The organism is Geodermatophilus sp. SYSU D00684, assembly GCF_054050455.1.
Map to the genome: position 1 here is coordinate 1 of NZ_JBJGZI010000033.1, position 55,342 is coordinate 55,342.

The 55,342-nt window shown below is 77.3% G+C and carries 60 protein-coding genes (1 of these 60 cut by a window edge); 40 read left to right on the plus strand and 20 right to left on the minus strand.

Annotation, left to right across the window (positions count from 1 at the left end; all coding sequences use genetic code 11):
* Positions 1-129 precede the first annotated feature (129 nt).
* From ACI79L_RS20375 to ACI79L_RS20400, 6 genes are read left to right on the plus strand one after another with little or no spacing between them, the layout of a single operon-like run.
* The gene (locus ACI79L_RS20375; RefSeq protein WP_456938535.1) at positions 130-1,140 is read left to right on the plus strand and encodes a Gfo/Idh/MocA family protein; all 1,011 of its coding nucleotides are present in this window, start codon (positions 130-132) and stop codon (positions 1,138-1,140) included.
* A complete protein-coding gene (locus ACI79L_RS20380) occupies positions 1,137-2,111 on the plus strand; it encodes an MBL fold metallo-hydrolase (RefSeq protein WP_456938536.1) in 975 nt (324 codons plus the stop codon). The genes ACI79L_RS20375 and ACI79L_RS20380 overlap by 4 nt, the downstream gene beginning before the upstream one ends.
* Positions 2,108-3,571 (plus strand): YcaO-like family protein, encoded by a 1,464-nt coding sequence (locus ACI79L_RS20385; RefSeq protein ID WP_456938537.1) that lies wholly within the window; start codon positions 2,108-2,110, stop codon positions 3,569-3,571. The genes ACI79L_RS20380 and ACI79L_RS20385 overlap by 4 nt, the downstream gene beginning before the upstream one ends.
* Entirely contained in the window at positions 3,568-4,401 is an 834-nt protein-coding gene (locus tag ACI79L_RS20390) for a sugar phosphate isomerase/epimerase family protein (RefSeq protein ID WP_456938538.1), read from the plus strand. The genes ACI79L_RS20385 and ACI79L_RS20390 overlap by 4 nt, the downstream gene beginning before the upstream one ends.
* Positions 4,398-5,606 (plus strand): glycosyltransferase family 4 protein, encoded by a 1,209-nt coding sequence (locus ACI79L_RS20395; RefSeq protein WP_456938539.1) that lies wholly within the window; start codon positions 4,398-4,400, stop codon positions 5,604-5,606. The genes ACI79L_RS20390 and ACI79L_RS20395 overlap by 4 nt, the downstream gene beginning before the upstream one ends.
* A 2-nt stretch (positions 5,607-5,608) precedes the next feature.
* Positions 5,609-6,370: a PIG-L deacetylase family protein gene (locus ACI79L_RS20400; protein WP_456938540.1), complete on the plus strand. Its 762-nt coding sequence runs from the start codon at positions 5,609-5,611 to the stop codon at positions 6,368-6,370.
* Here the strand turns inward: ACI79L_RS20400 and ACI79L_RS20405 are convergent.
* A complete protein-coding gene (locus tag ACI79L_RS20405; RefSeq protein WP_456938541.1) occupies positions 6,363-6,740 on the minus strand; it encodes a DUF1905 domain-containing protein in 378 nt (125 codons plus the stop codon). The genes ACI79L_RS20400 and ACI79L_RS20405 overlap by 8 nt on opposite strands.
* Positions 6,741-6,919: 179 nt before the next feature.
* On the opposite strand from ACI79L_RS20405, the gene ACI79L_RS20410 reads away from it, so the two are divergent.
* From ACI79L_RS20410 to ACI79L_RS20440, 7 genes are all read left to right on the plus strand, one after another.
* Positions 6,920-7,168, plus strand: a complete 249-nt coding sequence (locus ACI79L_RS20410) for a glutaredoxin family protein (protein ID WP_456938542.1) — start codon at positions 6,920-6,922, stop codon at positions 7,166-7,168.
* A 58-nt stretch (positions 7,169-7,226) separates the two neighbouring features.
* On the plus strand, positions 7,227-7,610 hold the full coding sequence (locus ACI79L_RS20415; RefSeq protein WP_456938543.1) for a VOC family protein: 384 nt from the start codon (positions 7,227-7,229) through the stop codon (positions 7,608-7,610).
* A gap of 105 nt (positions 7,611-7,715) precedes the next feature.
* The gene (locus tag ACI79L_RS20420) at positions 7,716-8,537 is read left to right on the plus strand and encodes an SDR family oxidoreductase (RefSeq protein WP_456938544.1); all 822 of its coding nucleotides are present in this window, start codon (positions 7,716-7,718) and stop codon (positions 8,535-8,537) included.
* Positions 8,534-10,477 carry a Na+/H+ antiporter NhaA gene (gene nhaA, locus ACI79L_RS20425; RefSeq protein WP_456938545.1) on the plus strand — a complete coding sequence of 648 codons (1,944 nt, stop codon included), beginning with the start codon at positions 8,534-8,536 and terminating at the stop codon, positions 10,475-10,477. The genes ACI79L_RS20420 and nhaA overlap by 4 nt, the downstream gene beginning before the upstream one ends.
* Complete coding sequence (locus ACI79L_RS20430) at positions 10,474-11,115, plus strand: SDR family NAD(P)-dependent oxidoreductase (protein ID WP_456938546.1); 642 nt, start codon at positions 10,474-10,476, stop codon at positions 11,113-11,115. The genes nhaA and ACI79L_RS20430 overlap by 4 nt, the downstream gene beginning before the upstream one ends.
* A 60-nt stretch (positions 11,116-11,175) precedes the next feature.
* Positions 11,176-11,448 carry a DUF1905 domain-containing protein gene (locus ACI79L_RS20435; RefSeq protein ID WP_456938547.1) on the plus strand — a complete coding sequence of 91 codons (273 nt, stop codon included), beginning with the start codon at positions 11,176-11,178 and terminating at the stop codon, positions 11,446-11,448.
* Complete coding sequence (locus ACI79L_RS20440; RefSeq protein ID WP_456938548.1) at positions 11,445-11,837, plus strand: DUF1761 domain-containing protein; 393 nt, start codon at positions 11,445-11,447, stop codon at positions 11,835-11,837. Before ACI79L_RS20435 ends, ACI79L_RS20440 begins: the two co-directional genes overlap by 4 nt.
* 61 nt (positions 11,838-11,898) lie before the next feature.
* On the opposite strand, the gene ACI79L_RS20445 is transcribed toward ACI79L_RS20440, so the two are convergent.
* Positions 11,899-12,864, minus strand: coding sequence for a helix-turn-helix domain-containing protein (locus ACI79L_RS20445; protein ID WP_456938549.1), 966 nt, complete (start codon positions 12,862-12,864; stop codon positions 11,899-11,901).
* A gap of 227 nt (positions 12,865-13,091) precedes the next feature.
* Between ACI79L_RS20445 and ACI79L_RS20450 the strand changes: the two genes are divergently transcribed.
* The 6 genes from ACI79L_RS20450 (at position 13,092) to ACI79L_RS20475 (ending at position 17,945) form a co-directional block, all read left to right on the plus strand.
* Complete coding sequence (locus ACI79L_RS20450) at positions 13,092-13,961, plus strand: alpha/beta hydrolase (RefSeq protein WP_456938550.1); 870 nt, start codon at positions 13,092-13,094, stop codon at positions 13,959-13,961.
* A 94-nt stretch (positions 13,962-14,055) separates the two neighbouring features.
* Positions 14,056-15,393: a PRC-barrel domain-containing protein gene (locus tag ACI79L_RS20455; protein WP_456938551.1), complete on the plus strand. Its 1,338-nt coding sequence runs from the start codon at positions 14,056-14,058 to the stop codon at positions 15,391-15,393.
* 129 nt (positions 15,394-15,522) lie between these two features.
* On the plus strand, positions 15,523-16,521 hold the full coding sequence (gene dhaK / locus ACI79L_RS20460; protein WP_456926342.1) for a dihydroxyacetone kinase subunit DhaK: 999 nt from the start codon (positions 15,523-15,525) through the stop codon (positions 16,519-16,521).
* Positions 16,522-16,523: 2 nt separating this feature from the next.
* Positions 16,524-17,156, plus strand: coding sequence for a dihydroxyacetone kinase subunit DhaL (gene dhaL, locus ACI79L_RS20465; protein WP_456938552.1), 633 nt, complete (start codon positions 16,524-16,526; stop codon positions 17,154-17,156).
* Entirely contained in the window at positions 17,153-17,560 is a 408-nt protein-coding gene (dhaM, locus tag ACI79L_RS20470; protein WP_456926344.1) for a dihydroxyacetone kinase phosphoryl donor subunit DhaM, read from the plus strand. Before dhaL ends, dhaM begins: the two co-directional genes overlap by 4 nt.
* Before the next feature lie 61 nt (positions 17,561-17,621).
* Entirely contained in the window at positions 17,622-17,945 is a 324-nt protein-coding gene (locus ACI79L_RS20475) for a hypothetical protein (protein WP_456938553.1), read from the plus strand.
* A gap of 17 nt (positions 17,946-17,962) precedes the next feature.
* Here the strand turns inward: ACI79L_RS20475 and ACI79L_RS20480 are convergent, their stop codons facing one another.
* Positions 17,963-18,262 carry a hypothetical protein gene (locus tag ACI79L_RS20480; RefSeq protein ID WP_456938554.1) on the minus strand — a complete coding sequence of 100 codons (300 nt, stop codon included), beginning with the start codon at positions 18,260-18,262 and terminating at the stop codon, positions 17,963-17,965.
* A gap of 152 nt (positions 18,263-18,414) precedes the next feature.
* Between ACI79L_RS20480 and ACI79L_RS20485 the strand changes: the two genes are divergently transcribed.
* A complete protein-coding gene (locus ACI79L_RS20485) occupies positions 18,415-19,500 on the plus strand; it encodes a winged helix DNA-binding domain-containing protein (protein WP_456938555.1) in 1,086 nt (361 codons plus the stop codon).
* Between the two features lies 1 nt (position 19,501).
* On the opposite strand, the gene ACI79L_RS20490 is transcribed toward ACI79L_RS20485, so the two are convergent.
* Entirely contained in the window at positions 19,502-20,167 is a 666-nt protein-coding gene (locus ACI79L_RS20490; RefSeq protein WP_456938556.1) for a TetR/AcrR family transcriptional regulator, read from the minus strand.
* A gap of 64 nt (positions 20,168-20,231) precedes the next feature.
* On the opposite strand from ACI79L_RS20490, the gene ACI79L_RS20495 reads away from it, so the two are divergent.
* Positions 20,232-21,245: an NAD(P)-dependent alcohol dehydrogenase gene (locus ACI79L_RS20495; RefSeq protein ID WP_456938557.1), complete on the plus strand. Its 1,014-nt coding sequence runs from the start codon at positions 20,232-20,234 to the stop codon at positions 21,243-21,245.
* Between the two features lie 2 nt (positions 21,246-21,247).
* Here ACI79L_RS20495 and ACI79L_RS20500 read toward each other — a convergent pair whose 3' ends face one another.
* Both ACI79L_RS20500 and ACI79L_RS20505 read right to left on the minus strand, forming a co-directional pair.
* Positions 21,248-21,988, minus strand: coding sequence for an ABC transporter permease (locus tag ACI79L_RS20500; RefSeq protein WP_456938558.1), 741 nt, complete (start codon positions 21,986-21,988; stop codon positions 21,248-21,250).
* A complete protein-coding gene (locus ACI79L_RS20505; RefSeq protein WP_456938559.1) occupies positions 21,985-22,881 on the minus strand; it encodes an ABC transporter ATP-binding protein in 897 nt (298 codons plus the stop codon). Before ACI79L_RS20505 ends, ACI79L_RS20500 begins: the two co-directional genes overlap by 4 nt.
* A gap of 108 nt (positions 22,882-22,989) precedes the next feature.
* On the opposite strand from ACI79L_RS20505, the gene ACI79L_RS20510 reads away from it, so the two are divergent.
* From ACI79L_RS20510 to ACI79L_RS20535, 6 genes are all read left to right on the plus strand, one after another.
* Positions 22,990-24,114, plus strand: coding sequence for a sensor histidine kinase (locus ACI79L_RS20510; protein ID WP_456938560.1), 1,125 nt, complete (start codon positions 22,990-22,992; stop codon positions 24,112-24,114).
* A complete protein-coding gene (locus tag ACI79L_RS20515; RefSeq protein ID WP_456938561.1) occupies positions 24,111-24,755 on the plus strand; it encodes a response regulator in 645 nt (214 codons plus the stop codon). Before ACI79L_RS20510 ends, ACI79L_RS20515 begins: the two co-directional genes overlap by 4 nt.
* A gap of 70 nt (positions 24,756-24,825) precedes the next feature.
* Complete coding sequence (locus ACI79L_RS20520; protein ID WP_456938562.1) at positions 24,826-25,329, plus strand: inorganic diphosphatase; 504 nt, start codon at positions 24,826-24,828, stop codon at positions 25,327-25,329.
* Between the two features lie 42 nt (positions 25,330-25,371).
* Positions 25,372-25,818, plus strand: coding sequence for a YdeI/OmpD-associated family protein (locus ACI79L_RS20525; RefSeq protein WP_456938563.1), 447 nt, complete (start codon positions 25,372-25,374; stop codon positions 25,816-25,818).
* A gap of 203 nt (positions 25,819-26,021) precedes the next feature.
* Positions 26,022-26,330 carry a hypothetical protein gene (locus ACI79L_RS20530; protein ID WP_456938564.1) on the plus strand — a complete coding sequence of 103 codons (309 nt, stop codon included), beginning with the start codon at positions 26,022-26,024 and terminating at the stop codon, positions 26,328-26,330.
* Positions 26,327-26,635, plus strand: a complete 309-nt coding sequence (locus ACI79L_RS20535; protein WP_456938565.1) for a hypothetical protein — start codon at positions 26,327-26,329, stop codon at positions 26,633-26,635. Before ACI79L_RS20530 ends, ACI79L_RS20535 begins: the two co-directional genes overlap by 4 nt.
* A gap of 6 nt (positions 26,636-26,641) precedes the next feature.
* On the opposite strand, the gene ACI79L_RS20540 is transcribed toward ACI79L_RS20535, so the two are convergent.
* The 3 genes from ACI79L_RS20540 to ACI79L_RS20550 form a co-directional block, all read right to left on the minus strand.
* Positions 26,642-27,694, minus strand: coding sequence for a DUF2855 family protein (locus ACI79L_RS20540; protein WP_456938566.1), 1,053 nt, complete (start codon positions 27,692-27,694; stop codon positions 26,642-26,644).
* A 64-nt stretch (positions 27,695-27,758) separates the two neighbouring features.
* Positions 27,759-28,592 carry a class I SAM-dependent methyltransferase gene (locus ACI79L_RS20545; RefSeq protein ID WP_456938567.1) on the minus strand — a complete coding sequence of 278 codons (834 nt, stop codon included), beginning with the start codon at positions 28,590-28,592 and terminating at the stop codon, positions 27,759-27,761.
* A gap of 113 nt (positions 28,593-28,705) precedes the next feature.
* On the minus strand, positions 28,706-31,558 hold the full coding sequence (locus ACI79L_RS20550) for an AfsR/SARP family transcriptional regulator (protein ID WP_456938568.1): 2,853 nt from the start codon (positions 31,556-31,558) through the stop codon (positions 28,706-28,708).
* 110 nt (positions 31,559-31,668) lie between these two features.
* Between ACI79L_RS20550 and ACI79L_RS20555 the strand changes: the two genes are divergently transcribed.
* From ACI79L_RS20555 to ACI79L_RS20570, 4 genes are all read left to right on the plus strand, one after another.
* The gene (locus tag ACI79L_RS20555) at positions 31,669-32,667 is read left to right on the plus strand and encodes an LLM class flavin-dependent oxidoreductase (protein ID WP_456938569.1); all 999 of its coding nucleotides are present in this window, start codon (positions 31,669-31,671) and stop codon (positions 32,665-32,667) included.
* Between the two features lie 77 nt (positions 32,668-32,744).
* Positions 32,745-33,176 (plus strand): hypothetical protein, encoded by a 432-nt coding sequence (locus ACI79L_RS20560; protein ID WP_456938570.1) that lies wholly within the window; start codon positions 32,745-32,747, stop codon positions 33,174-33,176.
* A 94-nt stretch (positions 33,177-33,270) separates the two neighbouring features.
* Positions 33,271-33,864 carry a carboxymuconolactone decarboxylase family protein gene (locus tag ACI79L_RS20565; RefSeq protein ID WP_456938571.1) on the plus strand — a complete coding sequence of 198 codons (594 nt, stop codon included), beginning with the start codon at positions 33,271-33,273 and terminating at the stop codon, positions 33,862-33,864.
* Complete coding sequence (locus ACI79L_RS20570) at positions 33,861-34,730, plus strand: RNA polymerase sigma-70 factor (RefSeq protein WP_456938572.1); 870 nt, start codon at positions 33,861-33,863, stop codon at positions 34,728-34,730. Before ACI79L_RS20565 ends, ACI79L_RS20570 begins: the two co-directional genes overlap by 4 nt.
* A 9-nt stretch (positions 34,731-34,739) precedes the next feature.
* Here the strand turns inward: ACI79L_RS20570 and ACI79L_RS20575 are convergent, their stop codons facing one another.
* Positions 34,740-34,988 (minus strand): DUF6458 family protein, encoded by a 249-nt coding sequence (locus tag ACI79L_RS20575; RefSeq protein ID WP_456938573.1) that lies wholly within the window; start codon positions 34,986-34,988, stop codon positions 34,740-34,742.
* Positions 34,989-35,288: 300 nt separating this feature from the next.
* On the opposite strand from ACI79L_RS20575, the gene ACI79L_RS20580 reads away from it, so the two are divergent.
* Entirely contained in the window at positions 35,289-35,756 is a 468-nt protein-coding gene (locus tag ACI79L_RS20580; protein ID WP_456938574.1) for a DUF7144 family membrane protein, read from the plus strand.
* Positions 35,757-35,918: 162 nt separating this feature from the next.
* The gene (locus tag ACI79L_RS20585; protein ID WP_456938575.1) at positions 35,919-36,194 is read left to right on the plus strand and encodes a hypothetical protein; all 276 of its coding nucleotides are present in this window, start codon (positions 35,919-35,921) and stop codon (positions 36,192-36,194) included.
* 60 nt (positions 36,195-36,254) lie between these two features.
* Here ACI79L_RS20585 and ychF read toward each other — a convergent pair whose 3' ends face one another.
* Positions 36,255-37,328, minus strand: a complete 1,074-nt coding sequence (gene ychF, locus ACI79L_RS20590) for a redox-regulated ATPase YchF (protein ID WP_456938576.1) — start codon at positions 37,326-37,328, stop codon at positions 36,255-36,257.
* 111 nt (positions 37,329-37,439) lie between these two features.
* Between ychF and ACI79L_RS20595 the strand changes: the two genes are divergently transcribed.
* Both ACI79L_RS20595 and ACI79L_RS20600 read left to right on the plus strand, forming a co-directional pair.
* Positions 37,440-38,969 (plus strand): flavin-containing monooxygenase, encoded by a 1,530-nt coding sequence (locus ACI79L_RS20595; protein ID WP_456938577.1) that lies wholly within the window; start codon positions 37,440-37,442, stop codon positions 38,967-38,969.
* Positions 38,970-39,004: 35 nt separating this feature from the next.
* Positions 39,005-40,045 (plus strand): alpha/beta fold hydrolase, encoded by a 1,041-nt coding sequence (locus ACI79L_RS20600; RefSeq protein WP_456938578.1) that lies wholly within the window; start codon positions 39,005-39,007, stop codon positions 40,043-40,045.
* A 7-nt stretch (positions 40,046-40,052) separates the two neighbouring features.
* Here ACI79L_RS20600 and ACI79L_RS20605 read toward each other — a convergent pair whose 3' ends face one another.
* The 3 genes from ACI79L_RS20605 to ACI79L_RS20615 all read right to left on the minus strand — a co-directional run bounded on the left by ACI79L_RS20605 (position 40,053) and on the right by ACI79L_RS20615 (position 44,021).
* Positions 40,053-41,450: a TonB-dependent receptor gene (locus ACI79L_RS20605; RefSeq protein WP_456938579.1), complete on the minus strand. Its 1,398-nt coding sequence runs from the start codon at positions 41,448-41,450 to the stop codon at positions 40,053-40,055.
* Between the two features lie 100 nt (positions 41,451-41,550).
* The gene (locus tag ACI79L_RS20610) at positions 41,551-42,726 is read right to left on the minus strand and encodes a DUF222 domain-containing protein (protein WP_456938580.1); all 1,176 of its coding nucleotides are present in this window, start codon (positions 42,724-42,726) and stop codon (positions 41,551-41,553) included.
* Between the two features lie 83 nt (positions 42,727-42,809).
* On the minus strand, positions 42,810-44,021 hold the full coding sequence (locus ACI79L_RS20615; RefSeq protein ID WP_456938581.1) for a hypothetical protein: 1,212 nt from the start codon (positions 44,019-44,021) through the stop codon (positions 42,810-42,812).
* A gap of 57 nt (positions 44,022-44,078) precedes the next feature.
* On the opposite strand from ACI79L_RS20615, the gene ACI79L_RS20620 reads away from it, so the two are divergent.
* The gene (locus ACI79L_RS20620; protein ID WP_456938582.1) at positions 44,079-45,032 is read left to right on the plus strand and encodes an ArsR/SmtB family transcription factor; all 954 of its coding nucleotides are present in this window, start codon (positions 44,079-44,081) and stop codon (positions 45,030-45,032) included.
* 28 nt (positions 45,033-45,060) lie between these two features.
* Here ACI79L_RS20620 and ACI79L_RS20625 read toward each other — a convergent pair whose 3' ends face one another.
* The 6 genes from ACI79L_RS20625 to ACI79L_RS20650 all read right to left on the minus strand — a co-directional run bounded on the left by ACI79L_RS20625 (position 45,061) and on the right by ACI79L_RS20650 (position 51,668).
* Positions 45,061-47,229 (minus strand): SpoIIE family protein phosphatase, encoded by a 2,169-nt coding sequence (locus ACI79L_RS20625; protein WP_456938583.1) that lies wholly within the window; start codon positions 47,227-47,229, stop codon positions 45,061-45,063.
* A gap of 178 nt (positions 47,230-47,407) precedes the next feature.
* Positions 47,408-48,043 (minus strand): response regulator, encoded by a 636-nt coding sequence (locus ACI79L_RS20630; protein ID WP_456938584.1) that lies wholly within the window; start codon positions 48,041-48,043, stop codon positions 47,408-47,410.
* Positions 48,040-49,275, minus strand: a complete 1,236-nt coding sequence (locus ACI79L_RS20635) for a sensor histidine kinase (RefSeq protein ID WP_456938585.1) — start codon at positions 49,273-49,275, stop codon at positions 48,040-48,042. The genes ACI79L_RS20630 and ACI79L_RS20635 overlap by 4 nt, the downstream gene beginning before the upstream one ends.
* Positions 49,272-50,087 carry an ABC transporter permease gene (locus ACI79L_RS20640; RefSeq protein ID WP_456938586.1) on the minus strand — a complete coding sequence of 272 codons (816 nt, stop codon included), beginning with the start codon at positions 50,085-50,087 and terminating at the stop codon, positions 49,272-49,274. Before ACI79L_RS20640 ends, ACI79L_RS20635 begins: the two co-directional genes overlap by 4 nt.
* Positions 50,084-50,983 carry an ABC transporter ATP-binding protein gene (locus tag ACI79L_RS20645; protein ID WP_456938587.1) on the minus strand — a complete coding sequence of 300 codons (900 nt, stop codon included), beginning with the start codon at positions 50,981-50,983 and terminating at the stop codon, positions 50,084-50,086. The genes ACI79L_RS20640 and ACI79L_RS20645 overlap by 4 nt, the downstream gene beginning before the upstream one ends.
* An 82-nt stretch (positions 50,984-51,065) precedes the next feature.
* Positions 51,066-51,668, minus strand: coding sequence for a hypothetical protein (locus ACI79L_RS20650; RefSeq protein WP_456938588.1), 603 nt, complete (start codon positions 51,666-51,668; stop codon positions 51,066-51,068).
* Positions 51,669-51,770: 102 nt separating this feature from the next.
* Between ACI79L_RS20650 and ACI79L_RS20655 the strand changes: the two genes are divergently transcribed.
* The 4 genes from ACI79L_RS20655 to ACI79L_RS20670 all read left to right on the plus strand — a co-directional run.
* A complete protein-coding gene (locus ACI79L_RS20655; protein WP_456938589.1) occupies positions 51,771-53,255 on the plus strand; it encodes an AlkA N-terminal domain-containing protein in 1,485 nt (494 codons plus the stop codon).
* Entirely contained in the window at positions 53,252-53,788 is a 537-nt protein-coding gene (locus tag ACI79L_RS20660; protein ID WP_456938590.1) for a methylated-DNA--[protein]-cysteine S-methyltransferase, read from the plus strand. Before ACI79L_RS20655 ends, ACI79L_RS20660 begins: the two co-directional genes overlap by 4 nt.
* A gap of 112 nt (positions 53,789-53,900) precedes the next feature.
* Complete coding sequence (locus ACI79L_RS20665; RefSeq protein ID WP_456938591.1) at positions 53,901-55,004, plus strand: DNA recombination protein RmuC; 1,104 nt, start codon at positions 53,901-53,903, stop codon at positions 55,002-55,004.
* 195 nt (positions 55,005-55,199) lie between these two features.
* A protein-coding gene (locus ACI79L_RS20670; protein ID WP_456938592.1) for a DUF6542 domain-containing protein crosses the window boundary here: on the plus strand, positions 55,200-55,342 show its start. It continues 592 nt past the right edge of the window; only the first 143 of its 735 coding nucleotides appear in the window; it begins with the start codon at positions 55,200-55,202; its stop codon lies beyond the right edge, outside the window.

A 55,342-nucleotide genomic window follows, 5' to 3' on the forward strand; every position in this document is an offset into this window, starting at 1 on the left:
CCCCCCCCCCCCCCCCCCCCCCCCCCCCCCCCCCCCCCCCCCCCCCCCCCCCCCCCCCCCCCCCCCCCCCCCCCTCCAGGGGGGCCTCCGGCGTCGAGATCACGTGATCTCGGCGGGGAGGGGGACGCCGTGAGCGTCGGGTGGGGCGTCGCCGGCTGCGGCTGGGTGGCCCGCGACCACGCGCTGCCCGGGCTGCTCGCCGTCGGCGGCGCCCGGGTGGTGGCGCTGCACGACCTCGACCCGGCGGCGATGGACCGGATGCCGGTCGAGGGCGCCCGGCGCACGACCGACCTCGCGGAGTTCCTCGCCACCCCCGGCCTGGACGCCGTCTACGTCGCGGTGCCGAACGCCGGGCACCGGCCGCTGGTCGAGGCGGCGGCCGCGGCCGGGAAGGCGGTGCTGTGCGAGAAGCCGCTGGCCGCCGACGCGGGCGACGCGCAGGCGCTGGTGACGGCGTGCGCGCGGGCCGGCGTGCTGCTCGGCACCGCCTACGACCAGCGCTGGCACCCCGCGCACGTGCGGCTGCGCGAGCTGGTGCCCCGGCTCGGCACGGTCACCGCCGTCCGGATCGTCTACTGCTGCTGGCTGCCCGGGGACTGGACGCCCGACGGCCGCCCGCACGACAACTGGCGGGTCGACCCGGCCCGCGCCGGCGGCGGCGCCGCGATCGACCTGGCCCCGCACGGGCTGGACCTGGTCGGCACGCTGCTCGGCGAGGACGTCACCTCGCTGTCGGCGCTGCTGCAGACCCGGGTGCACGACTACGGCGTCGACGACGGCGCGCTGCTCACCGGGGCCACCGACGGCGGCGTGCTGGTGAGCCTGCACGTCGCGTTCAACACCCCCGACGCGCTGCCCCGCCGCCGCCTGGAGGTGGTCGGCACCCGGGGCATGGCGGTCGCCGTCGACACGATGGGCCAGACGGCGGGAGGCTCGCTCACGCTGTACCGCCCCGACCCGGTGGACGTGCCGTTCGCCGACACCCCGCCGTTCGGCGACCCGTTCACCGCGCAGTTCGCCGCCTTCACCGCCGCGGTCGCGGGCCGCGCCCCGGCGACGACGGCCTGGCCGTACGACCCCGCCCGCGACCTCGCCCTGCACCGCCTGCTCCTCGCCGCTCTCCCCGGAGGGAAACCGTGAGCTCGCCCGACGTCCCCGGCGCCATCGACCGGGCCACCGACCCCGCCGCCGACGACGGCGCGCGGCACGGCACCAGCCAGGCCCGCCGGGGAGGTGTCGACACCAACCCCTACCGCGGCCTGCTGCCCGACCTGCCCGCCTACGCCTGCACCAACTGCGGGCACTGGCAGCGCTGGCCGGCGCCGGGGCCGGCCGTGTGCCCGGTCTGCGCCGACGTGCGCAACGCGCTGCCCGAGCACGGCTTCGAGTTCGTCACCGACAAGCAGGCCGACGAGCTGGTCACCGGCTTCTGGCGGCCCGCGCCGGTCGACGGTGTCACCGAGTTCGGCACCGAGCCGCGCTTCGGGCTGGACAGCCGCGGCTGGGTGATCGAGACCGACATCGGGCTGGTCGGCTTCGAGTGCGCGCCCTGGTACACCGCCGACATGCTCGGCGAGCTGCGCCGGATGGCCGACGGGAAGGGCGGCTTCCCGGTGCTGGCGTCGTCGCACGTGCACGGCTACGGGGCGCTGTGGCAGCTGCAGCAGGAGCTCGAGCCGCGGGTGGTGTGCGTCAACGTGCACGACCTCGTCTGGACCAAGGCCTTCCGGGTCACCTGGCCGGCCGACGACGTCCTGGCGCTGGCCCCCGGCCTCACGCTGCACCGCACCGGCGGGCACTTCCCCGGGCACTCGGTGCTGCACGACTCGCGCCGCGGGGTCCTCTTCTGCGGCGACTCGCTCAAGGTCGACCTCTCCCCCGACGGCGACCCGGTCGCGCTGAGCGCGCACAAGGCATTCCACGCGCAGATCCCGCTCTCGCACGGGGAGCTGCGGGAGATGCTCGCCGTCGTCGCGGAGCTGGACTTCGAGGTGGTCGCGACGCCGTTCGAGATGGTCCCCGGGGTCACCACCGACCACGTCGTGCACCTGGTGCAGCGGCTGCTGTCGGGGCCGCCGGACGCCGCGCCCGTCGCGCTGGACGAGCTGTGACGGCGGTCGGCACGACGCCGTCGCAGCGGTACCGCGACAGCTTCCCGGTCCCGGTCGAGGACTTCGCGATCGAGGGCATCGACGTCCTCGACGTGCCGCTGCACTCGGCGGTGCTGCCGCCCTCGGAGCTGCACCCGGGCGGCAGCGGCCTCGGCTACGGCGCCACCCGCGAGGAGGCCCGCACCGGCGCGATGGGCGAGATGGCCGAGATGGCGCTGTCGCTGCGCGCGCACCGGGGCGTCTCCCGCGAGGAGGGCTCCCACGCGGAGATGACCCGCCGGCACGGCCGCGACCGGGTGGCCGACCCGCGCGAGCTGTGCCTGGAGGCGGGCAGCCCCTACGACGACGACCGGCCGCTGCAGTGGCTGCCGATGACCCGGCTGCGCGACGGCGAGCGGGTGCTGGTCCCGGCCGAGCTCGTGGCGAGCGCGCCCGACGACCTGCCCGGCGACCCGCCGCCCGGCGGCTGGCTGACCACGGTGATCACCAACGGGCAGGGCGCGGCGTTCGACGCCGACCGGGCGGTCACCCACGCGCTGCTGGAGGTGCTGCAGCGCGACGGCAACGCCACGGCGTTCCGCGCGATGGACCGCGGCGTCGTCGTGGACCTCGCCGGGATCGCCGACCCCGACGCGCGGGCGCTGCTCGACCGGCTCGACGCCGCGGGCATCGACGTGATGGTCAAGCTCGCCTCGACGGACTTCGGCGTCGTCGACGTGTACGCCGTCGGCTGCTCCCGGGACGGCTCGGAGCCGGTGCCGGTGATGGCCACGGCGTGCGGGGAGGCGGCGCACCCGGACCGGGACACCGCCGTCCGCAAGGCGCTGCACGAGTTCGCCTCGGCGCGCAGCCGGAAGGCGTTCATGCACGGGCCGTTCGACGTCGTCCTGCCGGCGACGCCGCCGGGCTACCTGGAGCACTGGCGCACCGGGCACCCGCCGGAGCGGCTGGTCGAGGAGGACCGCGCGCTGCAGGCGATGCTGGCCTGGACCCGGATGGGCACGGCCGCGCTGGCCGACCTGCTGCGGGACACCGTGCTGTCCCGCCGGTCCACCGTGGCGCTCGCCGACCTGCCCACCTGGCGCGGCGACGACCTGCACGCGCACGTCACCGGCGCGGTGCAGGCCGCCGGGCACGACGTGCTGGTGGAGCTGCAGCCCTCGGCCGGCGACGCGGTCGCGGCGAAGGTGCTGGTGACCGGCCTGGAGGTCGAGACGATGTCCTACGGGCGGATCGGCGAGCGCGGCGTGCGCCGGCTGCTGGAGCGGGGCGACCCGCTGGTGGCCGTCGGGACCGACCCGGGCGGCTGGGCGCGGGTGCACCTGACCGCCGGCGCCGAGGAGCGCCTGGGCGGGCCGGCCTGGTTCGACCGCGCCGGCGCCGACCGGCGGGTGGGCGCCCTCTACGCGCTGTACCGGGAGCCGGGCCGGCACGTGGTCGCGGAGGTCCTGGCGCAGTGAGCCTGCGGTACGCCTACAACACCAACGGGCTGACCTCGCACCGGCTGTCGGACGCGCTGCCCCTCCTCGCCGACTGCGGCTACGCCGGGGTGGCGCTCACCCTCGACGTCGTCCACCTCGACCCGTTCGCCCCGGACGCGTTCGCGCAGGCCGAGAAGGCACGGGCGCGCTGCGACGAGCTCGGGCTGGGCGTGGTGGTGGAGACCGGCGCCCGGTTCCTGCTCGACCCGCGGGCCAAGCACGAGCCGACGCTGGTCACCGCCTCCGCCGAGGGGCGGGCGCGGCGGCTGGCCTACCTGCGGCTGGCCTGCGACCTCGCCGAGGTGCTGGGCGCGGAGGCGGTGAGCTTCTGGGCCGGGGTGCCGAGGCCGGGCGTGGACCGCGGCGCGGCGTGGGGCTGGGTGGTCGACGGCGTCCGCGCGCTGGTCGACAGCCACGGCGGCCGCTCCTACGCGCTCGCCGTCGAGCCGGAGCCCGGGATGCTCGTCGAGGACTGCGACGGCTGGGCGCGGCTGGCCGCCGAGGCGCCGGGGATCACGCTGGCGCTGGACACCGGGCACTGCGTCGTCGCCGGTGCGGACGCGCCGGAGGAGGCGGTGACCCGGTTCGCGCCGTCCCTGGGCACGGTCGCCGTCGAGGGGATGCGCCGCGGCGTGCACGACCACCTGCCGCTGGACGAGGGCGACGTCGACCTGCCGGCGGTGCTGCGCGCACTGCGGGAGGCGTCGTTCGACCGGCTGGTGACGCTGGAGCTGTCCCGCGACGGGCACCGCGCGCACGAGATGGTGCCGCGCTCGATCGAGATCCTGAGGAGGGCCGAGCAGGCGTGAGGATCTGCTTCGTCAGCCGCCGCTACTGGCCCGCGGTGAGCGGGATGAGCGTCTACGCGGAGAACCTGCTGCGGGAGCTGGTCGCGCTCGGCCACGAGGTGGTGCTGGTCAGCCAGTACCGCGACGACGAGGCCGGCACCCGCGTCTACGGCGGCGGCCCGCCCCCGCCGGACCGCGTGCCCGCCGGCGTCGAGGTGCACGCGCTGCCCAGCCGGGGCGAGACGGTCGTCCCGGCCGACTGGGAGGGCGACGTCGAGGATCTCGTGCGCACCGTCGTCGGCCTGCACCGCGAGCGCCCGTTCGACGTGCTGCACGCCCAGTACGGCTACCCGCCGGGGCTGGCGGTACTGGCCGCCGCACGGGAGACCGGGCTGCCGGCGGTGGTGAGCATCCAGGGCGGCGACGGGCACTGGGTCGGCACCTGCTGCGCCACGCACGCGCACGCCATGCGCGCCGTCGTCGACGCATCGAGCGCGGTGCTCATCGGCAGCGCCAGCTTCCGCGACGAGGTGGTCGGCAACCTGGGCAGCGACCCGGCGCGGTTCACGATCGTCCCGGGCGCCACCGACACCCGCCGGTTCACCCCGGCCGAGCGGCCGCTGGGCGCGCTGCAGGACCCGCCGGTGCTGCTGTTCCACGGCCGCGTGGACCGCCGCAAGGGGGTGCTCGACCTGCTGGAGGCGCTGCCCGACGGCGTCCGGCTGGTCGTCTCCGGCATCGGCCCGGACCTGGACGAGGCCCGCGCCCGCGCCGACGGGCGGACGACGTTCCTCGGCTACGTCCCGCCCGGCGAGGCGCCCGCGGTGTACCGCTCGGCCGACGTGTTCGTCAGCCCCACCTACAGCGAGGGGTTCTCCAACACGCTGCTCGAGGCGATGGCCAGCGGGCTGCCGATCGTGAGCACCGACTCGGTCGGCGTCGTCGACTGCCTGCGCGACGGCGGGAACGGGCTGCTGCACGCGCCGGGCGACGTCGCCGGGCTGCGGGCCGCGCTGGACCGGCTGCTGTCCGACGGCGCGCTGCGGCAGCGGGTGGCGGCGACGGCGCTGGAGGAGGTGCGCCGGCTGTACTCGTGGCCGGTGCTGGCCGCCTCGATCGACGACGTCTACCGCTCCGTGGCCGGGTCGACGCCGTCCGCGGCCTGGACGATGCCGCCGACGGTCGACCTCTCCTGCCGGTTCCGCGGCGCGGCGCACCTGCTGTGAGGGTGACCGCGGTCAGCCCGCACCTCGACGACGCCGCGTTCTCCGTGGGCGGCACCCTCGCCGCCCTGGCCGACGCCGGGCACGAGGTCACCGTGGTCACCTGCTTCACCCGCAGCGTGCCCGACCCGGAGGGCTTCGCGCTGGCCTGCCAGCTGGACAAGGGCCTGCCGGCCGACGTCGACTACATGGCCCTGCGGCGGGACGAGGACGCCGCCGCGACGGCCGTGCTCGGCGCCACGCCGCTGCACCTGGACCTGCCCGAGGCGCCGCACCGCGGCTACGACAGCGCGGCCGACCTGTTCGCCGGCGTGCACGAGGGCGACGACGCGTGGCTGGACGTGCGGGCCGCGCTGACCGGCCTGCCCGGCGACCTGTGGCTGGCCCCGCAGGCGCTGGGCGGGCACGTCGACCACCTGCAGGTTCTGCGCGCCGTCGCCGGGACCGGCCGGCCGGTGCTGTGGTGGCGCGACTCGCCGTACGTGCTGCGCGCCCCGGACGCCGTCCCCGGACCCGACCTGCCCGGCGGGCTGACCCCGCTGGAGCTGCCGCAGGACCCCGTCCGGCGGGCCGACGCCTGCGCCTGCTACGCGACCCAGCTCGGCTTCCAGTTCGGCGGTGCGGACGCGATGCGCACCGCGCTGGCCGGCCTGCCCGAGGTGCTGCTCGCCGACGCCGCGGCCCGGGAGCTCACCCGCCGGTTGCTGTCCCCCGCCCGCTCGTGCTCTGCCCACGACTGTGGGCAGAGCACGACCGCGCTCAGGTGAACCGCTGCTCCAGGTGGACCGAGACCTCCTGGCCCGCTGCGTCCTTGCCGATCGCCCGGCACAGCGCCTTCCGCAGCGGCAGCCAGTGCGGCCCCTCCCCGGACGGCATGCACGTGGCGGTGAAGGGGTGGCCGTCGATCGTGCCGCCCACCTTCACCGCCTTGCGGGTGCCGAACAGCTCGGCCGAGCCGGGGACGGTGAGGTAGGTGGGGAACGCGCCGTCCTTCTCGATCGGCGCGGTGAACGTGGTCGCGAGGTCCTCGGGGGTCATGCCGGTCAGACCGGGGCGGACCTCCGGACTCATCGCCGGGCCGACGCACCGGGCCTGGGCGGCCTCGGCCGCGTCGATGCCGCGGACGACCTGTGCCACGCCGGCGGTGCCCGGCGGCAGCGCGTCGCGCCAGGAGCGCAGGCCGTGCCGCGGGGCACACGGGGTTCACGACTGCCGTCCCACCCGCCGCACCCGGGAACCCCGTTGCCCCCCCGGCCGCCACCCTGGGACCGTGGCGGCCAGGGGGCCCCAGCGACGCCCCGGGAGCGGAGTCCGCCATGACCGACGAGGCCGTCACCGTCTACTACAAGCCGGGGTGCCCCTACAGCACCGCGCTGCGGGCCAAGATGACCGCCACCCGGCTCCCCCACCGCGCGGTCCGGTTCGCCGACGACCCAGAGGCGGCCGCCGAGGTCCGGGCACGCCACCCGCAGGGCTGGGAGGTGTCGCCCACCGTCGTCGTCGGCGGCCGGTACCTCACCAACCCGAGCCTGCGCGAAGTCCGCGAGGCGATGGCCGGGCGCTGACGGCGCTCGCGCCGCCCCGGGACCGGTCGCGGGCCCGGCGGGCGCCCAGCTCGCCAACGTGCCGGGCAGCTGGAACTCCTCCGACCTGCACGCCTCCGACCGCGCGGCCGCGATGGCCTCCTACCGGCCGCTGTTCGGCTGGCGCGACGTCGACATGGCCCAGGACGCCGGCACGATGCTGCAGGTCCCCGGCTACGGCGACCACCGGGCCGCGACCGTCGACCCGGGCATCCACGAGCGGCGGGCGTCCGCGCCGCCCGGCTTCGCCGACGTCATCGGCGGCCTCCTGGTCACCGGCGACGAGCCACCGCACTGGCACGTCGTGGGCGCCACCGTGCTGCGCACCGCCGAGGACACCGGGACCCGCACTGCCCTGCTGCGCGAGCCGCAGGGCGCGGGGCTCACCGTCAGCCGGTTCACCCCGCCGGACGGCGACCGGTGACGTCCGTGCCCGGCCGGCTGCGCGGCCTCGCCGCGCACGTCGACCGGGACGCCCCCGGGACGGCATGATCGGGACGCCCCCCTGCTGACCTCCGAGAGGGGAAACGTGTCCTCACCCTCCCCGGCCCTCCGGCCGGCCCCGGGCGCGCTCGACGGCAGGGTCGCCGTCGTCACCGGCGCCAGCAGCGGCATCGGCGCCGCGACGGCACGCTCGCTGGTGGCCGCCGGCTGCCGCGTCGCGCTCCTGGGCCGCCGCGGCGACCGCCTGCAGGCCGTCGCCGACAGCACCGCCGACCCCGCCCGCACCCTCGCCGTCGCCGCCGACGTCTCCGACGGGCTCGACCTCGCCGACGCCCTCGACGCCCTGCACGACCGGTTCGGCCCCGCCGACCTGGTCGTGGCCGGCGCCGGCGTGCTCACCGGCGCGCCGTTCGAGGACGGCGTGCCCGCCGAGTGGATCGAGATGATCGACGTCAACCTCGGCGGCATCCTGCGCACCGCGCAGACCTTCGCCCGCGACCTGCTGGCCACCGCCGAGACCGGCCGCCCGGCCGACCTGTTCCTCATCGGCGCGCTCGCCGGCCAGGTGCGCTTCCCCGGCTACGCCGTCTACTCGGCGGTCGAGGCCGCGGTCGCCCAGCTGGCCCGGGCGCTGCGCGCCGAGTACGGCCGCCGCGGCGTGCGCGTGCACGTCGTCGCCCCCGGGCTCACCGACACCGACCTCGGCTCCGAGATCAGCCACGACGGCACCGCGCGCGGCTGGGCCGAGCACCGCGAGGTCGTCGTCCCGATGGACCCCGACGACGTCGCACGCACCGTGCTGTTCGGCGCCGGCCTGCCGCCGCGGGTCAACGTCGCCGAGCTGCTCGTGCTGCCCACCCGCCAGGACCCCTACCTGCCCACCCGGCGCGGGACGGGGGTCCGGTGAGGGGCACCCCGCGGGGCGAGCTGGAGCGGCCCTCGGCGCTCGGCCGCGTGCTCCGGCTGGCCGACTCCGACGCCGCGGCCGCCGCCGTGCTGCTGGCCGCGACGCTGGTGGCGCTGGTGTGGGCCAACGTGCCGGGCTCCACCTACGAGGAGACCTGGCACACGCCGTTCGCCGTCAGCCTGGGCGACACGGTCCTCGAGATGGACCTGCGGCACTGGGTCAACGACGCGCTGATGGCGCTGTTCTTCTGCCTGATCAGCCTCGAGGTCAAGCGGGATCTGGTGCTCGGCGAGTTCCGCGACACCCGCCGCATCCGCATCCCGGTCGTCGCCGCGCTGGCCGGCCTGGTCGTGCCCGCCCTGGTCTTCCTCGCGGTGACCGGGCTCAGCGACCAGCCCGGCGAGGCGCGCGCCGCCTGGGGCGTCGTGATCTCCACCGACACCGCGTTCGTGCTCGGCCTGCTGGCGGTCGTCGGCCGGGCGGTGCCGGTCAACCTGCGCGCGTTCGTGCTCGCGCTGTCGGTGGTCGACGACGTCGGCGCGCTGGCCGTCATCGCCGTCGCCTACACCGAGGACCTCACCCTGCTGCCGCTGGCGGTGGCCGCCGTCGGGCTGGTCGCGGTGGTCTGGCTGCGGCGGATGCGGGTGTGGCGCGGCGGGGCCTACCTGCTGGTCGCGGTGCCGGTCTGGCTGGGCGTGCTGGCCTCCGGCGTGCACCCGACGGTCGCCGGCGTCGCGATCGGCCTGCTGCTGCCGGTGTACCCGCCCAGCGCGGACGAGGTCGACGCCGCCGAGGCCGCGGCCCGGGACTACGGGCGGACGCCGACCTCCAGCGGGGCGCACCGGGCGGTGCTCAGCCTGACCCGGTCGGTGTCGATCAACGAGCGCGGGCAGCGGCTGTTCCGGCCGTGGGTCAACCTCGCCGTCGTCCCGGTGTTCGCGCTGGCCAACGCCGGGGTGGTGCTCAGTGCCGAGACGCTGTCCGCCGCCGCGACCTCGGGCCTGACCTGGGCGATCGTGATCGGGCTCGTCGTCGGCAAGGTGGTCGGCGTGACCACCGCGTCGCTGGCGGCCGTCCGGCTCGGGATCGGCCGGCTGCCCTCGGGGCTGTTCCCGCGGCACGTGTTCGCCGCCGGCGTGCTCACCGGGATCGGCTTCACGATCTCGCTGTTCATCATCGACCTGGCCCTCGACGACGAGGCGCTGGCCGCGCAGGCGCGGATCGGCGTGCTCGGCGCGTCGGTCCTCGCCGCGGTGCTGGCGCTGGGCGCGGTCGCCGTCGTCCGGGCGGTGGACCGGTCCCGGCTGCCCGGCCGGCAGCGGCTGGCCCGGCCGGTGAGCGCCACGCGCGACCACGTCCGGGGCCGGGTCGGCGCGCCGATGGAGCTCGTCGTCTACGCCTCGTTCGTGTTCACCAACGCCGGGCGCACCGCCGAGGTGGTCGACGAGCTGCGGCAGGTGCTCGGCGACGACCTGGTCTTCGTCTACCGCCACCTGCTCACCGACGACCCGGCCTCGGCCCGCGCCGCCGAGGCGGCCGAGGCCGCCGCCGCGCAGTCGCGGTTCTGGCCGATGCACGACGCGCTGGCCGCCCGGGCCGGGCGCCTGGACGACCGGGCGATCCGCCGCTGCGCCGTCGACGCCGGGCTGAACCTCGCCCGGGTCGACGACGCCGTGGCCTCCGGCACGCACGCCGCGCGCGTCCGCGAGGACGACGACGACGCCCGCGCGATGGCGCTGGACGAGCCGCCGCGGTTCTTCGTCAACGGCCAGCTCTACGACGGCCCGCTCGACGTCGGGCCGATGCGGACCGCGCTGGAGCAGACCGCCGGGCGGTCGCGGGTGCGGGCGGCCGCGCCGGCGGACGCGCCGGCCGAGGACGCGCTGCCGGTGCGCTCGCCGGCGGTGCGCGAGACCGCCGACGCGGAGCCGGTGGCGTGACCGCGCCGGGAGGGGTGCGGCCGGTGGCCGGCCGCCGCGCCGTCGTCATCGGGCTGCCGCTGATCGCCGACGCCGTGGTCGCCGAGCTGACCGCGGCGGGGGCGGCGGTCGAGCAGGTCGCCTCCGCGCGCGACGTGCTCGCCGCCGCGGACGGCGTGCGCGAGCGGCTGGGCGGCGTCGACCTGGTGGTGGCCGTGCTGGGCGGCGTCGGTGGCGGCCCGTTCGGACTGTCGCCGGCCGAGCGGTGGGCGGAGATCATCGAGCAGGGCGCCGGCGACGCGGTGCTGGCGGCGCGCGCGTTCCTCGACGACCTGCTCACCGCGGCGGCCAACGACTCCGCCGCCGACCTGGTGCTGGTCGGGTCGGCGGCGGCGTCGGAGCTGGTGCCCGCGTTCGCCGTGCACGCCGCCACGGCCGCCGGCGCCGCCCAGCTCGCCCGCACGCTGCGGCTGGAGCTCGGCGGCACCCTGGTGCGGGTGCGGCACGTCGCCGTCGGCTGGGTGTCCCCCGCCGCCGCGGCCGACGGCGGGAACGCGCTGCTCCCCGAGGACGTCGCGCAGACCGTGCTGTTCACCCTCACCCTGCCGCCGACGACGAACGTCGCCGAGGTGTCGCTGCTGGCCACCCGCAGCGGCTGAGCGATGAGTGCGGAGGCCGGCGCCGGTCTCCCCTGCACCACATGCACGAGGAGGCGGACGGTGGACGAGCGGTTCAGGGCGACCCTGCGGAAGAGTCCGGCACCCGGCGGGTGGACGTACCTGGTGTGGCCGGAGTCGGTGCGGCTGTTCGGCACGCGCGGGCGGGTGGCGGTGGCCGGGACGATCGACGGCGAGCCGTTCCGCAGCTCCTTCATGGCGCTCGGCGACGGGACGCACGAGCTCCCGGTGGCCGCGGCGATCCGGAGGGCCATCCGGAAGCAGGCCGGCGACGAGGTCGAGGTGCACCTGCTCGAGCGGATCGGGACGCGGTGAGCGGGGTGGCGCCGGGGCGGGTCGCGGCCGCGTCGGCGGCCGCGTTCGTGGCGAGCTCGGCCTGGTACACGGCCTTCGGGGAGCGGCTGGCCCGCCTCGACGAGGCCTACGCGCGGCCCGGCCCGTCCCCGGCGGTCATCGCGCCGGTGGAGCTGGCGCGCAGCGGGGTGGTCGCCGCCGCGGTGTCGGTACTCGCCGACCGGCTGCCGGCCCGCGGTCCGCGCGCGGCGCTCACGCTCGGCGCCGGGCTGTGGGCGGCGTTCCCGCTGGTGCTGCTCACCGGGTCCGTCGTGCACGAGCGGGTGCCCTGGCAGCAGGCCGCGATCCACGCCGGCGACTGGCTGGTCAAGCTGCTGCTGGTCTCCGCCGTCGTCGGCCGCGACGGCTGAGCGGGTGCGCCGGCGCCGCGTCCCGGGGCCCGGGGCGCGGCCTCCGCGCACCCGCTCGCGGTCAGCCGGCGGCGGCCCCCGCCCGGGCGCGGTCCCGCCACTCCCGCGGGCTGACGCCGTACCCCGCCCGGAACCGGCGGGCGAAGTAGGAGGCGTCGGGAAAGCCCCAGCGCCGGGCGACCGCGGCGATCGAGCGGTCGCCCGGCCGGGCCAGCTCGGCCCGGGCGCCCTCCAGCCGCTGCGCGATGACCTCCTGCTCGAGGCTGAACCCGGCCGCGGCGCAGATCCGGTACAGCTGCCGCACCGACACCGCGTGCGCCCGCGCGATGCGCTCGGCGTCCAGGTCCGGCTCGGTCAGGTGCCGGCGCACGTAGCCGCGCACCCGGGCCGGCAGGGTCTCGCCGAGCACGTCGTCGGCCCCGCGGGCGCCGTCGGCGGCCGAGGCCAGCAGCGCGCGGATCAGGTCGACCGTCGCAGACGCCAGCGAGTGCACCAGCGGCTCGGCGGCGAGCAGCGCGACGTCGCGGGTCAGCCGGGTGACGTGCGCGCGCACCAGGCCGTAGAGGGGGCTGCGGGCGGCGACCGGCAGGGCCCGCCGCACGGTGTCGATCGGCAGGCCGAGGGAGGCGGCCGGGATGCGCAGCGCCCGGCACACGCCCCGCCCGGACCAGGCGTACGCGTAGGCCGAGGACACCTCGCTGAACGACAGCTCGCCGGCGCCCACCAGCCGGCGGGAGCCGAACTGCTCCTGGCGGGCGGTGCCGGTCTCCTGCACGGCGAGGGAGAGCACCGGCTCCGGGTCGGCGCGCGCGTGGCGGGCGGTGCGCAGCAGGGTCACGTCGCCGGTCAGGTCCAGCCGCAGCACCGAGACCCCCGCCAGGTCCCAGCCGTCGAGCCGGGCCCGGGCCGGCGCCGAGGGGTCGGGGAAGCGGATCCGCGAGGACATCGTGGCCTCGAGCAGGTCGGCCACCCGCGCGGGACGGCGGTCGGCGGGGGCGAGGGCGTCGGTGTCGACGAGGGTGGCCACGGGGCCTCCAGGGTCGGCAGGGGGGCGGGCGGGTGGTCGGCATCGTCGCCCCGGCGCCGATCCTGGCCGGGGGCGCGGGCGGGCGGAAGCCCGTCCCTCCGGCCGGCTCGGCAGCCTGGGTCCGGCACCGGTCAGGCAGGGCACAGCCGCGGCTGCGGGTGCGCCCCTAGCGTCCGCGGCGTCCGCGGCCCGGTCGGGTGGCCGCACCCCTCTCCCGGAGGCCCGCCGTGACCGCCGCCGCCCCCGTCCCCGTCGTCTTCGTGCACGGCCTGTGGCTGCACGCCACCAGCTGGACGCCCTGGGTGGAGCTGTTCGCCGCCCGCGGCTACGACCCCGTGGCGCCGGGCTGGCCGGGTGAGCCGGCCACCACCGAGGAGGCGCGGGCCCGGCCCGAGGCGGTCGCCGGCCTGGGCATCGGCGAGGTCACGCAGCACCACGCCGACGTCATCGCGGGGCTGCCCGCGGCGCCGGTGGTGGTGGGCCACTCGTTCGGCGGGCTGGTCGCCCAGAAGCTGCACGGCATGGGCCTGACCCGTGCCTGCGTGGCGCTCTCGCCGGCCCAGTTCCGCGGCAACCTGGTGCTCCCGCCGGTGCAGCTGCGCACGGCCTGGCCGGTGCTGTCCCGCCCCGGCCTGCGCACGGGGACCTGGGCGCACACGCCGGACAGCTGGGCGCGCGGCTTCGCCAGCGCGGTGCCGCGCGAGGAGGCCGACCGTCTCTGGGAGGCCCACGCGATCCCCTCCCCCGCGCGACCGCTGTTCCAGGCGGGGTTCGCCGCGTTCACGCCGCGCACCGAGGCCGCCGTCGAGACCCGGCGGGAGCGCGGGCCGGTGCTGGTCGTGGCCGCCGGGCGCGACCGCACGGTGCCGGGGGCGGCCTCGCGCGCCGCGTACCGGATCCAGCGCCGCCACGGCACGGGCGTCACCGAGTTCGTGGCCTTCCCCGACCGCGGTCACTCGCTCGGCGCGGACTCCGGCTGGGCGGAGGTGGCCGGCACCGTGCTCGCCTTCCTGGCCCGCCACGGCGTCGGCGCGCCGTCCCCCGAGCCGGTGAAGGGGGTGCACCGAGGTCCGGGCCGCCGCCGCGGGCTCCCGTGATCGGCACGGGTGGCGCCGGGACGACCGGGGTAGGGCCGCCCGGACGGCAGCGCCGGGCCACCCTGGCCCGGCCCCGAGAAGTGGGGAGGCGACCATGGCACTGCCCGAACGGGACTCAGTTGTCGACTGGGTCGGCAGGACGGTGGTCGACCGGCACGGCGCGGAGATCGGCACGGTGACGCACCTGCTCGCCGACGAGGAGACCGGCCGGCCGGAGTGGCTCTACGCGGACATGGCCGGCACGACGGTCGTCGTCCCGCTGTTCGACGCGACCGGCGAGGGCGACCGGGTGCAGGTGGTGGTCGACCGCGGGCTGGTCGACGGCGCCCCGCGCTTCGGCGACAGCCGCGAGCTGACCACCGACCAGGAGGCGGCGCTCTACCGCCACTACGGCATCGAGGCGACCACCGAGACCTCCGAGACCCTGCTCCCGGCGCCCGACGCGGAGCCGCCGGCGACGACCGCGGTGGCGGTGGCGGGCGAGGAGGTGGCGCCCCTGCCCACCCCCGACGCCGACGAGGAGCTCCCGCCCCCGCCGCCGGTGGCCCAGCCCGGCGACGAGGACTTCGGCCGCGCCGACCAGCCCCAGGGCCGGTCGCTGGCCGCCCGCGCCGGCGGGGCCGCGGGCGGGCTCGCCGCGCTGCTGGCGCTCGGCGGCCTGCTGTTCGCGGTGCTGCAGCGGCGCCGGCAGCCGGCCGCGCCGGTGTCCCGCCGTGCTCGGCGCGGCGCGAAGGCCGCGAAGCGCACCGGGCAGAAGGCCGCCCGGCGGACCGGGCGGAAGGCCGCCCGGCAGGCGCGCGCGGTGCCGGCGGCCGGCCGGGCGCGGGTGGAGCACCTCGTGGCCGCGGCCGCGCCGGTCGTCGCCGACGCCGCCGCGTCGGTGCGGGAGGCCGCCCGCGGCGGCGCGTCCGCGGCCGGGCCCGCCGTGGCCAACGCCGCGCACCTCGTCAGCGAGGCCGCCCGCGGTGTCGGCGAGGCCGCCCGCGGCGGCGCGTCCGCGGCGGGGCCGGTCCTGGCGACCGCCGCCCAGCGCGTCGGCGAGGTGACCCGGACCGGCGCCGCGGCGGCCGCTCCGCTGCTGGCCACCACGGGCCACGCGCTGCAGACCGGCGCCAGCGTCGGCGCGGAGGCCGCGAAGCAGGCCCTCGACGCCCTCCCGGAGCTCACGTCCACGGTGGTCTCCCGGGCGACCGAGGCCGGCGCCGAGATCGGGCAGGCCGCCCTCCGCGCGGCCGCGCGGGTCGGCGGCGCGGTCGAGGCGGTGCCCGAGGAGGTCGCCGAGGTCGGCCACCGCATCCGCAAGCGCGGCCGGCGCGCCGTCCGGCTGACCTCGCTCGGCGCCGGCCTGGGCACCGGCTACGTCGTCGGCGCCCGCTACGGCGACTACGAGCAGATCCAGCGGACCGCCGCGCGCGTCACCGGCCGGGGCTGACCGCCGCACGGTGCCCCCGGGTGCAGGCCCCGTCCTGCACCCGGGGGCACCGCCTCGTTGTGCTGCCGATCACATGAGCCCTAGCCTCCGGGGCGGTCCCTGCTCGACTCCCCCGAGGTCAGGTGCACGATGAAGAAGCTCATCAACGACCCCGCCGACGTCGTATCCGACGCCCTCCGCGGCATGGAGCTGGCACACCCGGACCTGCTGCGGGTCGACCACGAGAACCGGGTGGTGTTCCGCCGCGACGCGCCCGTGCAGGGCAAGGTCGGCATCGTCTCCGGCGGCGGTTCCGGTCACGAGCCCATGCACGGCGGGTTCGTCGGCCGCGGCATGCTCGACGCCGCCTGCGCCGGGGAGGTCTTCACCTCACCGGTGCCCGACCAGATGCAGGCGGCCACCGCCGGCGTCTACAGCGGCGCCGGCGTGCTGCACATCGTGAAGAACTACACCGGCGACGTCATGAACTTCGAGATGGCCGCCGAGCTGGTCGCCGCCGAGAGCGGGATCGAGGTGGCCACCGTCGTCGTCGACGACGACGTCGCCGTCACCGACAGCCTCTACACCGCCGGCCGCCGCGGCGTCGGCACCACGGTGCTGCTGGAGAAGATCGTCGGCGCCGCCGCCGAGGAGGGCCGCCCGCTGATCGAGGTGGCCGACCTGGCCAAGCGGGTCGACGACGCCGGCCGCAGCATGGGCATGGCGCTCACCTCCTGCACCGTGCCCGCCGCCGGGACGCCGACCTTCCAGCTGGGCGACGACGAGATGGAGATCGGCATCGGCATCCACGGCGAGCCCGGCCGGCGCCGGGTGCCGCTGGCTCCCGCCCGGGAGGTCGCCGCGATGCTGGTCGAGCCGATCCTCGCCGACCGGAGGTACACCGACGGCGTCATCTGCTTCGTCAACGGCATGGGCGGCACCCCGCTGATCGAGCTGTACGTCGTCTACGCCGAGGTGGCCGCGATCCTGGAGAAGGCGGGGATCGGGATCGCCCGGTCGCTGGTCGGGCCGTACATGACCAGCCTGGAGATGGCCGGCTGCTCGGTCACCCTCCTGCAGGCCGACGACGAGATGCTGCGGCTGTGGGACGCGCCGGTGGTCACCCCGGGCCTGCGGTGGGGGGCCTGAGCGTGGCGGTGGGCGTGGGCGACCTCACCGCCTGGCTGCGCCGGTTCGCGGAGTCCGTGCACGAGCAGCGTGACCGGCTGACCGCGCTCGACGCCGCCATCGGCGACGCCGACCACGGCGCCAACATGGACCGCGGGATGACCGCCGTCGTCGCCACGCTGGACGACGCCCCGCCGGCCGACGCCGCGGCGCTGCTCAAGAAGACCGGCGCCACCCTGGTGAGCAAGGTCGGTGGGGCCAGCGGCCCGCTGTACGGGACGCTGTTCCTGCGGATGGCCGGCGCGGCCGGCGGCGGCGACCTCGACGACGCCGCGTTCGCCCGGGCGCTGCGGGCGGGCCTGGACGGCGTGGTCGCCCGCGGCAAGGCCGAGCCCGGCGACAAGACGATGGTCGACGCGCTGGGCCCGGCCTGCGACGCCCTCGACGCCGCGGTGGAGGCGGGCAAGCCGCTGGCCGACGCGCTCGCCGCGGCGGCGGACGCGGCGGCGCAGGGCCGGGACGCGACCGTGCCGATGGTCGCCCGCAAGGGCCGGGCCAGCTACCTCGGCGAGCGCAGCGCCGGGCACCAGGACCCGGGGGCGACGTCGACGGCGCTGCTGGTCGAGGCCGCCGCGGCGACCCTGGGACGGTCGTGAGCGTCGGCCTCGTCGTCGTCTCGCACAGCCGGGCGCTGGCCGACGCCGCCGTCGAGCTGGCGCGGCAGATGCTGCCCGGGCGGGAGCTGGCGATCGCCGTCGCGGCGGGCACCGAGGACGGCGGGCTCGGCACCGACGCCGCCGCGGTGGCCGACGCGGTCGGGCAGGCCGACTCCGGCGACGGCGTCGTCGTCCTGATGGACCTCGGCAGCGCGGTGCTCTCGGCCGAGACCGCGCTGGAGTTCCTCGACGACGACGTCCGGTCGCGGGTGACCCTCTCCCCGGCGCCGCTGGTGGAGGGGCTGGTCGGCGCGGTCGTGCTGGCGTCGACCGGCGCCTCCCGCGCGCAGGTCGCCGCCGAGGCCGAGCGCGGGCTGGCGCCCAAGCAGGCGCACCTGGCGTGACGCCTGGGACGCACGGGACGGCGGCCTTCCTACGGGGACGCCGCCGGCCGATGAGCCGGGCATGCGCGCCAGCCACGTCGCCACCGCCCTCGCCGCCTTCACCGCCGGCCTGACCGCCGCATCCGCGCTGCACCGCCGCGCCGGCCGCCCGGCCCCGGCTCCCGCCGTCGACACCGCTGTCGAGCCGGCCGCGCCGGTCCTGGCGCGGGACGCCGTCGTCCTCCCCTTCCCCCGCCCGGCGCTACCCACGGAGCAGGTCCCCGCGGCACCCGCCGCCCGGCCGGCCCGCTGCGGCGACACCGGCGGCGTGACGAGGGCCGGCGCCCCGTGCGCCGCCCGCGCCACCAGCGGCGGCCGCTGCCACCACCACCCGCTGGCCGCCTGAATCCCGCCGTGCTGCGGCTACGCCCTGTCGTCGACCGCGTTGACGTAGCCCTCCCGGCCGATCAGCCGGTAGCAGAGGAACCCGTTCGCGTTGGCGTCGAGGGTGGCGAAGGCGGCCTCGACGTCCGCCACGACTTGCTGCCGCGGCTGGTCCGGGTTCAGGCCCACGAGGACCTTGGTCAGCTGGCGTGCGTCGACCGGCGTCAGCCCCGCCGAGCAGGTGCCCGGCTGCGGCGGAGCGGCCGCGGCGGGCGCAGCGAGGCCGACGGCGGTGAGCACGCCGGCGGTGACGACGGCAGCGCGGATGGACGGGCGCATGAGGACCTCCGTGGTGCCGCCCGGACCCCTGGTGTGATCCGGGTCGCTCCTCCTGGGAGGCCGGACCGTAGCGTCCGACGTGCGGGAACGGAGTGCTCGTCGTCGTCCCCCCGCGGTAGACAGTGCTCGTGGGCCGGGGTGCGGGAGCCGAGGTGCTGGACCGGCGCGCGCTCGGCCGCGCCACGCTCGCCCGGCAGCTGCTGCTGCGGCGGGACGGGCGCGGCGCCCTCGACGCGGTCGAGCACCTGGTCGGCCTGCAGGCCCAGGAGCCGCAGGAGCCCTTCGTCGGGCTGTGGTCGCGGCTGACGGCGTTCCGGCCGGCCGGGCTCGACGACCTGCTCGGGTCGCGCCGCGTCGTCCGCACGCTGCTCATGCGCCGGACCCTGCACCTGGTCACCGCGGGCGACTGCCTGCGCCTGCGGCCGGTGCACCAGGCGATGCTCGTCGCCCGCGCGCGCGGCACGCTCGGGCGCCGGCTGCCCGGCGTGGACCTCGCCGAGCTCGCCGCGGCCGGGGAGCCGCGCTTCGCCGAGGCGCCGCGGCTGCTGTCCGAGGTGGGCCGGCTGGTCGGCGCCCGCTGGCCGGACGCCACCGCCCGCGACCTCGGCGACGCTCTGTCCAGTCTGGTGCCGCTGGTGCAGGTCCCGCCGCGCGGGCTGTGGCGGCAGGGCGCCCCGGCCCGGAACACCACGGTGCGCGCCTGGCTGGGGCGTGACCCGGAGGACGGGCCGCCCGACGCCGTCCTCGACGACCTGGTGCTGCGCTACCTGCGCGCCTACGGGCCGGCGGCGACCGCGGACCTGCGGTCCTGGTCCGGCCTGAGCGGGCTGCCCGCGGTGGTCGCCCGGCTGCGGCCGCGGCTGCGGACCGCCCGCGACGAGCGCGGCCGCGAGCTGCTCGACGTCCCCGACGGCCTCCTCCCCGACCGCGACGAGCCCGCTCCGGTGCGCTTCCTGCCCGCGTTCGACAACGCGGTGCTCGGCTACGACGACCGGTCGCGGCTGATCGCCGACGAGCACCGCGGCCTGAGCGTGGCCGGCGCCCGCCTCGTCCTCGTCGACGGCACCGTGGCCGGCACCTGGACCACCCGCGACCGGGACGACGACGGCGTCGCGGTGACCGTGCAGCCACTGCGCCCTCTCACCCCCGCCGAGCTCGAGGACGTCGAGGTCGAGGGCACCGCACTGGCGGCCTTCCTCGGCGACGGCGCGCCGGGACGGGTCGCGGTGACCGGCTGAATCAGGCGGCCGGGTCCCGCAGCGCCCGCTCGAGCCCGTCGAGCACGAGGTCGAGGCCGTAGCCGAACTCCGCCCCGTAGTCGTAGCCGGGCCGCAGCACGTGTTCGGTCGTGAACTCCGCGAGGTGCGGGTAGCTCTCCGCGAACCGGACCATCAGCTCCGCCGCGAGTTCGGCGGTCTCGGCGGGCGTCTGGAACGGCAGCGCGCGCTCCTGCAGCGCGAAGCCGTACACGTAGCTGTCGATGGCCGAGTACGCGTGCGCGGCCAGCACCACGGGGAAGCCGGCCGCGCGCAGGCAGCCGAGGACGGCGTCGTGGTGGGCCAGCGTCGCGTGCCCGGGCGAGCGCCGGGACTCCAGGAGCCCGACGGCCCACCGGTGCCGCGCCAGCGTCGCCCGCATGGCGTCGGCGCGCTCGCGCATCGCCGCCCGCCAGCCGGCCCCGGCGTCGGGCACCGGCACCTCGGCGAAGACCAGGTCGACCATGCCGTCGAGCAGGTCGTCCTTGCCGCTGACGTGGTGGTACAGCGACATCGCCTCCACCCCGAGGGCCTCCCCGAGCCGCCGCATGGTCAGCGCACCGACGCCGTGCTCGTCCGCGAGCGCCAGGGCGGCCTGCAGGACCCGGTCCCGGCTCAGCGCCTTCCCGTTCGTCCGACGTCCCGGCACCTTGACGACCTTACGCCGTAAGGTGCAGCCTTACGGCGTAAGTCACCCGCCCTGAGGAGGAGCCGTGTCCGAGCCGTCCACCGTCGTCCCGTCCGTGATGACCGCCGTGCTGCAGCAGCGCTACGGGCGCGATCCCGAGGGCCTGCTCGCCGTCGGGGAGGCGGCCGTGCCGCGGCCGGGCGAGGGCGAGGTCCTCGTGCGCGTGCTGGCCTCCAGCGTCGACCGCGGCACCTGGCACCTCATGGCCGGTCTCCCCTATCCCATGCGGGCGGTGTCGGGCCTGCGCCGGCCGAAGGCCCCGAACCCGGGCCTGAACCTGGCCGGGGAGGTCGTCGCCACGGGGAGCGGGGTCGCCGGCCTCGCCCCCGGCGACCGGGTGTACGGGATCGGCCGGGCCACCTTCGCCGAGTACGCCGTGGCGCCGGCCCGGAAGCTCGCGCCGCTGCCACCCGGCCTCACCCCCGAGCAGGCCGCCACCGTGCCGGTGTCCGGGCTCACCGCCCTGCAGGCGGTGCGCGACCACGGCCGCGTCGGCGCCGGGCAGCGGGTCCTGGTGCTGGGTGCGTCCGGCGGTGTGGGCGGCTTCGCCGTGCAGGTCGCGCGGGCCGCCGGCGCCGAGGTGACCGGGACGGCGAGCACCGCCAAGGTCGACCTCGTCCGCGGCCTGGGCGCGCACACCGTCGTCGACCACACCCGGCAGGACCCGCTGGACGGCGGCGTCCGCTACGACGTCGTCCTCGACACCGGCGGCAACCGCCCGCTGCGCGCGCTGCGCCGCGCCCTCACGCCGCACGGGCGGCTGGTGATCGTGGGCGGGGAGAACGGCGGCCGGTGGCTGGGCGGGACGGACCGCCAGCTGCGCGCCCAGGCGCTCTCGCCGTTCGTCGGGCAGCACCTGGGCACGTTCGTCGCCCGGGAGGACGGGGCGGACCTGAGGGAGCTCTCGGCGCTGGTCGAGGCCGGCGCGCTCACCCCCGCCGTCGACCGGGTGTTCCCGCTGGCGGAGACGGCCGCGGCCGTCCGGCACCTCCTCGACGGCGCCGCGCGGGGCAAGGTCGCCGTCCGCGTCGCCGGCTGACCTCAGGCGTCGCGGCGGCGCAGCGCCCACCAGGCCAGCAGCGCGGCGGCGGCCGCCCACAGCGCCAGGACGCCCAGCCCGGCGAGCGGGCCGAAGACGTCGACCGGGCGGGCGTGCAGGCGGACGGCCACGGCACCGGCGCGGTCGGGCAGGAACACCGCCGCCCGCTGCAGCCCCGGGACCAGCTCCAGCAGCGGCGAGACCAGGAAGAGGAACGGGACCAGCAGGCCGAGCGCGAGCGCCTGGTCGCGCAGCAGCAGGCCGGCGGCCATGCAGACGACGGCGAGCAGCGTCGGGTACAGCGCGGCCGCGACGGTGGCGCGGAGCATCCCCGGCGTCGACAGCGAGACGCCCGGCGCGCCGAGCACCGCCTGGGTGACCAGCAGGGTGGCGACGGCGGTGACCGCGGCGGTCGGCAGCACCAGGCCCGCGCCCACGGTCAGCTTCGCGGCCAGGAAGGCGCCCCGCCGTGGCACCGCGAGCAGCGAGGTGTGCACGGTCTGCCGGGCGTACTCCCCCGCGGTCAGCAGCACCGCGAGCACGACCACCGTGACGTGGCCGAAGTTCAGGCCGTAGAAGGCGATCACCGCGGGGTCGTGGTCCGGCTCGGCGGCCTCGACGTCGCCGACCGAGGCGACGACGCCCGCGCCGATGCCGGCGACCGCGACGACGTAGACGAACAGGGTCACCCACGTCGAGCGCAGCGTCGTCGCCTTGGCCCACTCGGCGCGCAGCGCGCTCACGCCGCCTCCCCGGCCGGCGCGGTGAGCGCGAGGAAGGCCTCCTCCAGCGACCGGCCGTCGGCCCCGAGTTCCACCAGCGGGACGCCGTGCCGGGCCGCGACCGCGCCGACGGTCCGCGCGTCGACTCCGGCCACCCGCAGCGCGCCGTCGTCGCCGGGGGCCACGGTCGCCCCGGCGGCGGCGAGCAGGCCGCGCAGCCGCCCGGGCTCGGTGGTGCGGACCCGCACCCGCCGCTCGGTGTGCTCGGCGAGGAAGGCGTCCAGCGGTGTGTCGGCCAGCAGCCGGCCCCGGCCGACCACGAGCAGCCGGTCGGCGGTGCGCGCCACCTCGCCCATGAGGTGGCTGGAGAGCAGGACGGTGCGCCCCTCGGCGGCGAGGTCGCGCAGGGTGGTCCGCAGCCAGCGGATGCCCTCGGCGTCCAGGCCGTTGGCCGGCTCGTCGAGCACCAGGACCGGCGGGTCGCCGAGCAGGGCCGCGGCGACGCCGAGCCGCTGCCGCATGCCCAGCGAGAAGCCGCGGACCCGGCGGTCGGCGGCCGCCCGCAGGTCGACCAGGTCGAGGACGGCGCGCACCCGGTGCGCGGGCAGGTCGTTGCTCGCGGCCAGCCAGCGCAGGTGCTGGCGGGCGGTGCGCCCCGGGTGGGCCGCGGCGCTGTCGAGCAGGGCGCCCACCGTCCGCAGCGGCGCGGCCAGGTCCGCGTAGGCGCGGCCGGCCACGCGCGCGGTGCCGGCGGTGGGCCGGTCGAGGCCGAGCAGCACCCGCAGCGTCGTCGACTTGCCCGCGCCGTTGCGGCCGAGCAGGGCGGTGACGCTGCCCGGCGGGACGTCGAAGGTCAGGTCGTCCACCGCGACGACCGGTCCGTACCGCTTGGTCAGGCTCCGCACCTCGATCACGGGCCCACCGTCGCGCCCCGCGCGGGCGGCGCACCTCCCCCGCGCGGTCCGGCCGCCTCCCTCCCGCGCGGGAGGTCCGGGCGGCCGGCGGCGGGCCATGATCGGGGCATGCGCGCGGTCCTCCGTCCGGTGACCAGCAGGTCGACCTGGACGCGCGCGGTGCACCTGGCCCTGGGCGCCTGGCTCGCGGTCGCCTGCGCGCTGGTGTGGCCCGGGCTGGACGATGCCTCCCCACGCACCCTCGCCGGGCTCTACCTCGCCCCGCTGCCGCTGCTGGTGGTGCTGGCCTTCGTCCCGGCGGTCCGCCGCAGCGAGGGCGTGCAGGCGCGGGCGCTGCTGCTGCCCGGGGACGACGACGTGACGGTGGAGCCCGCCCGCACGTGGGCCGAGCGCGGCCGGCTGCTGGCCTGGCTGGTCGTCCGGGTGGAGCTCGGGGTGCTCGCCGCGGAGGTCACCGCGCTCGCCGTGTGGTCGGTCGCGGCCCGGTGGCCGCTGGCGGTCGTCGTGGCGCCGGCCTGGGCCTGCGCCCTGGCCGGGCTCGGCGCGCTCACCGCCGCGGCCGCCCGGGCGCTGCTGCACCCCTCCGCGGCCGAGCGGCTGGCCGCGCAGCGCGCCCGCACCGAGCGGCTGCTCGAGCGCACCCGGCTGGCCGCCGACCTGCACGACTCGATCGGCCACGCGCTCACCGTCACGCTGCTGCAGGCCGGTGCCGCCCGGGACGTCGCCGGCTCCGACCCCGCCTTCGCCGACCGTGCGCTCGCCGCCATCGAGGACAGCGCCCGGTCCGCGCTCGGCGACCTGGAGCGGGTCCTCGCGCTGCTGCGGGACGGCGCCCCGCCGCCGCGGGCCCCGACGCTGGCCGACGTCGACGCGCTGGTGCGCTCCGCCGAGGCGGCCGGGGCGCGGGTCGACGTCCGGGTCACCGGCGCGGTCGCGGAGCTGCCCGGGGTCCTGTCCCGGGAGGCCTACCGGATCGTGCAGGAGGCGCTCACCAACGCCCTGCGGCACGCCGGCCCCGTGCCGGTGCGGCTGCGGGTCGACGCCGGTCCGCACGCGCTGGCGATCGTCGTCGGCAACCCGGTGCCGGTGCCCGTGCCGGCCGCGGGCGGCGGCGGCAGCGGCGTCCGCGGGCTGCGCGAGCGCGCCGCCGGGCTCGGCGGCACCGCCGTCGCCGGCCCGGTCGACGACGGCTGGCGGGTCGAGGTGCGGCTCCCCCTGGCCGGGCCGGCGTGACCGTCCGGGTGCTGCTCGTCGACGACGAGGAGCTGGTGCGCAGCGGGCTCCGGGCGGTGCTCGGCGCCCGTGACGACGTCGAGGTGGTCGGCGAGGCCGCCGACGGCGCCGTCGTCGTCCCGCTGGCCGCCCGGCTGCGTCCCGACGTCGTCGTGATGGACGTGCGGATGCCGCTGGTCGACGGCATCCAGGCCACCCGCGACCTGCGGCGCCGGCTGCCGGACCCGCCGCGGGTGCTGGTGCTGACGACGTTCGGCGACGACGAGAACGTCTACGCGGCCCTGTCCGCCGGCGCCGACGGGTTCCTGCCCAAGCGGGCGCGGCCGGCCGAGATCGCCGACGCCGTCCGGGTGGTCGCACGGGGCGAGAGCCTGCTGTTCCCGGCGGCGATCCGGGCGCTGGCCGCGCGGCACGCGCCGGCGCAGCGGACCCGGCCGGCGCCGGAGCTGACCGCGCGCGAGCGGGAGGTCCTGCTGCTGGTGGCGCGCGGGCTGTCCAACGGCGAGATCGCCGGCGAGCTGTACCTGGGCCTGCAGACGGTGAAGACACACGTCAGCAGCCTGCTGCGCAAGCTCGGCGCGCGGGACCGGACGCAGGCGGTGATCGCCGCCTACGAGTCCGGACTCGTCCCCCTGCGCTGACCCTCGGGTTGCCGGGGAGCGGGTCCTGGGCCAGGGTCGCCCTCGCGGTCCCGGCCGGAGGAGGGTGTGCGTGGAAGCGGACGTGATCGTCGAGATCCCCAAGGGCTCGCGGAACAGGTACGAGTACGACCACCGGCTCGGCCGCATCCGGCTGCTGCGGATGCTGTTCACCGCCACCGGCTACCCCGGCGACTACGGGTTCGTCCCGGACACCCTCGCCGAGGACGGCGAGCCCATCGACGCCCTGCTGCTGCTCGGCGAGCCGACCTTCCCCGGCTGCCTCGTGCGCGCCCGGGTCATCGCCGTGTTCTGGGTGCACGACGAGCGCGGCCCGGACGCGAAGCTGCTGTGCGTGCCGGCGAGCGACCCGCGGATGGAGCACCTGCAGGAGCTCGAGGACGTCCCCATCCACCAGGTCGCGGAGATCTGGCACTTCTTCGAGATCTACGAGGCGCTGACGCCGGAGAAGTCGGCCGAGACCCGCGGGTGGGAGCGGCGGGCGCAGGCCGTCGCGGCGCTGGAGGACGCGCAGCGGCGGTTCGCCGAGCGGGCGGCCGGTGAGCCGGAGGGATGACGGGGGCTCCCGCCGGGACCGCCCGGACGCCAGGGTGACCGGGTGACCCAGGAGCTGCGGCTGACCGCCACCCTCGCCCCGCGCGGCCCGGCGGCCGCCATCGTGCTGACCGACGAGCAGGCCGCCGGCCTCGGCGGCGGCGCCAGGGCGTTCCCCGTCCGGGTCACCGTCGGCGGGGTGACCGTGGAGGGCCGGGTCGCGCGCATGGGCGGCGAGAACCTCATCGGCCTGAGCAGGGAGCGCCGGGCCGCCCTCGGCGTGAGCACCGGCGACACCGTCGACGTCGTCGTCGCCCTCGACCGGGCCGAGCGCACCGTCGAGGTGCCGCCGGACCTGGCCGAGGCGCTGGCCGCGGCGGGCGTGCGGGAGGCCTTCGACCGGCTGTCCCACACGCACCGCAAGGAGCACGCGCGGTCGGTGGCCGAGGCGAAGAGGCCGGAGACCCGCGCCCGCCGGGTGAGCGCCGTCGTCGCCGCCGTCTCCGGCTGAGGCCCCACCACACCCCCTTACGGACGATCTCGTCTCACCAAGGGCGGGCGGTCGCGCGCGCACGGTGACCGGCACACCCGGCCGGCCCCGGGCGGCGGGCCGGGTGCTCCCCGGACCGGCCCGGGCGCTCCCACACTGGGCGCGCGCCCTGCGTCGGGCACCTGCCGCACCGGCGGCAGTTCCTCAGAGCCGAGGTGCTCCCGATGACGCAACCCACTCCCTGCCCGATCCTCGACCTCACCCTCGGGCCGCTGGACCTGAACCTGCTGGGCCTGCACGTGCACCTCAACGAGGTGGTGCTCGACATCGAGGCGATCCCCGGCCCGGGCAACCTGCTGGGCAACCTGCTGTGCGCGATCGCCGGGCTGCTCGACGGCGTCGACCTCGGCGGCGTCCTGGGCAACCTGCTCCAGGAGCTCATCGACGCGCTCATCCGCCTGCTCGAGGGCATCGGCGGGGGCGGCGGCGGGGGCGGCGGCACCGCGCCGGTCGCGCAGCAGGCGGCGGCGTGACCGGCCCGCAGGACCCCGGGCCCGCGGCGGCCGCCGCGGAGGAGCTGGAGCGGCTCCAGGAGCTGCTCCGGCGAGCCGGCCGGGACCGGGCCGACCCCGGCGAGGTGGCGCGGGCGGTCGGGACCTACTGGCGCGACCACGGCCCGGCGCTGCGGTCGGCGGCGGCCGCCCTCGGCGACTCCGCGCGGGGGCAGGTGCTGGCCGAGCTGTACCGCATGCGGGACGAGCTCGGCCGGCAGCTGCAGGGTCAGCGCGCGTCGGCGCCCCGCCCACCGGAGCCGGGGACGACGGAGGAGCCGGGCTGAGGGCGCTCAGAGCGAGAGGACCAGGCCGCGGCGCGGGTCGGCGTCGCCGTCCAGGAGCGCCGCCCACGCCCCGGTGACCGCCTCGGCACCGGTGCGGTGCTCGACGGTCAGCAGCCCGGGCGCCCGGGTCGCGGCGAACTCCGGCCAGGCGGCGCCGATCCGGCGGGCGGACGACGGGTCCAGTGCGGCCGCCGCGTCCGCCGCGGAGAACACCTCCGGCTCGGCCCCGGGCAGGCCGCTGCTCGCGAAGGACGCCCGCGTCCAGTGCGTCGCGCCGACCACGACCGAGGCGCGCAGGACGCCCGCGGTGCGGCGGTGCACCGCCGCGCGCAGGTCCGGGTCGCCGGCGAGGTCGACCAGCACGACGCCGCGGTCCGCCGGCAGGGCGTCGACCTCCCCGTAGGTCAGCACCCGGTCGTAGAGGCCGAGCGCCAGCGTGGCCGCGGCGTGCCGGGACGACGTGAGCCCGACCAGCTCCGGCGGGTCCCCGTGCGCCCGGACCGCCGCCGCGGTGCACGCGGCGGTGCGGCTCGACGCCGACGTCAGGACCACCACCCCGGCACCGGTCCGGGCCACGCGGTCGGCGAGCAGCCACCCGGTCTGGAACAGCGGCCGCAGCACCGCCGCGACGTCGTCGAGCCCGGGCGGGAAGCCCGTCTCGGGCAGGGCGCGGGCGTAACGGCCGTAGACCCGGGCGAGGGAGGCGCGGGCGGCCGAGCGGTCGGCCAGCCCGCCCGGGCCCGCGGCCACCTCGAGGGTGACCCGGCTCGACATCGGCCAGAGGCCGAAGAAGCGGTCCCCCGCCGCGACGCCGTCGACGCCGGAGGCCGTGGCGCGGCCGAAGCCCCAGACCGGGACCCGGCCCCATCCCTCCGGCGCCGGGAAGTGGTCCCAGTACCGCCAGGAGTCGCCCAGGACGGCATAGGTGAGGTTGTTCGCGGTCAGCCCGAAGCGCTCGACGGCGAACTGCACCGTGCCCGGCGGCACCCCGGTCCGCGGCGGCTCCCCCAGGTCGCAGCGCACGGTCCGCAGGTCGTCGCGCCGGACGAGGACGTCCACCACGTCGTCCCTCCCCTCTCCGTGCCGGCCCGCGCCGGGCTCCCCCCGCGCCGGCCCGGAGCTCTCACCCGCGGCGCGCGGTGAGCAGCAGGTACTCCCAGTCGAGGACGACGCCGTCGGTGCCGCGGTCGTACCGGGCGGCCAGCGCGGCGAGGTCGTGGTCGAGCGCGGCGACCCGCTCGGGGTCGTCGGCGACGTTGCGGTAGGTCGCGATCGTCGGCCCGTAGACCGCCTTCCACGAGTCCCGCCACGCCTCCGGCGACGGGTAGCCGCCGACCGTCACGGTCTGCCGCCGGGCGACGACGTCGGTGACGCGGTCGCCGAGCAGGTCGCGGACGTGCTGCTCGTCGCCCCACAGCGGCGGCGGCTGCGCACCGGGCGGCGGCGGGGGCGCGTAGGGCTTCATGGTCCGGAACATCTCGCCGACGAAGCCCTCCGGCGTCCAGCTGACCAGCCCGATCCGCCCACCGGGGCGGCACACCCGCACCAGCTCGTCGGCGGCCTGCCGGTGGTGCGGCGCGAACATCACGCCGACGCAGGAGAGGACGACGTCGAAGCTCGCGTCCGCGTAGGGCAGCGCCTCGGCGTCGCCCTCCTCCCACGTCACCTCGGCGCCCTCGCGCGCGGCGAACGCGCGGCCGGCCGGGAACAGCTCCGGCGTGAGGTCCGAGGCCACGACCTCGGCGCCGGTCAGCGCGGCGGGCACGGCGGCGTTGCCGCTGCCGGCCGCGACGTCCAGCACCCGGTCCCCGGGGCCCACGCCGGCCGCGGCGACCAGGACCCGCCCCAGCTCCGGGATGAGGTCCCGCGCCACGGAGGGGTAGTCGCCCAGCGCCCACATCGCCCGGTGCTTCGCCTTCAGCACGCGGTCGGCGGTCGCGTCGACGGTGTCGGTCATCGCTGGTGCTCCTCGGTGTCGTCGTGCGGGGTGCGTCCCCGCGGTGTGCCGACGACGCTGGTGCCGGCGGGTTGCAGACCGCGTGCACCGCGGATGCAGCGGACGTGCACCGGTCAGGCGCCGGTCCCCCCGGCGACGACCCGGGCGAGCGCGGCGCGGGCCTGCGCGACCGCCGCCGCCTCGGCGGCGCGGAGGTCGCCGGCCGGCGCGCCCTCGGCGGGCGGGCCGAGCGGGGAGGGCTTGCCCGCCGCCACCAGGCAGGCGTGCAGGGCCGCGGCGTCCGCCTCCGCGCCCACCCGCTGCAGCAGCCGGGCCACGTAGCGCAGGTCCAGCCACTGCTGCGTCGAGTCACCGACCCGGTCCCAGTGGTCGATGACGGCGAGCAGCGCGCGGGCGGCCGCCGCCGGGTCGCCGTGCACCGCCCGGGTCGCGGCCGCCTCCATCAGCGCGATGCCGTGCCACCAGAAGTTGTGCACGGCCGCGGCCAGCGCGCCCGCCTCGTCGAACAGCGCCAGCGCCCGGCCGGGGTCGGACTTCTTGAGCACCAGGCCGAGGGCGTAGCGGCCCATCGACTGCGCCGTCGGGTTGGCGGTGGCCTCGGCGACGTCGAGGCTCTCCCGGGCGGCGGCCAGCCCCTCCTCCGGCCGGCGGCGCACCGCCTGGCACACGGCGACGTAGTACAGCGTCCACACCAGCCGGATCCGGTCGCCGTCGGCCCGGGCCCGCTCCGCCTCGGCCGCGTAGTGCGCCAGCGCGGTCCCGACGTCGCCCTCGTAGAGCGCGACGTCGGCGAGCACGTCGCCCGGGTAGGCGATGCGGGCGCTGCCGGGCACCGGCAGCCGGCCCCCGGCCAGGCGGGCCGTGGCCCGGGCGTGCGCGAAGTCGCCGCGGTTCCACGCGCCGCGGGCGGCGGCGCCGACGGCCGCCGGGTACAGCGGGTGGCCGGGGTCCACGACGGGCAGCAACTGCTCGGCCCAGGCGTAGGCCTCGTAGCCGACCCGCAGGTGCACCAGCTCGGGCACGGCCGCGACCAGCCGCACGGCCAGGTCCCACTCCCGGTCGGCGGCGGCGCGGGTGAACGCGGCGCGCAGGTCGTCGTAGACGCCGAGGGCCTCCTCCGCCCACGCCCGCTCGTCCGGTCCCTGCAGCCCCGCACCGGCCCGCTCGGCGTAGTCGACGTGGTGGGCGACGTGCCGCCGGGCCAGCTCCGCGGACTCGCCCGCCGCCGCGGCCTGCGACCGGCCGTACGCCCGCAGGGTCTCCAGCAGCCCGTAGCGGCTGTGCACGCCGCTGCGGGCCACCACCATGGACCGGTCCACCAGCCGGGTCAGCCGGTCCAGGACGTCGTCCTCGGTGGCGGCCGGGTCGGCGACGGCGTGCACGGCGCGCAGGTCGGCCCCGCCGGCGAAGACCGACATGCCGCGGAACAGCCGCTGCTCGTCCTCGGGCAGCAGCCGGTAGGACCACTCGATCGCGGCCACGAGGCTCTGGTGCCGCGGCACCGGCCCGCGGCCACCACCGAGCAGCGGGGCGTCCTCCAGCCGGGCGGCCACCTCGCCCGGGCTCATCACCCGCATCCGGGCCGCGGCCAGCTCGATGCCCAGCGGCAGGCCGTCGACGCGGCTGCAGATGGCGGCGACGGCGTCGGCGGCCGCCGGGTCCAGGCGGAAGTCCGGCGTCGCGGCGCGGGCGCGCTGGACGAACAGCGCGGTGGCGTCCGCGAGCGGCAGCGGCGGCACCGGCCACAGCTGCTCGCCGTCGACGCCGAGCGGCTCCCGGCTGGTCGCCAGCACCACCACCCGCGGGCAGCGCTGCACCACCTCGGCGACCAGCGCCGCGGCGTGCGGCAGCACGTGCTCGCAGTTGTCGACGACGAGCAGCAGCGACCGCCCGCGCAGGTAGTCGAGCACGGTCTCCTCGACCGACAGCCCCGACCGCTGCCGGATGCGCAGCGCCGCGGCGACGGCGTCCCCGACCGGGCTGCCGTCGGGCAGGGCGGCGAGCTCGCACAGCCACACGCCGTCGTCGAACCGCGCCCGGTCCCGGGCGGCGACCTCCACCGCGAGCCGGGACTTCCCCGTCCCGCCGACGCCGGTCAGCGTCACCAGCGGGCCGGCCCGCAGCGCGTCCAGCACCCGGGCGACCTCGGACTCCCGGCCGACGAACCCGCTGGCCCGGCGGGGCAGGTTGCCCGGCGGCGGCCGCGCGGCGAGGGCGGGGTCGTGCACGAGGATCCGCCGGTACAGCTCCCGGGCCGGCGCGGCGGGCTCCACCCCCAGCTCGTCGTCGAGGCGGGTGCGCAGCTCGTGGAAGGCGGCGAGCGCGTCGGCCTGGTACCCGGTGGCGTACCGCGCCCGCATCAGCGCCACCGCCGGCCGCTCCCACGTCGGGTGCCGGCGCACCAGCGCCTCCAGCTCGGGCACCGCCTCGGCGGCGCGGCCCAGCTCGACCAGCGCGTCGGCGCGGTCGGCGGCCGCGCCGACGCGCAGCTCGGTCAGCCGGGCGGCCTCCGCGGCGGCGAAGTCGTCGTCGGCGAACTCGGCGAGCGCGTCGCCCCGCCACAGCGCCAGCGCGGCGTCGAGGTCGGCCAGCGCCCGCGCGGGGTCGCCCGCGGCGGCGGCCGCCCGGGCGGTGCGGACCCGCTGCTCGAACTCGGCGGCGTCCAGCGTCGCGCCGTCGAGGGCCAGGCAGTAGCCGGGCGGGCGGTGCCGGAGCGGCGCGGCGTCGCCGAGCACGCCGCGCAGCCGGGAGACGTAGGCGCGCAGCGCGGGAACCGCGCCGTCGGGCGGCGCGTCGCCCCACACCGCGGCGAGCAGCCGGTCGGCCGGCACCACCTCGCCGCGGGCGACCAGCAGCGCCGCGAGCAGGGTGCGCGGCTTGTGCCCGCCGACGGCGACCGGCCCCGAGCCGTCCTCGACCTGCAGCGGGCCCAGGACCCGGAAGTGCAGGTGCGTCGCACCGGTCATCGCTGCCTCGCCTGCAAGCGGACTGCAACGGGCGCGGCCGACCCTAGCGGCGGCCCCGGGAGCGCGACCAGACGCGGGCCCGCTCCCGACCTGCACGAGGAGGCAGCACCATGACCGCACCGGCCCGGCGGCTCGCCGTCGGCGTGACCCCCATGGAGACCCGCCCCGACGTCGTCCTGCACCTCGCCGACCGCGCCGAGGAGCTGGGCTACGAGGCGTTCCTGCTGGCCGAGGGCTGGGCGCACGACGCGCCGGTCCTGCTCGCCGCGATCGCCACGCGGACCCGGCGGATCCGCCTCGGCACCGGCGTCCTCACCGTGCACGGGCGCAGCCCCGCGCACCTGGCGATGCTCGCGTCGTCGCTGGACACGCTGTCCGGCGGCCGGTTCGTCCTCGGTCTGGGCGCGGGCTCGCCGCAGCTCGCCGAGGGCCTGCACGACGAGCCGTTCACCGCGCCGGTCGCCCGCCTCGGCGCGGTCACCCGGCAGGTGCGGGCGCTGCTGGCCGGCGAGCGGATGACGCCGTCGCGACCGGGCGGGCAGCGGCCGCTGCGGCTGGCCGTGCCGCCGCGGCCGCACCTCCCGGTGCACCTGGCCGCGCTCGGGCCGGCGGCGGTGCGGCTGGCCGGGGAGGTGGCCGACGCCTGGTACCCGTTCCTGCTCCCCCGGTCCGGCCTCGCGGCGGGCCGCGCCCTGCTGCGGGAGGGCGCGGCGGGCGCGGGCCGTCCGGTGCCGCTGGTCAGCCCCGGCATCCCGGTGGCGGTGGCCGACGACCCGGCGGTCGCGCGGGCGACGGCGTCGTGGTGGCTGACCACCTACCTCACGGCGATGGGTCCGCTCTACCCGCGGACGATGCGCCGCGCCGGTCTCGGTGCCGCCGTCGACGCGGTGCTCGCCGCCGGGCCCGGCGAGGTGCCGGCGGGCGCGGAGGTGCTGGTCGACGAGCTGCTGCTGGCCGGCGACGCCGGCTCCGCGGCGGCGGCGCTCGACACCTGGGGCGCGGCCGGCGCCGAGCTGCCCGTCGTCGTGCTGCCGCCGGGGCGGCCGGTGGCCGAGCTGGACGCCGCGCTCGAGGCCCTCAGCCCGCAGCGGGTACCCCAGCTCGTGTGAGCGGCCCGCCGGAACGGGTTGGTCCGCCGCCTGCTGGGTAGCGGCGGCGGGAGCGACCGACCAGAGGGAGGACGGACATGGGCAAGCTGTCGTTGGGACTGGGCCTGGGGGTCGGCTTCGTGCTGGGTGCACGGGCCGGACGCGAGCGGTACGAGCAGATCGCGAAGACGGCGCGGGACCTGCTGGGCCGGCCGGAGGTGCAGCAGACGCTGGAGAGGGCCCGTGAGGCCGCGCCCGCCCCGCTGCAGGGGAGCATCGACAAGCTCACCGGCCAGGCATCCGGGGGCAGCAGCGCGGGCGGCGGGACCGTCGACGCCGGGACGGTGGCCGCGGGCAGCAACGCCGACGCGGTGGTCCCCCCGACCCCGCCGACGGTCGCGGAGGCGTTCGTCCTCGAGGACGCCGACGTCGAGACGCCGACCACCCCCGCCGCGGACACGCGGACGACCGGCGCGACGGCCGACCCGGTGCCGGACCCGCTCATCCCGCCCGCCAAGTCGGGCCAGTAGCCGGGCGGCTGCTCGCCCCGTCTCCTCCGGGGTGTCACACGCGGGGCGCGGCCGGTGTCTCCATGTCGACGCCACCGCACACCCTGGAGGAGACATGGCGAGCAGCACCCGGGTCCCCCCGACCGAGATCACCGGCCTGTACGGGGCCCTGCTGAAGACGATGAGCCGGCGCGTGCTCGGGCAGGTGCCCGAGGGCGCCGGGGTCCTGTGGCACCACCCGGCGGTGCTCAAGGACTCGATGGCCTTCGGCCGCAAGGTCGACTCCTGGAACCGGCTGGACCCGCACCTCGCGACGTTCGCGGCCATGTCCGCGGCCGCCACGGTCGGCTGCGGCTTCTGCCTGGACCTGCACCACTTCCTCGCCCACGACCGCGGGCTCGACGAGGCCAAGGTGCGGGAGGTGCCGCGCTGGCGGGAGTCCGCCGTCTTCACCCCGCTGGAGCGGCGGGTCATGGAGTACGCCGAGGCGATGAGCCTGACCCCGCCGGCCGTGACCGACGAGCTGTCGGCCGCGCTGCTGGACGAGCTCGGACCGGCCGCCCTGGTGGAGCTGACCGCCAGGATCGCCTTCATGAACTCCAGCGCGCGCAGCAACGTGGCCCTCGGCATCCGGTCGCAGGAGTTCTCGGCGTCCTGCGGCCTGCCGCCGCTGGCGGCCCCGTCGGCGGACGGCATCGCCACGGCATGACCGAGGACCCCTTCGTCGCCCACCGCGGCCTGCTGTTCACCGTCGCCTACGAGATGCTCGGCTCCGCCGCCGACGCCGACGACGTGGTGCAGGAGACCTGGCTGCGGTGGGCCGAGGCGGACCGGGCGGCGGTGCGCGACCCGCGGGCCTACCTGGTGCGGATCGTCACCCGCCAGGCGCTCAACCGGCTGCGCACCGTGGCCCGCCGCCGCGAGGACTACGTCGGCGAGTGGCTGCCCGAGCCGCTGCTGACCAGCCCGGACGTCGCCGAGGACGTCGAGCTGGCGGAGAGCGTGTCGATCGCGATGCTCACCGTGCTGGAGACGCTGTCGCCGACCGAGCGCGCGGTCCTCGTGCTGCACGAGGTGTTCGACGTGCCCTACGACGAGATCGCCGAGGCGGTGGGCAGGTCCGCCGCCGCGGTGCGGCAGATCGCGCACCGGGCGCGGGAGCACGTGGCCGCGCGCCGGCCGCGGACGACGGTCAGCCGCGCCGAGCAGCAGCGCGTCGTCGACCGGTTCCTCGCCGTGCTCACCGCCGGCGACCTGCAGGGCCTGATGGACGTGCTGGCGCCCGACGTCGTCGCGGTCGCCGACGGCGGGGGCCTGGCGCCGGCCGTGCTGCGCCCGATCGCGGGCCGGGAGCGGCTGGCCCGGGCGCTGTCCCGGTTCGCCGACCTCGTGCCCGACGTCGAGGTCACCACGCCGCTGGTCAACGGCGCGGTCGCCCTGCGGATCGACCCCGGCGGCGAGTACGACACGGCGATCACCGTCGTCGTCGAGGACGGCCGGATCAGCCGCATGTACGCGATGCGCAACCCGCACAAGCTCGGCCGCCTGGACGAGCCCGCGGACCTCCGGCGGTGACGGCGGGGGTCAGAAGGTCTCGTCGGTGTGGGTGCGCCGGACCGGGCCGCCGTCGGGCGCGGTGCCGTACGCGTCCGTCCGGGTGACCCGGCGCCGCCGCGGCCCGAACAGCGCCACCTCGAGGACGATCCCGAGCGCACCCACGGCCATGAGGATCCAGCCGACCACCCGCAGGTCCACGCCGCTGACGTCGACCGTGACCGCGAACGCCAGGATCGCGCCGAGGGCCAGGAGCACGATCGCCGTACCGAGTCGCATGACCGACCACCTCTCCCCTGCGGCCCCGGACGCGGGCTGCGGGCCCGGCCGCCGGGGGCCACCACGGGCGACGGACGTCGCCGCCACCAGCGAAGATCCCACCGCCGGGGACCGCGCGCGACCCGAGGCGGCCGGCGGCCCAGGACGGCTCGGGCAGGAGCACGGCGCCGGCCTCCTCCCCTCCGTGCACCCGCGCCGGGGCCCCGGCGCATCGTCCGCCCGGTGGGAGGCGCCCGCCCCCGGCGGCGGTCAGGCTGCTGCACCGGGCGGGACGGTCCCGCCCGGGAGGGGGTGGGCGCCATGACCAGTGCCTTCCAGAGTCGGCCGGAGGTCAACTGGCAGGCCGAGGCGCACGTCGGCGCCTACGGCTACGACGAGCGGCCCACGGGCTGGGCGTCGTGGATCCTCTTCGCCGGGGTCCTGCTGGTGCTGACCGGCCTGTTCGCGGTGATGGAGGGCGTCACCGCGCTCGTCAGCGAGGACTTCTACGTGGTGCGGGCCGAGGCGCTGTTCGTCGACGCGGACTACGCCGTCTGGGGCTGGGTGCACCTCGTGCTCGGCGTGGTCGGGATCCTCGTCGGCGCCGGTCTCATGCAGGGCAACCGCGCGGCGCGCGTGCTCGCGGTCGCGTTCGCCGGGCTCAGCGCGCTGGTGCACCTGCTGTTCCTGCCGGCCTACCCGTTCTGGTCAGTGCTGGTGATCGCGTTCGACGTCGTCGTGATCTACGCCGTCACCGTGCACGGGCGGGAGGTCACCGCGAGGCGGTGACGGCGGCGGGGGCGGTCGGCGGATCCCCGGCACAGGGAGGACCCGCTGGTCAGCGGCGTGCAAGCGGAACGAGAAAGTCTCGCACCGGCGACGCAGCCCGTTGGCCCCGACCGGGCGGACCGCTCGAGTCGCGGCCCCCCAACCCGTCGGAAGGACCCCTCCGTGCTCAGGAAGCTCAGCGTCGTCTGCCTCGGTGCAGCCGCCCTCCTCGTCACCGGCGCCGGCGTCGCCTCGGCCGGCGAGACCGCCGGCAACGGCAAGCCGGTCCACGCGCCGCAGCACGCCGCGTCGATCTGCTCGTTCTCGGGCCAGAACGACGACACCGTCTTGGAGCCCGGCCGCACGCAGAACTACGGGCAGCTCGTGCGCCAGGGCGCCAAGGCGGTCCTGCCGAGCCCCGGCGTCGCCTGCAACCCGAACGCGGGCTTCGAGGAGTAACTGATCCGTCCCGGGCCCCGCTGGTCACCACGACCGGCGGGGCCCGGTGCCGTCCGGGGGTCAGACGTTGAAGCGGAACTCCACGACGTCGCCGTCGGCCATGACGTAGTCCTTGCCCTCGATGCGCACCCAGCCGCGGGACTTCGCCTCGGCCATGGACCCGGCCTCCATCAGGTGGTCGTAGGAGACGACCTCGGCCTTGATGAAGCCGCGCTGGAAGTCGGTGTGGATGACGCCGGCGGCCTGCGGGGCGGTGGCACCGACCGGGATGGTCCAGGCGCGCGCCTCCTTCGGGCCCGCGGTCAGGTAGGTCTGCAGACCGAGGGTGCGGAAGCCGACCTTGGCCAGCTGGTCCAGGCCCGGCTCGCTCTGCCCGATCGACTCCAGCAGCTCGGCGGCCTCCTCGGCGGGCAGCTCGGCGAGCTCGGCCTCGGTCTTGGCGTCGAGCAGGATCGCCTCGGCCGGCGCGACCAGCGTCCGCAGCTCGGCGATCAGCTCCTCGTTGGCCAGCTCGTCGGCGTCGACGTTGAAGACGTACAGGAACGGCTTGGTCGTCAGCAGCGTCAGCTCGCGCAGCGGCGCGGGGTCCACCCCGGCGGCGAACAGCGTCTTCCCGGTGTTGAGCACCTCGACGGCGGACTGCGCCGCCGCCAGCAGCGCCGCCCGCTCCTTGTCCTTGCGCGACTCCTTCTCCAGCCGCGGGATGGCCTTCTCCAGCGTCTGCAGGTCGGCGAGGACGAGCTCGGTGTTGATCGTCTCGATGTCGTCGGCCGGGTCGACCTTGCCCTCGACGTGCACGACGTCGGGGTCGCTGAACACCCGGATGACCTGGCAGATCGCGTCGCTCTCGCGGATGTTGGCGAGGAACTTGTTGCCGAGCCCCTGCCCCTCGCTGGCGCCGCGCACGATGCCGGCGATGTCCACGAACGACACCGTCGCCGGGACGACCTTCTGCGAGTCGAACAGCTCGCCCAGCTTGCCCAGCCGCTCGTCGGGCACGCCGACGACGCCGACGTTCGGCTCGATGGTGGCGAAGGGGTAGTTGGCCGCCAGGACGTCGTTCTTGGTCAGCGCGTTGAACAGCGTCGACTTGCCGACGTTGGGCAGCCCGACGATCCCGATGGTGAGACTCACGGGAGTCCAGCCTACGGGGCACCCCGGAGCGGGGACGACGACCGGCGGGTCCCTGTCGGGTCCGGTGGAACACGTGCGACGCTCGTCACACCACCGATACCAGGAGGTCCCGTGACCCTGACGACGACGTCGCGACACGCCACCGCCACCGGCCCGCTGCCCGCGCACACCCGCGTGGCGATCGTGGGCAGCGGCTTCTCCGGCATCGGCACCGCCGTCGCCCTGCAGCGCGCCGGCATCGACGACTTCGTCGTCCTGGAGCGCGCCGACAGCCTCGGCGGCACCTGGCGCGACAACGAGTACCCGGGCGCCGCCTGCGACGTCCCCAGCCACCTCTACTCGTTCTCGTTCGCGCCCAAGCGGGACTGGTCGCACGTCTACTCCCGGCAGCCGGAGATCCGCGCCTACCTGGAGGACGTCGCCGCCCGGTACGGCGTCCTGCCGCACCTGCACTGCAACACCGACGTCGTCTCCGGCCGGTGGGACGACGACGCGCTGGTCTGGCACCTGGAGACCTCGCGCGGCCGCCTCACCGCCGACGTCGTGGTGAGCGGCGCCGGCGGCCTGGTCGAGCCGCACCTGCCCGACGTGCCGGGCATCGGGACGTTCGCCGGCCCGTCGTTCCACTCCGCCCGGTGGGACCACTCGGTCGACCTGGCCGGCAAGCGGGTCGCCGTCGTGGGCACCGGCGCCTCGGCGGCGCAGTTCGTGCCCGAGCTGCAGAAGGCGGCCGCGAAGGTGGTCGTGTTCCAGCGGACGCCGCCGTGGGTGGTGCCGCGGCAGGACCGCGCCTACACCGAGCGCGAGCACCGGCGGTGGGCGCGCGTGCCGGCCTTGCTCCGGCTGGCCCGGGGCGGGCAGTACCTGGCGCGGGAGGCCCGGCTCGGCGTGTGGACCGGCGGCGGCCGGCTGCGCGGCTTCGTCACCAGGCAGGCGCTCGCGTTCCTCGAGCAGCAGGTGCCCGACCCCGAGCTGCGCGCCAAGCTCACGCCGGACTACGCCATCGGCTGCAAGCGGGTGATCGTCAGCGACGACTACCTGCGGTCGCTCACGCAGCCGAACGTCGAGGTGGTCGCCTCGCCGGTGGCCGAGGTCCGCCCGCACGCGGTGGTCGACGCCGACGGCACCGAGCACGAGGTCGACGTCGTCGTCTACGGCACCGGCTTCCGCGCCATGGACATCCCGCTCGGGCACCGGCTGGTCGGCCGCGAGGGGCGCACCCTGCGCGAGGAGTGGGACCGCGACGGCGTCCGCGCGCACCGCGGCACCACCGTCGCCGGCTTCCCCAACCTGTTCCTGCTGCTCGGGCCGAACACCGCGCTCGGCCACACCTCCGTCGTCCTGATGATCGAGGCGCAGATCGGCTACGTCGTCGCGGCGCTGGAGCGGATGCGGGAGACCGGCGCCGGCGCGCTGGAGGTCCGCCGCTCGGCGCAGGACGCCTACGACGCCCGGCTGCAGGCCGAGCTCACCGACACCGTGTGGAACGCCGGCGGCTGCCGCTCCTGGTACCGCGACGAGCAGGGCCGCAACTTCACCCTGTGGCCGACGCACACGTACACGTTCATGCGGGAGATGCAGCGGTTCGACGCCGACGCGTACGAGCTGCGCGCTGCCCCCCGCGTCCCCGTCCCCGCCTGATCCCGTTCCCGCCTGACCCGGAGCCCCCGACCCCCATGCGCACCTCCACCGCCGCCGCCGGCCTCGCCGTCCTCGCCGCCGGGGCCGTCGTCGCCCGCCGCCGCACCGCCCGTCCCGCCGGCGCCCAGCTCCCCGCCCCCGCGCCGACTCCCCCGCCGCAGGGCCGCGTCCGGACCGTGACCACCGAGGACGGCGTCGACCTGCACGTCGCGGAGTTCGGCGCCGAGCGGGCGACGGCGACCGTGGTCCTCGCGCACGGCTACGTGCAGTCCTCGCGGTTGTGGGCCGGCCAGGTCCGCGACCTGCTGGAGGCCCGCCCCGACCTGCGGGTGGTCACCTACGACCACCGCGGGCACGGCGCCTCCGGCCCGACGTCGCGGGACCGCGCCACGATCGAGCAGCTCGGCCGCGACCTGGCCCGGGTGCTCGACGAGGTCGTCCCGGACGGGCCGGTCGTGCTCGGCGGCCACTCGATGGGCGGCATGACGCTGATGGCGCTGGCCGAGCAGCGGCCCGGGCTGTTCGGCGACCGCGTCGCCGGCGTCGCGTTCGTGGGCACCAGCTCCGGCGGGCTGGACGCGGTCACCTACGGGCTGCCGGGGCCGGTGGCGAGGGTCGTCAAGCGGGCCCTGCCGGTGCTGAACGAGCGGGCGGTCCGGGCCGAGCAGGCCGGGAAGCCGCGCGTGGTCGGGAAGGCCGACATGTGGCTGATCTTCAGCGCCGCGGCCGACCCGGCGGACCTGCAGGCGGCGGTGGAGGTGCACCGCGCCTGCTCGGCCGAGACGGTGGCCGCCTTCCTGCCCACCTTCTCCGACCACGACCGCGCCACGGCGCTCGAGGCGCTGGCGGAGGTCCCGGCGCTGGTCGTCGTCGGCGACGCCGACCGGCTGTGCCCGGTCGAGCACAGCCGGACGCTGGCGGCGGCGCTGCCCACCGCCGAGCTCGCCGTCTACCCGGGCGCCGGGCACATGGTGCAGCTGGAGCGCCGTCCCGAGGTCAGCCGCCGGCTGCTCGCGCTGGTCGACCGGGCCCTCGCCGCGGCCGCCGCGCCCGTCGTCGAGGAGCGGAGCGCCTGACGGGGGCTCAGCGCGACCGGTCGTAGCCGAAGAAGCCGCGCTTCTTGATCAGCGCGGCCACCTCGGGCGGCACCATCGCCTCCCAGCCGGTGTCCTCGGTCGGGATCCGCTTGAGCACGTCCCGGCTGAGGATCGGCAGGTGGTCGGGCTTGTGCTCGAGCCCGACGAAGCTGCCGCGCCGGTTGAGGTAGTCGAACAGCGGCCGCAGTTGCTCGGCCACCTCGAGGGTGTCGACGGTGACCACCTGGCCGTCGCGCAGCATCGGGTAGACGAACAGCCGCAGGTCGTTCTTGAACAGCCGGCCGAAGCTCTCGAGGATGCCGCCGGGCAGCCCGGCGTGCCGGTCCTCGTCGAACAGCTCGAGGAGGCTGGGCAGCCCCATGACCATGCCGATCCGGCCGTCGGTGCGCCAGGCCAGGTAGGCGGCCAGCCGGTGGTGGGCCAGGTAGTCCGAGATCAGCACCGGCAGGCCGCAGGCGGCCAGCAGGTCGGCCCGGGCGAGGAAGTCCCGCCGGTCGACGACGTCCCCGCCGGCGCGCAGGTTGGCCATGGTGAGCTCGGCGAGGACGAGCACGTCGCGCTCGGCGACCGCCGGGTCCCGCTCGAACGCGGTGCGGGCCGCCTCGAGCATGTCGAGGTTGACCACCGTGGGCGGGCGGAAGCTGCCGCGCTCGACCAGGATCGCCTTCTTGCGCAACGCCTCGCTGGGCTGCAGCACCTGGCGGTCGGGGCCGAACATCGCCGCGCCGGAGAGCCCGACCTGGACGAGCTTGAGCGCCATCACCCGGTTGTCGACCATGCGGAACTCGATGCCGCTCATCTCCAGCAGGTCGATCTCGATCCGGCCGGTGGTCAGCCGGTCGAGCAGGCTCTCCACCAGGCGGTCGGGCTCGTGGTGCTGGAAGAAGGCGGCGTGCAGCAGGTTCACGCCGACGATGCCGAGCGCCTCCTGCTGCTGGGGTGCCTCGTCGTCGAGCATCCGCACGTGGACGACGACCTGGCTGGGTTCGTCGCGCGGGTGGGCCTGGAACTTCACGCCCATCCAGCCGTGGCACTCGTTGCCGCCGCGGTAGCTGCGCGCGACGACGGTGTCGGCGAACGCGAAGAACGACGTGTCGTCGCCCCTCTGGTCGGCGAGCCGGTCGACGTTGAGCTGGAACTCGCGGTCGAGCATCGCCTGCAGGCGGCCCTTCGAGACGTAGCGGTCGGCCTTGCCGTAGACGGCGTCGCTGACCGCCATGTCGTAGGCCGACATCGACTTGGCCACCGTGCCCGCCGCACCCCCGGCGCGGAAGAACCAGCGGGCGACCTCCTGCCCGGCGCCGATCTCGGCGATCGTGCCGTACCAGCGCAGGTCCAGGTTGATCTGCAGGGCCTTCTGCAGCGTGTCGACACCGGCGTCCATGGGGCACCTCCGGGTGCGGTCCGGGTGCTGGGCGAGCGTAGTCACCCGTGACCCACGTCACCTCCCCGCGAACACCGCCGTCGCTGCTCGAGGGGCGCGGTCATGCCGCGGGGGCGAGGAGGGGCGGCCGGACGGTGATCTCCGATCCGTCCGGGCGCCAGGTGCGCCAGGTGCCGCTCGGTTGTCGTTCGACCCGGAAGCCGTGGTGGACCTTCGTGTGGTGGCGCTCGCACAGCAGGGCGCTGTTGTCCAGTGAGGTCTCGCCCGCGTCGATCCAGTGGACCAGGTGGTGCACGTCGCACCACCACGTCGGCGCACCGCAGCCGGCGAACACGCACCCGCCGTCGCGCAGTTCCGCCGCCTTGCGGATGTGCCGGCTCATCAGCCGCTGCTCCCGGCCCAGATCGAGCGGGGCGCCGTCGGGGCCGAACACCACCCGGCTGACGGCGCCGTCGCAGGCCAGCCAGCGAGCCCGCGCCGCGGAGACGGTGGCCCCGAACCCCATCGCCCCGGCGTTCAGGCCGCCGTGCGGGTCAATCAAGTCCGCCAGGTCGACCACGACGGCGACCTGGGGCTTGTGGCCGCGCAGCGTCGGCAGCGACCCGGATGCCAGCACGTTGTCGGCGACCTGCACCAGCGCATCCCCGAGCCGCTGGGCGCGGGTGCGCTCGTCCCCGGCCGGGCGGTCGGCCTGCACGTGGGCTTCGACGGCGGTCTGCAGCTTCTCCCCGCCGACCGCGTCCAGGTGGCCGCGGAAGGACAGCGACCCGTCGGCGTGCCTGGCCAGGGTCAGCGACCGGCCCTCGGTGGGATCCGGCTCGGGCCCGTCGGGATCGAGGTCGGTGCAGTAGTGCTGCACCACCTGGACCAGATCGGCGTGCTCCCGCTCGACCGCCACACCGGTGAACACGGCGTCGATCACGGCCAGGTCCACCCCGGCCGCCGCGGCCGCGGCCAGTCGTTCGGGTGTCACCGCCTTCGCCGCGAGCGCGACCTGCTCGGCCGACACCAGCCCCGCCTCGTGGGCCTCGGCCAGCGCCGGCAGGTGCTCCAGCGCCCGGCCGTTGCGCACCAGCCGCGAAGCCTCGGCGACCGAGAGCCGACAGTGCCCGCGCAGCCAGGAGGCCATCGACCTCAGGCCGTCCCGCTCCGGTGCCTGCTCGAGCTCGGCAGCCCGGACCCGACGAGCGAGACGGGCGTCGATCCGGTTGCGCTCGGCGACCAGCGCGGCGACGTCGTCGAGGACGTCCCCGCTCCCCACCTCACCCGAACGCATGATCGAAGTCTAGGGGATCCGACAGCCTCACGCAGTGCGAATCCCCAGCTCACAGGCCTGTCCACAGATGCGAGCCGCACCTCTCACACCCGGTCGGGGACCCCGCCTGGACACGCTTCGACCACGGCCGCCCGGCCGGCCACCCGCCGGAGCCCGGGTGTCAGCGCGAGGGAGACAGCCAGCGACGCCGCCGCGAACACCGCCATCGCGGTCCCCGGCGGGACGGCGTCACCCAGCGCCCCGGCCAGCACCGCGAACACCCCCTGCCCGGTCATCCGCGTCGCGGACTCGACGCCGAGCACCTGACCGCGCAGTCCGGGCGGCGTCAGCGCGACCAGCCACTCCTGCTGCGCGAGCGACGCGGCGTAGCCGGCCGAGGCGAGCGCCACCAGCACGACGGCGACCGGCACGGACGGCCCGAGCGCGAAGGCGAGGAACGGCGCGGCCAGCAGCAGCCGCAGGGCCGTGTTCGACCGCCGCCGGCCGGCCGGGGTCAGGAACCGCCCGGCCACCAGGTCGCCGGCCATCATCCCGACGGCGCCGGCGGCCAGCAGCCAGCCGCCCCGCTCCCCCGCGTACGGCACGAACAGCGCCTCGCAACCGACCACCAGCCCGTTCGGGACGCACAGCGCCACGAGCAGCGTCCGCGTGTCCCGCCGCGCCAGCAGCAGCCGGTTGCCGCGCAGCGTCTCGGCCAGGCCGACCCGCCCGCGCCGGCGCGGCGGCCGCTCGGCCAGCCCGAACCGCAGCACCGGCACGACGGCGGCGGAGACGACCGCGGCCAGCACGAACACCTGCGTCGTCGTCAGGGCGGTGAGCAGCAGGCCGCCGGCCGCGAAGCCGACCACCTGGAAGGCGCCGCCCGCGACGTTCACCGTCGACCGGGCCAGCGGGAACGCCTCGGCGGGCACCAGCTCCGACAGCAACCCCCAGCGCGCCCCCGACCCGATCGAGACCACGTACGCCGTGGCGACGACGAGCAGCAGCCGCGCCGCGGGGTCGAGTCCGGGCAGCGCCTGCAGGGCGAGCGCCGCGGTGGACAGCACCCCGACGAGCACCAGCGTGCGCCGCGGCGGGCCGGCGTCCGCGGCGGACATGAGCGTCGTCGCGCCGAGGGCCTGCGCGATCGACGGGCCGAACATCGCCACCGCCGTGAGCAGCGCCGACCCGGTCTGCCGGTGCACCAGCGTGGCCAGGGCCAGCGACGACGTCGTCGCGGCCGTCGTCGTCAGCGCGCTGCCCGTCCACAGCGCCCGGAACTCGGGGGACGCGAACAGCGCCCGGTAGGTGAGCACGTCAGGACCGTGCGGCGCGGGCCGCCGTCGTCCCACACTTTCGCCTACGGTCGAAAGGTGGGTGAGTTCATCGTCGACGCGGACGTCATGGCGCGCGCCCGCTTCGGCACCTCGCAGCTCACCGAGACCCTCGCCGGGCTGCGGTTGCTGCTCGCCGGGCAGGTCCCGCCGTGGCACCGGCCCTGGCGCGACGCCCACGCCGCCGCGCTGCGCGAGCGCCTCGACGCCGACCCGGTCGGCGCCGCCCTGCTGCGCGCCGCGTTCGGCGCGACCTGGACCGCGGACTTCCTCACCGTGCCGCCCGCCGCACCCGACCTCGCGCTCGACGAGGAGGTGGCGTACCTCGAGTCCCTCGACGACGACGCCGTCCGCGCCGACCTGGAGGTGGCCACCGGACCGGTGCCGCCGGAGCTGCACGGCACCGGCCTCGCCCGCACCGCCGCCGACCTGCTGCGCTGGACGTGGGAGCACACGATCCGCGACGACTGGCCGCGGCGGCTGCGGGTGCTGCGCGCCGACGTCGTCGCGCGGACCGCCCGGCTGAGCCGGGAGGGCTGGTCGGGTGCGCTCGACGGCATCGCGCCCGGGGTCCGCTGGCTCCGGGACGGCCGGCTGCAGGTGAACGCGCACCCGTACCCGCCGCGCGACGTCCGCGGCCGCGACCTGCTGTTCATCGCCGCGCACAGCCGCGGCAGCTGGGTGAGCTGGCGCCTGCCGGACACCTACGCCGTCGTCTACCCGGTGTCCGGCACGCTGGCGTCGGGCCCCGCTCCGCTGCCCGAGCCGCTGGTCCGCCTGCTCGGCCGCAACCGCGCGGGGGTCCTCACCGCCCTCGACGCGCCGCGCAGCACCAGCGCGCTGGTCGCCGGGACGGGCCTGCCGCTGGGCAGCGTCGGCGGGCACCTGCGGGTGCTGCTCGACGCGGGCCTGCTCGAGCGCCGCCGGTCGGGACGCGAGGTCCTCTACTGGCGCAGCGACGCCGGCCAGGCCCTCCTCGACGCGACCGGCTGAGGACCTCCGGCGCTCGTGGGCGGGTCCGTCAGGCTCGGCGGGCTGCCGCGGGGCCGCCGGACCAGGTCTGCGCGGCGATCATGGCGATGTCGTCGGCGGGTGCGCCGTCGGCCAGAACGGCGTCCAGCAGGCGGTCGCACAGTTCCTCGACCGGTTCCGGGGCCACATCGAGCCGGGCGGCGAGAGCGTCGATCCCGTCGTCGATGAACCGGTCCGGGCGCTCCACCAGACCGTCGGTGTACAGCAGCACGGTGCTCCCGGCGGGCAGCGGTGAGGAGGCGGTGGCGTAGCGGGCGCCGGGCCGCACGCCCAGCGGCAGGCCCGGGGGCACGCGCACCGCGGTCACCGGGCGGCCGGGTGGTCGCAGGAACGGCGGCAGGTGCCCGGCGCTGGCCGCGGACAGCCGTCCCCCGCCAGGGTCGAGCTGCACGTAGCAGCCGGTCACGAACACGGAGCCGTCGCCGGCGTCGAGGTCGCAGACGGCCGCGTTGAGCGCGGCCAGCACCCTGCCGGGGTCCGCGCCGTCGCGGGCCTGGGCGCGGGCCAGCGCCCGCACCTGGCCCATCAACCCGGCGGCGCCCACACCGTGGCCGGCGACGTCGCCGGTGAGCAGCCCGATCCGGTCGCCGGGCAGCGCGAAGGCGTCGTACCAGTCGCCACCGGCACGGGCCGCCGTGCCGGCCGGGTGGTAGCGGGCGGCCAGCCGCACGCCGGGCAGGTCGGGCAGCCGGGGTGGGAGCAGGTGACGTTGCAGCGTCTCGGCGATCTGCCGCTGTACGTCGGCCAGCCGGGCCCGCTCCAGCGCACCGGCGCACAGGTCGGCGATGACCTGCATCCGCTCCACCTCGTCAGGCGGGAAGTCGCGCGGCTCGGGCCAGCCGAAGGAGACCGTGCCCAGCGGCCGCCCGCGGACCTGGAGCAGCAGCTGCGCCCACGCCTGCTCGGTGACGGGCACACCGGCGATCGCCGGATAGCGCCGGTCCCGCTCCGCCAGCGAGCGCAGCAGCACCGGCCGGCCGGTCGCGACGAGGTCGCGGGAGGGGAGCGGCGCCTCCAGCGGCCACCGGGCGAACCGGGTCCGGATGTCGGCGGGGGTGTTGCCCGTGGGCTGGGCGAGGTGGAAGGTCCGGGTCTCCGGCTCGTAGAGGCCGACGATGGCCAGCGTGGCACCCAGCAACGCCGGGGTCTGCCGCGTCAGGATGGCGGCGACCTCCTCGACGGTGGAGGCCACCGCCAGCGCCCCGGCCAGCGCCTGCAGATGGCGGGTCAGCTCGCGTTCGGCCCGCTCCGCCTCGCCGCGGCGGGCCCGGTCGATCGCGGCCGCGCACGCGCGGGCGACCCCGGCGAGCAGGTCGCGATCGGCCGGGTCGACCTCTCCGGACTCGGTGAAGTGCACGCTGAGGTAGCCCACCGCTGTGTCGTCGAGCTGCAACGGCTGCACCGCGGCGGCCTGGTAGGGAGTGCCGTCGGTGATGGCGACCGCGTCGGGGAACGCGGCCGCGGCCGCGGCCCGGTCGGGCAGGAACAGCGCCCGGCGCGTACGGGCGACGTGCGGACCGGGGAGCGACGCGTCGGCCGGCAGCCGGGCGAACCCGGCGGCCACCTGCTCGGGGAAGCCGGTGGTGATCGTCCGCAGCCAGCGCCCGTCAGGCTCGAGGATCCCGATGGACGCCGCAGCACCGCCCACCGCCGCGCTGGCCCGCTCCAGCGCCACCTGCAGCACCTCCGGCAGGGTGACCGCTCCCGACAGTTCCGCGGTCAGCGCCTGCAGCGCCGCAGCACGGTCCTGCACCCGGCGGAGGTCGGTGACGTCCTCGACGACCACGGCCACCGTCTCGCCCGTGGCACCGGCCGCGGCGAGCGGGTGGACGCCGACCCGCCAGCAGCTCGAGGCGCCCGGCCGCAGGCGCCGACCGCCACCGACCACCAGGCCGGTCACCGGCTCCTGCAGCGTCAGCGCCTGCCGGCAGGCCGGCCCGATGGCGTCGGCCGCCTCGCCCAGCGCCTCGCGCAGTCCCCGCCCGACGAGCGGAGACGACCCCGTCCCGGCCGTGCCGGTGGCCAGCGCGGCCATCGCCGGGTTGACCCAGGCGATCCGGAGGTCGGGACCGACCACGGCCAGGCCGACCGGCGCGACCTGCACCAGGGCGTCCGGCAGCTCCGCCCCCACCAGCGGCGGCGGGCCGCCCAGGGTCATGCCCGGCTCCCCTCAGAGGGACCGGACACGCGGACCCGGCGCCGCGTGCGCCCGGGCGGGTCGGCCGGCGTGTCGCTCACCCGGCGACCATCGGCTCCTCCGTTCCCGCGTGACAAGAGACCTCCAGCCCTGCGGCCCGGCCCGATGGGCACCGAACCGGGGCACCACCGGATCGGGGCTACCGGGTGCCGGGGCCGGGGAGCAGGCCGCGCTCGACGGCGACCATCACCGCGCGGGTGCGGTCGTCGACGCCGAGCTTGGCGAACACCCGCAGCAGGTGGGTCTTCACCGTGGCCTCGCCGATGAACAGCTCCCGGCCGATCTCGGCGTTGGTCAGCCCGCGCGCCACCCCGGCGAGCACCTCGAGCTCCCGCGGCGTCGGCTCCTCCGCCGCGGGCGCCCGCATGCGCGACACCAGCCGGGCGGCCACCGGCGGCGCCAGCACGGTCTCCCCGCGGGCGGCCGCGCGGACGGCGTCGGCCAGCTGCGGCAGCGGCGCGTCCTTGAGCAGGTAGCCGGTCGCCCCGGCCGCGACGGCGCGCACGATGTCGGCGTCGGTGTCGTAGGTGGTCAGCACCAGCACCCGGACGCCGGGGTGCGTGCCGGCCAGCCGCTCGATCGCGGTGACGCCGTCCATCCGCGGCATCCGCAGGTCCATGAGGACGACGTCGGGCCGCGTCGCGGCGACCTGCGCCAGCGCCTCCTGCCCGTCGCCGGCCTCCCCGACGACGTCGAGGTCGGGCTGCGCGGCCAGCCAGCCCACCAGCCCGCCGCGCACCACCGGGTGGTCGTCGACCACGAGCACGCGGATCACGGGCCGGGCACCCGCACGGTCACCCGGGTGCCCGAGCCCGGCGCCGAGGCGACGTCGACCTCGCCCCCCACCTCCGCCACCCGCCCGCGCAGGCCGTCGAGCCCCGACACCGCCACCGACGACGGGTCGAAGCCCACGCCGTCGTCCTCGACGTGCACCGACACCTGCCCGCCGACCCGCGCCAGCCGCAGCACCACCGCCGTGGCGCCCGCGTGCCGCCGGACGTTGGTCAGCGCCTCCTGCGCCCCGCGCAGCAGCACGACCTCCTCGTCGGTGCGCAGCCCGGTCCCCCCGTCCAGCGCCCCGGCGTCCACCCGCACCGGCAGCCCGGTCTCGCGGGCGAACCGGCCCGCCAGGTGCTCCAGCGCCTCCACCAGCGTCGAGCCGTCCAGCGCCACCGGCCGGAACGCCGCGACCACCGCCCGCGCCTCGGCCAGGTTGTCGCGGGCGACCTCCTCGATCACCGCCAGCCGCTCGCGGACGGCGGCGGTGTCGGCGTCCAGCAGCGCGGCCGCGGTCTGCGCCTGCACCACGATCGACGTGTAGCCCTGCGCCAGGGTGTCGTGCACCTCCTGCGCCAGCCGCTCCCGCTCGGCCAGCACGCCGCGCTCCCGCTCGGCGGCCGCGAGCTCCGACCGCGTCGCCTCCAGCTGCGCGATCAGCGACGCGCGCTCGGCGCTCTCGTGCAGCACCCGGCTGATCCAGACGCCGAGCGCCAGGCTGAACCCGATGCCGATGCCGGTCTCGAGCAGCACGTCGGCGGCGCTGCGCTCCGAGGCGGCGCCCAGCACCGGGCCGGCCGCGCTGGCCAGCCCGAGCAGCAGGGTCCAGGTGACGCCGGTGAGGGTCCCCTGGACGGCGAACCAGACCTGCGGGTAGGCGAGGAAGAGCAGGAACAGCAGGCCCGGCGCCAGCCAGCCGAGCAGGGCGAACGCGGTGACCAGCACGAGGAGGTAGGCCACCGCCCGCCGCCGCGCCCCCCGGCTGACCGCCGGGACGCCGAGGACGGCGTAGGCGACGGCCAGCGCGCCCAGCACCGCCAGCGCCGCCGCGCGCCGGTCGTCGTCGACGGCGTCCCCGGCGGCCGCGGACACCACGGCCAGGCCCCAGACGACGGCGGAGATCACGTGCACTCCGGTGACGGTGGCCCGCCACCCGCGCTCGGGCAGCGGCTCGCCGCCGTCGTCCCGCGGGGGGACGACGGCGGCGGCCAGGCGGCGGGTCAGGCTCACGACGTCCGGCGCCAGCGGAAGGTCCGGGCGCACACCACGGCGCCGATGATCACCCATGCCGCCAGCACCAGGGCAGTGGTCCCGTGCTCCCAGCTGCCGGCCGGTTCCGCGACCGCCGCGGCGTCGGGCAGGAAGACCGAGCGCATCCCCTGGACCATCCACTTGAGCGGGAAGACCGAGGCTGCCTCCTGCATCCACGGGGGGAGCTCGGAGAAGACGAAGAAGACGCCGGAGAAGAACTGCAGGACGACGGCGAAGGCGGCGATCCCGTTGCCCACCGACCGGCTGCTGCCGACCGAGGCGACCGCGACGCCGAGCACCGTGCCGGCCGCCGCGCCGCCGAGGGCCACCCAGGCGAAGGTCAGCCAGCGGCCGGGGTCGGTGGGCAACGGGACGCCGAAGGCCGTCGCGGCCACGGTGAGCAGCAGCGCCATCTGCAGGACCGTCGTCACCAGCACCTGCCCCGCCTTGCCGAGGAAGTAGCCGAGCGGCGGCGTGCCCAGCGTCTGCAGCCGGGCCAGGTCGCCGCGGTCGCGCTCCTCCGCGATCGCCGTCCCGACCGCCTGGAAGCTGGTCAGCATGATCCCGGTGGCGGCGATCCCGGCGAGGAAGTACTGCGCGAACGGGACGCCACCCGGCCGGTCCTCGCCGGCGAACACCGACGCGAAGATCACCAGCATCACGATGGGATAGGCGAACGAGAACACCACCTGCGCCGGGTCGCGGACGAACAGGCGCAGCTCCATCCCCGCGCGGGCCAGCCCGATCGCGGCGGCCGACGGCGGCGCGGGGCGGGCAACGGTGGCGGTCATCGGGGCTCCCCCTCGGCGGCGGCGACCAGCCGGAGGTAGACGTCCTCCAGGCCGGGGCGGGTGACGGTCAGGTCGGGCACCTCGCCGTGCGGTGCGGCGGCGAGCAGGTCGCGCAGCACGGCCGCGGGCGTCGCGGTGACCACCTCGCGGCCGCGGCCGTCCTCCGTCCACCGCACGGTGGCCTGGCGGCGCAGTGCGGCGCCGAGTCCCGCCGGCGGGGCCACCTCGACCAGCCGGCCGGCGGCGATGACGCCGACCCGGTCGGCCAGGTGCGCGGCCTCGTCGAGGTAGTGCGTGGTGAGCAGCACCGTGGTGCCGCGGTCGCGCAGCCCCTCCACCAGCGTCCAGAACTGCCGGCGGGCCACCGGGTCCATGCCGGTCGTCGGCTCGTCGAGGAACAGCAGCTCCGGCCGGCCCTGCACGCCGAGAGCCACCTCCAGCCGCCGCCGCTGCCCGCCGGAGAGCCGGTCCACCCGGGTGCCCGCGGCCCCGGCGAGCCCGACGTCGGCCAGCAGCTCCCGGGTCGGCACCGGCGTGGCGTGGTAGTGCGCGAAGTGGTCGAGGGTCTCCCGCACGGTGAGCGCGTTGCCGGCGCCGGTGGCCTGGCCGACGACGCCGAGCCGGTCGCGCCAGGCCCGGCCGGCGCGGGCGGGGTCCTCGCCGAGGACGGCGACCTCCCCGCCGTCGCGGCGGCGCACGCCCTCCAGGACCTCGACGGTCGTCGTCTTGCCCGCTCCGTTCGGGCCGAGCAGGGCGAACACCTCACCGCGCCGGACGTCGAGGTCGACGCCGTCGACCACGGCCCGCCCGCCGTACCGCTTGACGAGCCCGCGGACGCGGACCGCCGGCTCGTACCCGTGCGCCGCGGGGGGCGGCGCGGTCTCGATCGCTGTCATGGCCCCGAGCCTGTCGGCGCGCGGCGCCGGCCGGGACGGCCGCGCGGTGGGGCCGCCGTCCACCGGACGGTGGACGGCGGGGTCAGGGACGCGGAGCGAGGACCGGGCGGCCGGCCAGCGCGCTGACCACCTCGACGGCGTCGTCCCAGCAGCGCCGGTAGTGGTCCGGGTCGGCGTTGCGCTGGGTGCGGTGCGCGGCGATGGTCGGCGGCAGCGACTGCCAGTCGGGGACCTCCTGCAGCGCCAGGAAGAAGTTCGTGGCGCTGGTGGTGGGGTCCATCCGGTCCTCGTAGGAGCCCCAGGCGCCGTTGTCGCGCTGCTGGAACAGCCCCCGGGAGTCGGGCCCGGCGGCGTCGCCGCGGTCGAGCACCAGCAGCGAGGACTCCCCCATCGCCGTCATCACCCCGACGACCTGCGCGCAGGTGTCCAGGCCCAGCACCGCGGCCGCGTTCACGATCGCCGCGGCGTTGGCCAGCTGCTCCCCGCGGTACCCGGCGACGGGCCCGTCGGGCACGGCGGCCGGGTCGACCCGCACCCCGGGCTCGGCGGCCGCGCAGTCCGCCGACCGCGGCGACGGCGTCGTCACCTGGCGCACCACGACGAACGCCGCCAGCAGCACCAGGACGCCGACGACGAGGGCCGCTCCCTGCCGCTTCCGGGGCGGGGCGGCCTGCGTCGTCTGCACACCCCGGCCAACGGACGGCGGGCCGGAGAGGTCCCCGGCGGCCCCACGGCCGCGTCCGGAAACCGCCAGTCCCGGGCCCTCCCCGGTGCCATGCTCGGTGTCGTGCTCTCCCCCCTCGACGCCGAACGCTGCTACCGCGCGGTCGCCAGCCGCGACGCCCGGTTCGACGGCTGGTTCTTCACCGCGGTGCGCACCACCGGCATCTACTGCCGCCCCTCCTGCCCGGCGCGCACGCCCGCGGCCGCCAACGTCTCCTTCTTCGGCACCGCCGCCGGCGCCCAGGCCGCGGGCTACCGCGCCTGCCGCCGCTGCCGGCCCGACGCCGTCCCCGGCTCCCCCGAGTGGGACGTGCGCGCCGACGTCGTCGCCCGGGCCATGCGGCTGATCGCCGACGGCGAGGTGGAGCGCACCGGCGTGCCCGGGCTGGCCGCCCGGCTCGGCTACTCCGAGCGGCAGGTGCACCGCCTGCTGGTCGGCGAGCTCGGCGTCGGCCCGCTGGCGGTGGCCCGCGCCCAGCGCGCGCAGACCGCGCGGGTGCTCATCGAGACCACCGACCTGCCGATGGCCGACGTCGCCTTCGCCGCCGGGTTCGCCAGCATCCGCCAGTTCAACGACACCGTCCGCGAGGTGTTCGCCTGCACGCCGACCGAGCTGCGCAGCCGCCGGCCGGGCACGGTCGGCGGGACGCCGGGCTGGCTGACCCTGCGGCTGGCCGCCCGCGCCCCGTTCGACGCCGCCGAGGTGCTGCACTTCCTCGGCGCGCACGCCGTCCCGGGCCTGGAGGAGTGGGACGGGACGACGTTCTCCCGGGTCCTCGACCTGCCGGCCGGCCCCGGCGTCGTCCGGCTGTCCCCCGCCGCCGACGGCGGCGCCGCGGTGACCGCCCGGCTGCTGCTCACCGACCTGCGCGACCTGCGCGCCGCCGTCCCCCGCTGCCGGCGGCTGCTCGACCTCGACGCCGACCCGGCCGCCGTCGACGAGGTCCTCGGCACCGACCCGGCGCTGGCCCCGCTGGTCGCCGTCGCGCCCGGCCGCCGGGTGCCCGCCTCCCCCGACGCCCCGGAGGCGGCGGCGCGGGCGGTGCTCGGCCAGCAGGTGTCGGTGGCCGGCGCCCGCACGCTCACCGCGCGGGTGCTGACCCTGGCCGGGACGCCGCTGGCCGAGCCGGTCGGCACGCTCACGCACGCCTTCCCGCGGGCCGAGGCCCTGGCCGGCGCCGACCTGTCCGCCGTCGGCCTGACCGGCGCCCGCCGCCGCACGCTGGGCGGCCTGGCCGCCGCGCTCGCCGACGGGAGGGTGGTCCTCGACCCCGGCTGCGACCGCGAGGAGGCGGCCCGCGACCTGCTGGCACTGCCCGGCATCGGCCCGTGGACCGCGGCGCTGGTGGCGATGCGCGGCCTGGGCGACCCCGACGTGTGGCTGCCCGGTGACCTCGCGCTGCGCCGCGCCCTCGCCGCGCTCGGCAGCTCCGACGCCGAGGCCGCCGGCCGCTGGCGGCCGTGGCGCTCGTACGCCGCGATGCACCTCTGGGCGCTCGCGGCGCCCACACTGTTCACCCGCTCCCCCGCCGATCGGAGTGCGTCATGACCCCGTCCGCCCGCTACGCGACCGTGGCCACCCCGCCCGGTCCCTTCACCGTCGTCGTCACACCCGGGCCGGACGGCGGCGACGTCGTCCTGGCCGCCGGGTGGACCGACGACGTCGCCGAGCTGCTGCCCGTTGTGCACCGCGCGCTGCGGCCCACCTGGGTCGAGCGGGTGGAGCACCTGCCGGTCCTGGACGTCGTGGAGGCGCACGCCGCCGGCGACGTCGGCGCGATCGACGCCGTCCCGGTCCGGCAGCGGTCGGGGCCGTTCCTCGAGGACGCCTGGGAGGTGCTGCGCACCGTGCCGCCCGGCCAGCCGGACACCTACGCCGAGTTCGCCGCCCGCTGCGGCCGGCCCTCGGCGGTGCGGGCCGCGGCCAACGCGTGCGCCCGCAACGCCGCCGCGCTGTTCATCCCGTGCCACCGGGTGCTCGGCTCCGACGGCGGGCTGGGCGGCTTCCGCTGGGGCACGCCGGTCAAGCGCTGGCTGCTCGACCACGAGGCGGCGCACGCCCCGGTCCCCGTCGACGCCTGAGGAAGGACCCCCTGCCTCTCGCAGGCTCGCGGCGGGCCCCTGCAGGGGACCAGGGGGGTGGGACGGGGCCGCCTCCCGGGAGTTGTCGGTCGGGTGTTGCACCCTGCTGTCCGTGGACGCTGCCTCCCTCCTGCTCGGCCTGCTCCTCGGGGTGCTGCTGGGGGCGGCCGTGACCCTCGGGGGAGTCGCGCTGCTGGCCCGCCGCCGGCCGGCGGAGGCCGGGCTGGACCCGCTGCACGAGTCGCTGGACCACCTGCACCGGCTGCTCGCCGGCATGGAGCAGGCCCGGGCCACCGCGCACGGCGAGCTCCGCGAGCAGATGGGCACCGTCGGGCAGACCAGCGCGATGCTGCGCCAGGAGACCGCGGCGCTGGTCACCGCGCTCCGCACCCCGCACGTCCGCGGCCGCTGGGGCGAGATCCAGCTGCGCCGGGTGGTCGAGGTGGCCGGGCTGCTCGAGCACTGCGACTTCGTCGAGCAGCCGTCGTCGACCAACGACGAGGGCGCCGGCGTCCGGCCCGACCTCGTGGTCACCCTCGCCGACGGCCGGCAGGTCGTCGTCGACGCGAAGGTCCCCTTCACCGGCTACATCGAGGCCACCCAGGCGACCGAGGAGACGGTGCGGGTGCAGCGGGTCGCCGCGCACGCCCGGCAGCTGCGCGCGCACGTCGACGCCCTCGCCCAGCGCCGCTACCCCACCGCGTTCCGCCCGGCCGCGCCGTTCACCGTGCTGTTCGTCCCCTCCGACGGGTTCCTCACCACCGCCCTGGAGGCCGAGCCGGGTCTGCTCGAGTACGGCTTCGGCCGCGACGTCGTCATCGCCACCCCGAGCACGCTGCTCGCGCTGCTGCGCACGGTGGCGCACTCCTGGCGGCAGGAGCGCCTGGCCCGAGACGCCGACCAGGTCATCGAGACCGGCCGCCGGCTGCACGCCCGACTCACCACGCTCTCGGGTCACCTCGCCCGCCTCGGCTCGGCGCTGGGCTCGACGCTGACCCGCTACAACGAGACGGTCGGCTCCTACGAGCGCTCCGTGCTCGCCGCCGCCCGCCGCTTCGACGACCTCGGCGTCGGCGAGACCCCGGTGCCCACCCCGCCGGAGGTCGAGGCGGTGGTCCGGCAGCTGCGGCCGGCCGGCGACGAACCGGCACCCCTCGACGACGCCGGGGAGGACGACCCCACCCCGCTGCGCTGGCGGCTGCCCGAGGGGCGCTGAGCGCGGGACGTCCCGTCCGGCCCGCGGGACACGCCCGTCCCACCCACCCCGCGGCTCACCGAGAGTTGCCAAATCGACAGGGCGACCTGTCGCGCGTCGAGCCCGGGAACTCCCCCTGCGGGCGGTCCCCCGTCGCTACCGTGAGGTCCGACAGCGGCCCGGTGGGGCCAGGACGTCCGGACGGGGAGGTACGCCATGGCCTCGGCGAGCACTGCCGACACCTGGCGGGACAGCGGGGTGGGCGCGCAGCGCCCCCACGCCGGCCCGCGGGCGGGGCGTCCCGACGCCACCGGCCCGGACCGCTCGATGCGCATGGGCCTCCCGCCCGTGCCGCCGCC

Excerpts from the sequence above, each read along its gene's own strand:
- ACI79L_RS20410 (WP_456938542.1), top strand. The coding sequence starts at position 6,920 with ATGACCGACGAGGCCGTCACCGTCTACTACAAGCCGGGGTGCCCCTAC.
- ACI79L_RS20455 (WP_456938551.1), top strand. The coding sequence starts at position 14,056 with ATGGCACTGCCCGAACGGGACTCAGTTGTCGACTGGGTCGGCAGGACG.
- dhaK (WP_456926342.1), top strand. The coding sequence starts at position 15,523 with ATGAAGAAGCTCATCAACGACCCCGCCGACGTCGTATCCGACGCCCTC.
- ACI79L_RS20475 (WP_456938553.1), top strand. The coding sequence starts at position 17,622 with ATGCGCGCCAGCCACGTCGCCACCGCCCTCGCCGCCTTCACCGCCGGC.
- ACI79L_RS20480 (WP_456938554.1), bottom strand. The coding sequence starts at position 18,262 with ATGCGCCCGTCCATCCGCGCTGCCGTCGTCACCGCCGGCGTGCTCACC.
- ACI79L_RS20510 (WP_456938560.1), top strand. The coding sequence starts at position 22,990 with ATGCGCGCGGTCCTCCGTCCGGTGACCAGCAGGTCGACCTGGACGCGC.
- ACI79L_RS20530 (WP_456938564.1), top strand. The coding sequence starts at position 26,022 with ATGACGCAACCCACTCCCTGCCCGATCCTCGACCTCACCCTCGGGCCG.
- ACI79L_RS20545 (WP_456938567.1), bottom strand. The coding sequence starts at position 28,592 with ATGACCGACACCGTCGACGCGACCGCCGACCGCGTGCTGAAGGCGAAG.
- ACI79L_RS20550 (WP_456938568.1), bottom strand. The coding sequence starts at position 31,558 with ATGACCGGTGCGACGCACCTGCACTTCCGGGTCCTGGGCCCGCTGCAG.
- ACI79L_RS20555 (WP_456938569.1), top strand. The coding sequence starts at position 31,669 with ATGACCGCACCGGCCCGGCGGCTCGCCGTCGGCGTGACCCCCATGGAG.
- ACI79L_RS20560 (WP_456938570.1), top strand. The coding sequence starts at position 32,745 with ATGGGCAAGCTGTCGTTGGGACTGGGCCTGGGGGTCGGCTTCGTGCTG.
- ACI79L_RS20565 (WP_456938571.1), top strand. The coding sequence starts at position 33,271 with ATGGCGAGCAGCACCCGGGTCCCCCCGACCGAGATCACCGGCCTGTAC.
- ACI79L_RS20570 (WP_456938572.1), top strand. The coding sequence starts at position 33,861 with ATGACCGAGGACCCCTTCGTCGCCCACCGCGGCCTGCTGTTCACCGTC.
- ACI79L_RS20575 (WP_456938573.1), bottom strand. The coding sequence starts at position 34,988 with ATGCGACTCGGTACGGCGATCGTGCTCCTGGCCCTCGGCGCGATCCTG.
- ACI79L_RS20580 (WP_456938574.1), top strand. The coding sequence starts at position 35,289 with ATGACCAGTGCCTTCCAGAGTCGGCCGGAGGTCAACTGGCAGGCCGAG.
- ACI79L_RS20600 (WP_456938578.1), top strand. The coding sequence starts at position 39,005 with ATGCGCACCTCCACCGCCGCCGCCGGCCTCGCCGTCCTCGCCGCCGGG.
- ACI79L_RS20605 (WP_456938579.1), bottom strand. The coding sequence starts at position 41,450 with ATGGACGCCGGTGTCGACACGCTGCAGAAGGCCCTGCAGATCAACCTG.
- ACI79L_RS20610 (WP_456938580.1), bottom strand. The coding sequence starts at position 42,726 with ATGCGTTCGGGTGAGGTGGGGAGCGGGGACGTCCTCGACGACGTCGCC.
- ACI79L_RS20625 (WP_456938583.1), bottom strand. The coding sequence starts at position 47,229 with ATGACCCTGGGCGGCCCGCCGCCGCTGGTGGGGGCGGAGCTGCCGGAC.
- ACI79L_RS20640 (WP_456938586.1), bottom strand. The coding sequence starts at position 50,087 with ATGACCGCCACCGTTGCCCGCCCCGCGCCGCCGTCGGCCGCCGCGATC.
- ACI79L_RS20645 (WP_456938587.1), bottom strand. The coding sequence starts at position 50,983 with ATGACAGCGATCGAGACCGCGCCGCCCCCCGCGGCGCACGGGTACGAG.
- ACI79L_RS20660 (WP_456938590.1), top strand. The coding sequence starts at position 53,252 with ATGACCCCGTCCGCCCGCTACGCGACCGTGGCCACCCCGCCCGGTCCC.